We start from the raw sequence: 55,739 nt of genomic DNA, 5'->3' as shown, positions 1-55,739 counted from the left end.
CGCCGATGGCGTGGAAAGCATTCAAGCCGTCGTCTGTGACCTGAACGGCATTCTGCGCGGCAAACGCGTGCCCGTCGGACAGGCGGAGAAGGTGCTGAAGGGCGGCATCCGCATGCCGCTGTCCATCGTCGGCGTCGACGTCTGGGGCGAGGATATCGTCGGCTCCAGCCACGTCTTCGCCTCGGGCGACATGGACGGCATCTGTGCGGCGACCGGCCGCGGGGCGCTCCCCGTCAGCTGGACGCTGAAGCCGTCCGCCGTCGTACCGCTCTGGCTGTTCAAGGAGAGCGGCGAGCCGTTCCTGGCCGATCCGCGCCAGGCGCTGGCCAATATCGTGCGCCAGTATCATGAACTCGGCCTTCGCCCCGTCGTCGCATCGGAGATGGAATTCTACCTGATCGACGCCGAGCCCGACCACGCCCAGCCGCCGATCTCGCCCTATACCGGCAAGCGCCTCGATTCCGACGCCATCCTGTCGATCGATGAGCTGGACGATTTCGGCCAGTTCTTCTCCGACGTCTATGCGGAATGCGAGCGGCAGAACGTGCCGGCGGATTCGGCCGTCGCCGAAAACGGCATCGGCCAGTTCGAAATCAACCTCATGCACTCAGACGATCCGTTGAAGGCCGCCGACGACGCGCTGTTCTTCAAGCGCATCGTCAAGGGCATCGCGCGCAAACATGGCTTTGCCGCCACCTTCATGGCAAAGCCCTACGGCATGCGCTCGGGCAGCGGCATGCACATGCATTTCAGCCTGATCGACCAGGACGGCAACAACGTCTTCGACGACGGCACGGCCGAAGGCTCCGACATCATGAAACACGCCGTCGCCGGCCTGACGCGCGGCATGGCGGAATCGACGCTGCTCTTTGCGCCGCATTTCAACTCCTACCGCCGCCTGCGGCCCGATACGCATGCGCCGACCTCCGTCTCCTGGGGTTACGAGAACCGCACCGCGGCCATCCGCATTCCCGGCGGCAGCAACAAGGCGCGGCGCATCGAGCATCGCGTCGCCGGTGCGGATGCCAATCCCTACCTCGTCATGGCCGCCATCCTGGGTGCGGCGCTGGTCGGCATCCGCAACAAGTGGGAGCCGCCGGCACCCGTCTCGGGCCGCGCCTATCTCTCGCAGCTGCCGCGCATCCCCTCAGAATGGGGTTCTGCCGTCACCGCCTTCGAGAACGGCCCGATCATCTCGGAAATCTTCGACGCGGATCTCCGCTCCATGCTGATCGCCTGCAAGCGGCAGGAACTCGCCGGTTTCGCCGAACAGGTGACCGACTTCGAATTCAGCGCCTACCTGGAAATCGTCTGATGGCCAACACCCAGTCCTATGCCGGCAACGGCGCCTATCCCGACAGCTACTACGCTGCCTCCAGAAACATCATCCGCACGCCGAAAGTGCTGGAGGGCGCAGTAACGGCCGACGTCGCCGTGCTCGGCGCCGGCTATTCCGGCCTGTCGACCGCCATCCACCTCGCCGAAAAGGGCTACAAGGTCGTGATGGTCGAGGGTGCGGGTATCGGCTGGGGCGCGTCCGGCCGCAATGGCGGCCAGATCGTCAATGGCCTGAACGCCAGCCTCGACACGATCAAGCGCCGCTACGGCGACCAGGCCGGCGCCTTCGTCGGCGGTCTGGTGCAGGAAGGCGGCAAGATCATCCGCCGCATCGTCTCGCAGTACAATATCGACTGCGACATGAAGACCGGCAACATCTACGCCGCCTATACGCCCGCCCACATGAAGGACCTCGAGCACAAGAAGGCCCTTTGGAAGAGCTACGGCATGGACGACCACCAGATGCTGGACAAGGCGGCGATCCAGAAGCTGGTGAAGACCGACGCCTATATCGGCGGCATGCTGGACACGACCGGCGGTCACATGCACCCGCTCAACCTGACGCTCGGCGAGGCGGCAGCGCTCGAATCACTCGGCGGCGTGATCTATGAGCAGTCACCCGTCATCCGCGTCGAGCATGACGCCGAAAAGCCGGTCATCCACACGGCCAAGGGCCGCGTCACGGCCAACACCGCCGTCATCTGCGGCAATGCCTATCTCGGCCATGTCGTGCCGAAGCTCGTCTCGCGCGTCATGCCGGTCTCGACCCAGATGGTCGCCACCGAACCGCTCGGCGACCGCGCCGATGCGCTGATCCCGAGCGACATGTGTGTCGAGGACGTTCGCTACATCCTCGATTATTTCCGCCTGTCGGCCGACAAGCGCATGATCTTCGGCGGCGGCACCGTCTATGGCGGCACCGACCCGGCCGACGTGCGGGCAAAGATCCGCCCCAACCTCGAAAAGGTCTTCCCGTCGCTGAAGGGCGTGAAGATCGACTATGCCTGGAGCGGCAACTTCGCACTGTCCTTCTCGCGCGTGCCGCAGATGGGCAAGATCGGCAAGAACACCTATTTCGCCCATGGCTATAGCGGCCACGGCGTCACCGGCTCGCATCTCTTCGGCCGTATTCTCAGCGAAGCGATCCACGGCGACCTCTCGCGCTTCAGCCAGTTCGAGAAACTGCCCTGGATCCCCTTCCCCGGTGGCCGCATGTTCCGCGCGCAATATTCCACCATCGGCTCCTGGTGGTACCAATTCAAGGACGCCTTCGGCCTCTGAGACCAACAAAAAGCCGGCGGAAACGCCGGCTTTTTCATTTCATGCAGTGTCCTATCAGCCCATGCGCTCGGAGGCGTAGGAGCCCGGGCTCGGCGGGAAGACGATGGTCTTGTTGCCGTTCATGAAGACCCGGTGGTGGATATGGGCGTGCACGGCGCGGGCCAGAACCTGGCTCTCCACGTCGCGGCCGATCGAGACATAATCGTCCGGCGACTGCGCATGGGTAATGCGCGCCACGTCCTGCTCGATGATCGGACCTTCGTCGAGATCCTCGGTGACGTAGTGCGCCGTCGCACCGATCAGCTTCACGCCGCGCTCGAAGGCCTGCTTGTAGGGGTTCGCCCCCTTGAACGACGGCAGGAACGAGTGGTGGATGTTGATGATGCGGCCCGACATCTTCTTGCACACCGCATCCGACAGCACCTGCATGTAGCGGGCGAGAACGATGAGTTCGGCACCGGACTGCTCGACCACTTCCATCAGCCGGGCCTCGGCCTGCGGCTTGTTCTCCTTCGTCACCTTGATGTGGTGGAAGGGGATGTCGTGATTGACGATGACCTTCTGGTAATCGAAATGGTTGGAGACGACGCCGACGATTTCGATCGGCAGCGCGCCGATCTTCCAGCGATAGAGCAGGTCGTTGAGGCAATGGCCGAAGCGCGACACCATGAGCAGCACCTTCATGCGCTCGTCGCTGTCGTTGAAGCGCCAGGTCATCGCATATTTCTTGGCGACGGGGGCGAAGCCGGCCTTGATGTCGTCTTCCGACACGCCTTCCTGGCTGAGGAAGGTCAGGCGCATGAAGAACAGGCCCGTCTCGAGATCGTCGAACTGCGACGAATCCGAGATGTAGCACCCCTTTTCGGCGAGGTAGCCGGTGATCGCGGCGACGATGCCGCGGGTCGATTGGCAGGATACGGTCAGGACGTGGCTTTTCATCGGTTCGTTTCTCGCGTTCGGCCGATGCGGGGGCAAGCACCGGCGATCCCCTTGTCTGCCGCCGAATTTACGGCTCGGCGCATATTTCAGGCCGCTTGCGCCAGCGCAAGCCCCTGCAATGACGAGAAGCTACGCCGCCTCTTGCAAGGAATCCCTCCGGTTCGCGACATCCAATGCGTCGAAAATGCCACCGGGGCGCTTCGGAAGGCCCGCGCGGCGCCAAAGACCGCCCCCGCTTGACCTGATGTGACGGAGCGCGGCGCGCGATTCTTGCAGCAATGCAAGCCGGCCTGCCGAAACGGAAAAATCCCGCTGGACACTATTATGGACACATGTTCTATACACCGGACATATTTGACGGGAGCCGATCATGCATCTTTCCATGTGGACCTACCCCTGGGACGTTCAGGACCAGGGGCTTAAGGCGCTTGCCGCCGACCTGAAGGGCCGCGCCGGCCTCAACACGGTAAGCCTTGCCACATCCTATCATGCCGGCCGCTTCCTCCAGCCACGCAGCCCGCAGCAGAAAGCCTATTTTCCCGAGGACGGCACGGTCTATTTCCGCCCGGACGACACGCTCTGGCAGGGCAAGACGATCCAGCCGCTGATGGCGCAGAACACGATCGAGCGCGGCGATATGCTGGAGGCGCTCACCAAGGCCCGCGCGGAAACCGGCCTCGCCGTCTCGTGCTGGACGGTCTGCCTGCACAACAGCCGTCTCGGCCTGCTGCATCCCGATCACGTGACGCGCAACGCTTTCGGCAATGCCAACACCTACAATCTCTGCCCGTCGAGCCCGGCGGCGCGCGACTATGTCGTGACGCTGGTGCGCGATATCACCACCAACTACAAGCCCGACATGCTGGAGCTGGAAAGCCCGAATTTCATGGGCTTCGCGCATGAACACCACCATGAGAAGGACGGCGTCGGCCTGAACGCCGAGGACGATTTCCTGCTCTCCCTCTGCTTCTGCGACCATTGCACCACACGGGCGAAAAAGGCCGGCGTACCGATCGAAGGCGCGCAAAAAATCGTCTCGCGCTTCATCGCCGAGCTTTGCGAGCGCGCCGTACCGGAAAAGCAGTTCCCCGATTTCCCGGAAGCCGGCATCGACGCCTTCCGCGCCCATCCGGACCTGCATGCCTTCCTGACCTGGCGCTTCGAGCCGGTGACGAGCCTGATCGAGGAGATCAAGGCCGCCGCCGATCCGGCGACCCGCATCGTGCTGATCGACCTGAAGGACGCCTGGCTCGGCAGCGTCGATCTCGTCGAGGTCGGCAAGCGCTGCGACGGCGCGATCCTCTGCTGCTACGACATGACGCCGGAAGCGATCGGCGACGTCATCCGCGCCGGCCGGGCGATGCTCGGCAAGGACAAGTTCGTCGGGCTTGGCCTACGCGTCTTCTACCCGGAAGTCGATGGTCCCGAAATCCTCACCGCACGCGCGAAAGCCGCCGTCGACGCAGGCGCCGACGGTGTCAATTTCTACAATTACGGGCTCATTCCGGCAAAGCGCCTCGACTGGGTGGGCGAGGCCGTCGGCGCGATCGGCTGATCGCGCCAGCGCCTTATCTGTCGATCGGCTCGGCGACCTGGATCAGGCAGTCACCGGCCTGGCTGTCCGTGTGCAGGCGGTGGGAAATGACGATGCCGCTCTCGGCAAAGTGCAACTCCTCCTCCGGCAGCTCCAGCCGTTCGAGATCGTGATACCAGCCGGCACGGTCGCCGGCCGTGACCCGCGCGCCGAGCGGCACCGCCGGCTCGAACCAGCCGCGCCGGTTCGCATAGATGCCCTGGCTGTGCCGCGCGAGCGACAGAAGCTGCAGGGCAGGCGGCGGGGAGAGCGGCGCCCGCGACAACTGCGGCGCATCGACAATGCCGAGCGCCATCAACAGCCGGTCGATCGCCGCCGCCGTGAAGGCCATGCTTTCGGGCGTCACCGTGCCGCCGCCGCCGAATTCGCCGGAAAGACCGATCGTGCCGGCACGGCCGGCCGCGCCCATCGAGGTCGGCGCTGCCGGGCCATTGTCGGCGATGAAGGCATGGGCCGCACCCATTGCCCGCATCAGCGCCACGGAGCGCTCGAAGCGGGCGGCATCCGCCTGCCGCTCGATCAGCGTGCAGGCGAGATGCGCCATGGACGTGCCGCCCGAATGCAGATCGAGCACCGCGTCATGCCGCGGGAAGAGATCGTGTTCGAGGAAATGCGCCATGCGCGCCGTCGGCGTGCCCGTGGGGTCGCCCGGAAAGGCGCGGTTGAGATTGCCGCCGTCGAAGGGCGAGCAGCGCTTTGCCGCCATCACGGCCGGCAGGTTGGCCATCGGCAGGATGGTGACGGCCCCGCGCATCGTCGTCCCATCGAGCCGGCGCATCAGCCGGCCGAGCTGAAGCTCGCCCTCATATTCGTCGCCATGGTTGCCCGCCATCAGCAGCAGGCTCGGCCCCGCGCCGTTTTTCAGGCGCAGGATCGGGACGCGGATCTGGTAATAGGGCGAGCGATCGACCGAATAGGGGATGGCGAGATGCCCGGCCTGCCGGCCGTCTTTTTCAAAATCGATCGGATTGACGAGGCCGCTGTGCATCTCAGCCCCTCAGAGTGCCGCGACGGCGGTCATCTCGACACGCAGGTCCGGATCGGCAAGGCGGGCCTCGACGCAGGCACGGGCCGGCGGGTTTGTCGGATCGATCCAGGCATCATAGACGCCGTTCATCGCATCGAAATCGACGATGGCGGGCAGGAAGACATTGACGGCCAACAGTTTAGAGCGGTCCGTGCCGGCTTCCTTCAGGAGAGCGTCGATCTTGCCGAGCACATCGCCCGTCTGTCCCTCGATGCCGGCCTTGCGATCTTCCGCAACCTGGCCGGCGATGTAGACGAGCCCGCCATAGCTGACGGCCTGGCTCATGCGGGACCCCTTCTGGTAACGCTGGATCATGTCGTGTTTTCCTTTTCTTGCCTTGGGAGGAGTAATCAGCCGAAGCTGGTGAGATAGGCCGTCGTGACCGTATGGTCGGGCGCGAGGCCGTAAAGGATGGCGTGCCGGTCGAGGCAGGTGCAGGGATGCGAGATGCCGAATTCGACAACATCGCCGATGGCGACATCGGTGCCGGCAGGGAGTGTCACGAAAGCATGCTGGTCATTGAGACGCAGCACGACGGCCTCGGTGAAACCGGCAAGCGGCGCCCCGTTCCGATAGAGCGCAAGCGGGCGCGGCAGGCCCTGGTCGATCGCTACGTCGCGCAGACCCATGCCGCAGATGGCAAGGCCCGGTTCGGGCAGGGACAGCACTTCCGCCCAGACCCGGAGCGCCGGCTTGAAATCTTGCGCGGCAGACCGGACATCCGCCCCCACGCGAAAGCCTTCGCGCGCATCGAGGCCGGCAAGGCCGCGCTCGTAGATGCCGTGATCGTGGAAGAAGATCGCGCCGCTGCGCAGGACAAGCCGGCAATCGGGATCGGCCGCTACCGCCGCGGACAGGCCGGCAACGACCCGGTCGAAGAAAACGGAGCCGCCGGCGGTGAGAAGGAGCGGCCGATCCTTACCGACCCGCGCCCGAACCTGCGGCAGGAATTTTGCCGTAAGCTCCATCAGCCCATCGATGCGGACAAGCGTCTCCTCTGCATCCGCCGTCGCGGCAGCACCTTCATAGGCCGCCACACCGGTGAGGCGAAAGGAGGGGCTTTCCGCGGCAAGGATGACGTCCAGGATTTCCGTCGCCGCTTCGACGCTGCGAGCACCGGCGCGGCCGACGCCGAGCTCGACCATCAGGCCCAGCGGCGGCAGGTCATTGCGGGATTGCCAGGCATCGCGCAGCGCCACGGCAAGCGGTGCGGAATCGACGAAGATGTGCAGTTCAGCGTCGGGATAATTGGCAAGCAAGGCGGTCAGCCGGCGGGCGGCAGCGGGGCCACCGATCTCGTTCGCCAGGATCAGCCGACGCTGGCCGGCCTTCAGTAGCACGGCGGCCTGGCGGATATCGGCCACCGTCGTGCCCCAGGCACCGGCGGCGAGCAGCGCGGCGGACAAGGCGGTGGACATCGGCGTCTTGGCATGGGGGGCAATCTCGACGCCGTGGCTTTTCACATAGGCCATCATCGCCGAGACATTGCCGGCAAAGGCCGACTGATCGAGCGAGATCAGCGGCAGCGCCATCGTGCCATCAAACGGTTTCCAGCCTTGCCGGCCAATCCCTTGGAGCGGCAGGGCGGCGTGACCCGGCGGAAAGCCACGGATACGGTCGTCGATCAGGATATCGGCGGCGTGAAGGTCAGACATGGGTTGCTCCCTTGGCCGGGGCGGGCTCGGCCAGTTCGAGACGGTAGGTTTCATTGGCGGTGGTGAAGAACAGGGCCTGCTGCTCATCGAGCGAAAGCGGTGCAGCCAGCGTTCGGAAGACGTCGTAGATCTGGTCAAAGGACGCATGCAGGCCGGCAACCGGGAAATCGCTGGCGAACATCGCACGCGATGGACCGAAGCAGTCGAGGCAATGCTCGATGACCGGCGACAGGCTTTCCGGCGTCCAGTCATTGTCATAGGCGACGAGGTCGGAAATCTTCAGACGCACATTCGGCTCCCGGCCCAGTGCCCGCAGGCCGCTGCGCCAGATCACCATGCCGGTCTCATCGCGATCAGCCGGGCTGCCGCCGTGGTTGAGCACGAAGAGCGTTTCGGGAAAGGCCCGCACGAGATCGAGCGCCTCGCCCATCTGCGCGGGGTAGAGCATCAGGTCGAAGACGAGGCCATGGCGGGAGAGTTCGGCAAGGCCGGCGCGCCAGACCGGATCGGCCATGCGATGTGCGCGCGGGGCAAAGCTCTTCGACGGTTCCGCATGCCAGCTGACGATATCGCGGATGCCGGTGATATGAGGATTGGCCGCCTCCGCTGCGATCAGCCCGATGGCATCGGGACTGTCGAGCGGCACACGGGCGATAGAACGCCTCGCCACGCCGGTGCTGCGGTCGAGACCGCCGAGCCAGCGGCTTTCCTCTAGTGGATGCGCATCGGACCAGCCGGCCTCGACATGCACCGTGGCGACGATGTTCTGGTTTGCCGCATCCCGGCGATAGTCTTCGACGCCGTAGTCCCGCAGGATTGGCGCGAGGCTGCCATAGACCATCTCGCCGCCCGTCGCCCGCGCCCTTTCCAGCCAGGGATGGCGGCCGAGCGACAGGTCCCAGAGATGGTGGTGCGGATCGATGACCGGCCCGCTATAACGCCCCGTCATCGCCGCGCCTCACGGCCGGAAACGAGCAGCAGTGCCAGGATCAGCGTGCCGAACATGATGGAACGCCAGCCGGGCGAGGCGTTGACGACGGTGATGAGCGCAGTCGTCGTGACCAGAAGGATCGCGCCCGGAATGGTGCCGGCATAGGTGCCGCGCCCGCCTAGGATGGAGGTGCCGCCGAGCACCACGGCGGCGATCGACGTCAGGAGATAGGGATCGCCAATGCCGACATAACCCTGCCGGTTCATGCCGAGCACCAGGATGCCGGCAAGGCCCGCGAAGAAGCCGGAGAGCGCGTAGAGGATCAGCGTGTTGCGCGTCAGGCTGACACCGGAAAGGCGGGCGGCCAGCGGATTGGCGCCGATGGCGAGGAAACGCGCGCCAATGGGCATACGGTGGATGAGGGCCAACACGACGGCCGAGACGACGAGCCAGAGCAGAACGCCGGAGGGAACACCGAGCGGCCGGGCCTGGCCGAGCAGGATGACGGCGGGATTGCTGACCGTGACGGCGCTGCCGCCGGCAACGACGACGAGCAGACCTTGCAGGAAGGTCGCCATGGCGAGCGTCATGATGATCGGCGGCACGCGCAGATAGGCGGCTCCCGCACCATTGAGGAAGCCGATGCCGGTGGCGATGGTGAGTGCCAGCGCAATGCCGACGAGGCCGGTCGGATCCCAGGCGGGCGAGATCAGCGGCAGCAGGATCGCCGTCACCGTGATGATAGCGCCGACCGAGAGATCGATACCGCCCATCAGGATGACCAGCGTCTGGCCCGCAGCGGCAATGCCGATGACGGCGGCAAGCTCCAGCAGATAGCGCAGGTGCCCATAGGCGCCGAAGCCGCGCAGGGTGAGGCCGGCGACGAGCCAGACGAGCGCCACCAGCACGAAGGTGAGCAGCGGCGGATTGCGGAAGATGGATTTCACGGCATTCATCGTTTCGCCCTCCACGACTTCAGAAGCTCCGGCACCGCGACGGCGCCGACGATGATCAGGCCCTGCGCGATGTATTGCGCGACCGGCGGGAAACCGAGGAAGAACATCACGTTGATCATGACCGAGAGCAGCAGGCTGCCGCAGATCGCCCCACGCATCGTGCCCTTGCCACCGAGGAAGCCGACGCCGCCGAGCACGGCCGCGGCGATGGAATTCAGCGTGAAGGGCGTGCCGATGACCGGATCGCCGGAGCCCGTCTGGGCTGCGACGAACAGGCCGGCAAGCGCCGCCAGCAGGCCTGACAGCGCGAAGGCCACAACCTTCGCCCGCTCGACCGGCACGCCGGAGCGGAAGGCGCCGACGGGATTGTCACCGGCCGCATAAATGCCGAGGCCGAGCGGGGTGGCGAGGAACGCCTTCCACGCAACCAGCACGACGACGAGCAGCAGGAAGGCGACGGGTGTGTGGCCCGCCAGCATGTTCGACAGCCAGCTGGGAATGAAGCCGCCGGGACGCGGCAGCAGGATCAGCGCGACGCCGGTGATGATGAACGAGCCGGCCAGCGTGACGATGATCGCTGGCAGTCTGAGATGCGCGACGATCGCACCGATGACGGCACCGATCGCAAGGCCGGTTAACGCGACGGCGACGATGCCGCCGGGCACGCCAAACACACCGTCCATGGTCGTGGCGGCGATGACGGCGCCGAGGCTGACGAGCGGGCCGATGGCGAGCGTGATGCCGCCGTTCAGCATCAGCAGCGCCTGCGCCATCGTCACCAGCGCGAGCGGGAACCAGTTCTGCGTGAATTTCGAGAAGCCGCCGACCGAGAGGATGCCCGGAAACAGCACGGCATAGAGGATGAGAAAGGCGGCGACGACGAGATAGAGCCCGCCGAGACCGCGATTGCGGCGGCGCTGGATGGCGCCATAAAGCCATGAGGAGGACGAAACAGCGCTCATGCGGCCGCTCCCTTTCTGTCGACGCCCATGGCCGCGCCGACGATGGCCTCTTCGCTGATCGTTTCACCGGAGAGTTCCGCCGCAACCCGGCCCTCGCGCAGCACCACGACACGGTCGCAGAGATGAACGAGTTCCGGCGTGTCGGAGCTGGCGATGATGACGAGCCGCCCTTCGGCCGCGAAGCCGCGCAGCATCAGGTAGATTTCCCGCTTGGTTTCGATATCGACGCCGCGCGTCGGATCGTTGAGCAGCAGCACCGAGGGATCGAGCGGCAGCCACTTGGCAAGCGCCACCTTCTGCTGGTTGCCGCCGGAAAGCGCCTGCACCGGCCGGGCGACATCACCCTTGATGGTGAGCCGTTTGGCGAGCTCGGCAATCAGCCCGGTTTCGCCCACGCGATCGCGAAAACCGTTGCGGGCAAGGCGTCCAAGCGAGGGGAGGATCAGGTTGGACGCGATGGAATGGGGCAGAATCAGCCCCTCATGCTTGCGGTCGGCCGGCACGTAGACGAGGCCGGCGGCATTTGCCGCGCCGACATGGGCCGGCAGGCCCGGTTTGCCGGAGACCTCCGCCTTCGTGGCCTTGGCCGGGATGGCACCATATAGGCCGAGCAGCAGATCTTCCTGCCCCTGCCCCACCAGGCCGCCGATGCCGACGATCTCGCCGGCCCGGCCGGAAAAGCCGATATCGCGCACGAGACCGGCGGAAAAGCCTTCGACATGGATGCGCAACGCGCCGGGATTGGCGGCGGCACGCGGCGGGAAGAGATCACCTGTCTCGCGGCCGACCATCAGGCGCACCAGCCCCTCGCCGTCGATGCCCGACAGCGACTGGTCCGCCGTGACGCCGCCGTCCTTGAGCACCGTGACGTGGGAGCAGAGCGCCTGCACCTCGTTGAGGCGATGGGAAATATAGAGAAGCGCCGTGCCGCGATCACGCAAGGTCTCGATAAGACCGGCGAGAATGCCCGCCTCATGCGCCGAGAGCGAGGAGGTCGGCTCGTCGAGAATCAGCACGCGCGGCTTGCGGTAGAGCGCCTTGGCGATCTCCACCATCTGCCGCCGGCCGAGCGCGAGATCCGCCACGGGCATATCGAGCGGTTCGGTGAGGCCGACCATGGCACAGACGTCGCGCACGCCACGATGCAGCTCGGCATAGTCGATCAGGCCGAAACGGCGCGGGAAGGCGCCAAGGCCGATATTTTCCGCAATCGACAGGTCCGCCGTGAGGCTCAGCTCCTGCTGCACCACGGCGATACCGGCCGCGCGGGCTGCGGCCGGGCTGAAACGCCCGACCGGCTTGCCGTCGACGGCAATCGTACCGCTATCCGGCTGGAGAGCGCCGGAGAGAAGGTTGATCAGTGTGGATTTTCCAGCGCCGTTCTCCCCGAGCAGGGCGTGAACCCTGCCCGGATGAAGGGCGATATCGACGCCCTTCAGAACGGGATTGCCGAAAAATCCCTTGAACACCTGCCGGGCTTCCAGCAGGGGTTTTTGATCCGTCATGACGGCATCCTTTGAGCGGGATTACTTCTGGGCGAGCAGCTTGTCGAACAGCGCCTGGTCGTAGTCCGAGTAGATGTAGCCATCGGCCGGGAACTTGTCGGCGCGGGCGAGATAGCCGTCGATCGTGCTGTCGTCGATGACCGGCAGCGGCACCTTGACGAAGGCCGGCACGTCCTTGCCTTCCAGCGCCTGAACAGCCGTATAGACCGAGAGCGCGCCCAGCCAGTTCGGCTGCATGGTGGCCCAGCCCTTCAGGCCCTTTTCCTTCCACAGTTCCAGGAACTGGCGGGCGTTTTCACCGGTGATCGGAACCTGCTCGCGGCCCTGGCGGTCGAAGGCCATGACGGAGCCGGCCGAGAGCGCGCCGCCGAGCGACAGCACGCCGTCGATTTCCGGATTGGCGAAGAGCAGGCTGGTCATCGCTTCCTGCGCGGGGGCCGCGTTGTATTCCGTATTGGTCTCGGTGATGATTTCGAGGCCCGGATTGGCGTCGAGCACCGGCTGGGCACCCTTGCGGCGGTCATCGCTGACGGAGATGCCGGCCGGGCCGTTCATGACGATGATCTTGCCCTTGCCGCCGAGCTGGTCTGACAGCCACTTGGCCGCACCGGCACCCCATTCGCTGGAATCGGTGTTGATCTTCGCCGTCACCTTGTCGGTGTTGACGAGGCTGTCGAAGTTGACGACGGCGATGCCCTTGTCGCAGGCGTCAGAAATCACGCGGTCGAGCGCGTTGGACGAGCCGGCGATGACGACGATGGCGTCGACATTGGCATCGATCATCGACTGGATGTGCTGGATCTGCGTCTGGGCATTGCCCTGCGCGTCCGTGATCATCAGGTCCTTCACGAGGCCGGCCTTTTTCAGCTCCTCGACCTCGGCGGCAATCGTGCCTTCCGTCTGCTTCATCCAGGTCGGCACCGAATAGATGTTCGCCCAGCCGACCGTATAGGGCGCCTTGCGATCCCCCTTGATGCAATTGGCGGCAGCGGACGCCGTGCCGGCCGAAAACGCAAGCAGGCCCACGGCGACGGCGGCGCCCGCGAAGAGGCGGCTGCGCAGCGAAGCGGACGGGCTGTTTTCAAAAGTCTTCATTGTCGATCCCCTTTTGTGTGCGGCAGCAGAAACGGGCTTGCCATCCGTCAATGTCCAATATAATGTACATATGATCTAAATACCGGACGTCGCGATCTTATGCCGAATTTTGCGCTCCGCAAGAGGGGTGCCGAAATTTCCTGCACGGGAGGCAAGGCGCACGCATTGACAGCGGCAGCGCCCGGCATGAGAAGCTTGGCGGCAACGAGAGGCAGGAAGGAACGACGATGGATGCAGTTCTGGACGAAGCGGCGGGAAAGCGCGCACGCGGGCTCGACCGGGCCTTCGAGATCCTCGACTTCCTGCGCGAGAAGCGCCAGGCGCTGAAGCCGAACGAGATCGCCGCGCAGATCGGCGCGCCACGCTCATCGGTCTACGAGCTGGTGAACCTGCTCCTGCGCAACGGCATCCTGGAATTCACCGGCGGCGAGGGCCGGGTCTATCTCGGCCGAAAGCTCTATTTCCTCGGCGCGGCCTATGAGAACCATTTCGATTTCACGCGCGAATGCGAGGCGGCGCTGGAACGGCTGGCCGATGAGACGCGCGAAACCGCGCAGTTCTGCATGCTGGACGGCAACAAATACACCGTCGTGCGCATGCGCGAAGGGGCGCGGCCCTTCCGCATCTCCACCGATGTCGGCCAGTCCGTGCCGATCCCGTGGACGGCATCGGGCCGCGTGCTCGTCGCACATATGACCGATGCCGAAATCCTCGCCTTCATTCCAGCGCAGGATTTCCAGCTGCCGAGCGGCGAATGGCTCGATCCGGCGACCTTCCTCGCTGAGGTGCGCGCCGCCGAAGGCGACGGCCATTTCACCTTCAACAGCATCGTCGACAGTTTTACCCACTGCTTTGCCGTGCCGGTCATGGGTGATGCCGGCCACGCCGTCGCAACGCTCTGCCTCGTTGCGCCGCGCGCGGACGGGCTTGCCAATCGCGAACAGTATCTCGCCTGCCTGAAGGATGCCGCCCGGCGCCTTGGCGGCCATGCCCCGGCGCAGGCGCAACGCGCTTGAACGTGTCAGGCTCGGGTGGATAGCCAGCGATCGATCCCATCGGCCGCCGCGCGGCCGGTCGCAAAGCAGGCCGTCAGCAGATAGCCGCCGGTCGGTGCTTCCCAGTCGATCATCTCGCCGGCCACGAAGACGCCCGGCAGTGCGGTCAGCCCATAATCGTCACCAAGCGCATCGAAACGGATGCCGCCGGCCGAAGAGATCGCCTCGGCGATCGGCCGTGGCCGGACGAGACGGATGGGCAGCGCTTTGACCGCCGCCGCCAGCGCCTGAGGCGAGAGACGCGCGACATCTGCTACGCATTCCCGCAGAAGCGCCGCCTTGACGCCATTCAGCCCCGCGCCCTTGCGCAGCCGGGTCGAAAAGCTCGCCTTGCCGCCCTGCCGGGCAAAATCCGCAGCCAGCCGCTCGGCGCTTCGCCCCGGCGCAAGATCCACCACCAGCGCCGCCGACCCCGCCACCTCCAGCGCATCGCGCAGCACCGCCGCATGGGCATAGACCAGGCTGCCCTCGATTCCGGTTTTCGAGATGACGAACTCGCCGGGAACCGTGCCGGCGGCCGATTGCGCGGTCACGCCCTTCACCGCCGCACCCGCAAATTTCTCGATGAGGACAGGCGACCAGTCCACGTCGAACCCGCAATTGGCCGGGCGCAACGGCGCGATGTCGACACCCTTTTCCTCCAACCATTTCACCCAGGCGCCATCCGATCCAAGCCGCGGCCAGCTTGCCCCGCCCAGCGCCAGAAGCACTGCATCGAACCCCATCCCCGTCTCGCCCTCGGGTGTCTCGACCCGCAATCCGCCCGCGGCAAACCCCGTCCAGCGATGCCGCACGCGGATATCGACCCCCTGCCCTTCCAGCCGCGCCCGCCAGGCGCGCAACAACGGCGACGCCTTCATGACTTCGGGAAAGACCCGGCCGGATGTGCCGACGAAGGTTTTCGTGCCAAGGCCCTCCGCCCAGGCCCGGAGATCGTCAGGCGTAAATGCTTCGAGTGCTGCGCGTAGCCGCGCATTGGCAGAGCCGAAACGGGTCACGAACCGCACAAAAGGCTCGGAATGGGTGATGTTCAGGCCGGATTTTCCCGCAAGCAGAAACTTGCGCCCGATCGTCGGCATCGCCTCAAGCACGGTCACGGCATGGCCGCGGGCCGACAGCACCTCTGCCGCCATCAACCCCGCCGGCCCGCCGCCGACGATCCCGATCCGTCTTCCACTCATCCGCTTCGCCTCAAAACCCATTGCGCCGTCATAGAGCGTCTGCCGCCACTTCGCCAGCAATCGCCTTATCGCGTGAACGCACAGCGTGGCCGGTATAGGATCGCACGACGAATCGGGAGACATCCATGGATATCAAGCGCAACGGCACCAGCCCCTCGGCATCGGGCCCGGCCGACTATTTCACCGGCACCGTACGTCTCGACACGCCCTTCAAGGCGGAAGCGCCCGGACGCACCGGTGGCGCTATCGTCACCTTCGAACCCGGCGCCCGCACCGCCTGGCACACCCATCCGCTCGGCCAGACCGTCATCGTGACATCCGGCCTCGGCTGGGCACAGCGCGAAGGTGGGCCGATCGAGGAAATCCGCCCCGGCGACGTCGTCTGGTTCCCTCCGGGCGAAAAACACTGGCACGGCGCCACCGACAAGACCGCCATGACCCACATCGCCATCGCCGAATTGGAACACGGCTCGCCCGTGACCTGGCTGGAGAAAGTGACGGAGGAGCAATATCTCGGCCGGTCCTAATCCGCCGGCGGCCGGTATTTTCGCGTGAAAGGCACGCCGTTGAACGTATGCGTGCAGCAAGCGCAGTTGGGCTCCATCTGCTCGACGCTCAGAGCCGGATCGACCCGCTGCAGCCGATTGGCGTCATCCACGAAGAGGCCGCTGTAATAGGCGCTCTCGCCCATGCGCACGAACGGCTTCCTCTCCGCCTGCGACCGCGCCACCATCCAGAAGATCGGTTCTGCCCTGTCCAGCCGGGCGATCGCCTCGGCATGCACGGCGTCCCAATCATCTCCCACGCGCGACAGCAGAAACTTGAAGAGCGGTGTATAATCGAGTCCATGCCGCTGCCGACCGCCCATCGCGCCGGCATGTACGCGATCCTCGCGCCGCCGGGAGGATTTGTAGTCCTCACCCCCACCATGGCGCACGCCGTGGGTGCGCGTGTTGACGCTGCGATAAAGCGGCTTCTTTCGGTCCATGCGCCCCTCCGGTCTCGTCCGTCTTAACGCATGGCGCGCCTCGGCGACAGCCGATCAGACGTGGAGACCGGGCGCCTCATGGCCGGACTGGGCGACATATTCGGTATAGCCGCCCGGATATTGATGCACGTCGTCGCCGTTGAGCTCCAGCACGCGGTTCGACAGCGCGCCGAGGAAACGCCGGTCGTGCGACACGAACAGCATCGTGCCCTCGTAATCGGCGAGCGCCTTGATCAGCATCTCCTTGGTGTCGAGATCGAGATGGTTCGTCGGCTCGTCGAGGATCAGGAAATTCGGCGGATCGAACAGCATGGCCGCCATGACCAGCCGCGCCTTTTCACCACCCGAAAGCACCCGGCACTTCTTCTCCACGTCATCACCGGAAAACCCGAAGCAGCCGGCCAGCGTGCGCAGCGGCCCCTGCCCGGCACGCGGAAACTCCGTCTCCAGCCATTCGAAGACCGTCAGGTCGCCATCGAGCAGATCCATCGCATGCTGTGCAAAATAGCCGACCTTGACGCTCGCACCGATCGTCACGCTGCCCTGGTCCGGGGTGGCCGCCCCCGCGACGAGCTTCAGCAGCGTCGACTTGCCCGCGCCATTGACGCCCATCACGCACCAGCGCTCGCGGCGGCGGATGAGAAAGCTGAAATCGCTGTAGATCGACCTGTTGCCATAGGCCTTGTCGACATTCTTCAGATTGACGACGTCTTCGCCGGAGCGCGGCGCCGGCTGGAATTCGAACATGACAGTCTGGCGGCGGCGCGGCGGCTCGACGCGCTCGATCTTGTCGAGCTTCTTTACCCGGCTCTGCACCTGCGCGGCATGGGAGGCACGCGCCTTGAAGCGCTCGATGAACTTGATCTCCTTGGCGAGCATCGCCTGCTGGCGCTCGAACTGCGCCTGCTGCTGTTTCTCGTTCTGCGCGCGCTGCTGCTCGTAGAAGCCGTAATCGCCGGAATAGGTGGTGAGCGACCCGGCATCGATCTCGATGATTTTCGTCACGATGCGGTTCATGAATTCGCGGTCGTGCGAGGTCATCAAAAGCGCCCCGTCATAGGTCTTCAGGAACTGCTCCAGCCAGATCAGGCTTTCGAGATCGAGATGGTTGCTCGGTTCGTCGAGCAACATGACATCCGGCCGCATGAGCAGGATGCGGGCCAGCGCCACGCGCATCTTCCACCCGCCCGAAAGCTTGCCGACGTCACCGTCCATCATCTCCTGGCTGAAGCTCAGGCCGGCCAGAACCTCGCGCGCCCGGCTTTCCAGCCCGTAACCGTCGAGCTCTTCATAACGCGCCTGCACTTCGCCATAACGCTCGATGATCGCATCCATCTCGTCGAGCCTGTCGGGATCGACCATCGCCGCCTCAAGTTCGCGCAGCTCCGCCGCGACCGAACTCACCGGGCCCGCGCCGTCCATCACCTCGGTGACGGCGCTGCGCCCCTCCATCTCGCCGACATCCTGGCTGAAATAACCGATCGAGACATTCTTTTCCGTGGAGACCTGTCCCTCGTCCGGCTGCTCCTGCCCCGTGATCATCCGGAACAGCGTCGTCTTGCCCGCCCCGTTCGGCCCCACAAGCCCGATCTTCTCACCCTTGTTCAAGGCGGCTGCAGCCTCAATGAAGAGAATGCGGTGGCTGTTGGACTTGCTGATATTCTCGATACGGATCATGGAAAAACGGGCCTCGTCGTGTTCCGCGCCCTATGCCACGGCGGGACACACAAAGTCCATGCGCTCCCTTCGGGAACGCCGGTCATTTCACGCCCTGGGAAAGAAAACAATGGCGGAGAGGGTGGGATTCGAACCCACGATACGGTTGCCCGTATGCCGCATTTCGAGTGCGGTGCTTTCGACCACTCAGCCACCTCTCCGGGTTATCCTTGGTCGACGCTTTGGAAGCGCGAGGCGGTTCATAGCGGCAGACGGTCGGGATGGCAGCTCCGTCTCATGGGAGACCAAAACTCAGCGCCGCATGTGCCGGTAGTGTGGCTAATCGCGGACGATCTGCAGGAGCGGCTCGAAGCTGTATAGCGCCGGACGTCTACCCGCAGCTGGTTCTACCGTTCGAATGAGGCCACGCTCGGCTAGGATACGTGTGAACCGATGTGCTGAAGTTTCCGGAATGCCAGATTTCTTGGTGAAAACGTTGTTCCTGAACACCGGACGGGAGAAAAGGAAGTCCAATGCAGCCGTGCTCCACTGCGAAGTTAGAATCTGAGGAAACTCTCTTTTCAGCTCCTCATATAGGTCCCGGATTCGTTCAGCAGTCGCAAGGTTCTTTTGTGCCTGCGCCTCCAGCGCCTCGAGGAAGAAGATAATCCAGTCGGTCCAGGCTCCCGATTTGGAAACTTCCCGCATCCGATCGATATATTCGTCGCGGCGGTCTTCAAAATAGCTACTGATATAGAAATGTGGGGCAGAGATCGCTCCGGATTTCCACAGCATGAGGGTGATCAGCATTCTGCCGATTCGACCATTGCCATCCTTGAATGGATGCAGTGCTTCAAATTCAAGATGAGCGATCGCCGTCTTGATCAGGATCTGCCAGTCTTCCGACTCAATAAATGCAAATAGGCGGTCCATCCCATCCTGGAGTTGCTCCGGCCTCATGGGAACGAAGTGAACTTTGCGGCGCGTCCGGTCTGCTAGATAATTCTGTTCTGTCTTGAACTCGCCTGGAGAGAGGTGTGCGCCTCGGCCGAAACCGAGTAGAACGCGATGCGCGCTTTTAATGAGGAAGCTCGACAAAGGAGCGCCTTGTTCGATACTGCGCTGCGCGGCCGTCAATGCGCGGCTATATAAGAAGACCTCGATTGCTTCGTTGCGATAGTGGCCGCCGGCATCGTCACCGCTCTCTTCCTGGTCTGCTTCATATCTTAGGACTTCGTCCAGTGTGCTTACCGTGCCTTCCATACGGGATGACACGACGGCTTCCTGGTTTCTGAGCGGTGCGAGAAGAATTTCGCTGTTGTGCATCCCCTTTAACATCTGGTCATAGCGAGCCAGAGCTGCGGATGCTGATGCTATCGGCATAATCAGGCGGCCAGCATCGATCCGCTGAGGCGGAAACTGATCGTAGTGATATTCAACTGCTTCGGATACGTCCAAACCGGGGCGCAAAGCCATGTTGATTTCCAATTATCGCTATTTTTGACGCACAACGCAGGTTGTCTTTGTCATGCAGGAGACAAGTCGGCTTGTCTACCCAAAAACGTCATTTCTGGGACTCAAAGCCGCTTGGTTTTCACCGACGGGACTCAAAAACCTTTGCCTTCCAAAAATGAACATTATTGAAAGTCAATCGATCTTGCCTCCCGTGTGCGCAATACAAACAGTTTTCCCTTCCAATTTGATGGCGATCTGGAGCTCAAACAACAAATTGCAACGGTGAGAGAGGCTAAGCAGGTTCCAATCGAAGGCGTGCAGCCATTAAGGTGCCAGCTGATTCGGATGATGGCAGGGACCAAGCATGCTCACAGGTGAAATTCGCTCGAAGGTCGATCAGGTCTGGAATGCCTTTTGGGCTGGCGGTATCGCCAATCCGCTGGAGGTGATCGAGCAGATCACCTACCTCTTGTTCATGCGCGGCCTGGACGAAATCCAAACCCGCGAGGAGAGCAAGGCCAACATGCTCGGCCGGAAGATCGAGCGGGTGATATTTCCGGATGGTGTCTATCGGCAGGATCGCGACGGAAAAGATGTGAGTTATCAGGAGCTGCGCTGGTCGCGGCTGAAGAATGAAGACCCGGCCCGGATGTATCTGCTGGTCTCGGATTTCGTCTTTCCCTTCCTGCGCGAAATGGCCGAGGACGGCACCGCCCATTCGGAACACATGAAGGGCGCGCGCTTCACCATCCCGACGCCCGGCCTGCTGGCCAAAGTGGTCGACATGTTGGCGGACATCCCGCTGGAGGGTCGCGACACCAAGGGCGATCTCTACGAATACATGCTCGGCAAGATCGCGTCCGCCGGCCAGAACGGCCAGTTCCGCACGCCGCGCCACATCATCAAGCTGATGGTCGAACTAACCAAGCCCACGCCGCAGGATGTGATCTGCGATCCGGCCAGCGGCACCTGCGGTTTCCTGGTCGCGGCCGGCGAACATCTGCGCGAGCACCATGCGAAGCTTTTCATGGACAAGTCGCTCAACCGGCATTTCCACGATACGATGTTCCACGGCTATGATTTCGACCAGACCATGCTGCGCATCGGGTCGATGAACATGCAGTTGCACGGGGTCGAGGGCGCCGATATCCGCTACCGGGATTCGCTTGCTTCCAGTCATGGCGATGATGCCGGCAAATATTCGCTTGTTCTCGCCAACCCGCCCTTCGCCGGCTCTCTGGATTACGAGACTACCGCCAGCGACCTGCTGTCCATCGTCAAGACGAAGAAAACCGAGCTTCTGTTCATGGCGCTGTTTTTGAAGCTCCTGAAGCCCGGCGGGCGCGCGGCGGTGATCGTGCCGGATGGCGTGCTGTTCGGCTCGTCCACGGCACACAAGGCGATCCGCAAGATGCTGGTGGACGACCACAAGCTCGACGCGATCGTGAAGCTGCCGTCCGGCGTGTTCAAGCCCTATGCCGGCGTCTCCACGGCGATCGTGTTCTTCACCAAGACCAATTCCGGCGGCACGGATCACGTCTGGTTCTACGATCTGCAGGCCGACGGTATGAGCCTGGATGACAAGCGCCAGATGTTGCTGCCGGAGGAAAAATTCGGTCCCGTGCCGAAGGAGAAGCTCAGCGAGGAAGAGCACGCGAAGAACAACCTGCCGGATGTGCTGACCCGCTGGGCTGAGCGGACCGGCACCGAGCGCGAAAACCTGCGCACGGGGCAGAGTTTTACAGTAACGCGCGGGGAAATCGCCGGTGCCGACTACGACCTCTCGCTCAACCGCTACAAGGAAGTTGTGCACGAGGCGGCCAAGCATCGGCCGCCGAAGGAGATCATTGCGGAACTGCTCAAGCTGGAGGACGAGATTGCGATGGGGCTGCGGGAGTTGGAGGGGATGCTGTGAGCTACGCCTGGCAGACGGTTCGTCTCGATTCAATTTTTGAGATCGCGCGCGGCGGCTCACCAAGGCCTATCGAGAATTTCATTACTGATGATGCAAACGGCTTGAAGTGGGTGAAGATCGGCGACGCAACTGCTAGCGGAAAATATATCGAGCGCACGAAGGAAAAAATTAGGCCGGCAGGGCTCAATAAAACGAGGCAGGTTTTCCCGGGCGACTTCTTATTAACGAACTCCATGAGTTTCGGTCGTCCATATATTATGGCGACAGACGGGTGCATACATGACGGCTGGTTGCTTTTAAGACCGCGTGATGAGCGCATTGTTTGGCGAGAGTTCTTCTATCATCTGCTTGGTTCTCAAGCCGTTTATGGCAAGCTTGCAAGCCGCGCCGCTGGATCCACAGTCAAGAATCTTAACACTGAAATTGTCTCCAGCGTTGAAATCCCCCTTCCGCCCCTCGAAGAGCAGAAGCGGATCGCGGCGATCCTGGATAAGGCCGATCAACTGCGCCAGAAGCGCCGCCAGGCCATCGCGCTGCTCGACAGCCTCACCCAGTCGATCTTTCTGGAGATGTTCGGGGATCCGGTGAGTAATCCTAAGGGATGGAAATGGGCTAAGCTCGGAGCGATCGGAGATCTAGATCGTGGTGTGTCAAAGCATCGGCCCAGAAACGATCCTCGGCTATTAAGCGGGAGCCATCCTCTGATACAAACGGGAGACGTTTCGAACAGCGGTGGCTACATCCGAGCGTATAAGTCTACCTACTCCGACCTCGGACTTGCACAGAGCAAAATGTGGCCGGCAGGAACCCTATGCATCACGATCGCCGCAAACATCGCTAGCACTGGCATCCTGACGTTTCCAGCTTGCTTCCCCGACAGTGTGGTGGGCTTCAGCAGCTCCACGCCGGGAATGAGCCAATACGTTCGCGTGTGGATGAGCTTCCTAAAAGACACATTGGAGAGAATTGCTCCAGCCGTCGCGCAAAAGAACATTAACCTGGCGATTCTCCGCGACCTTGACATTCCTCTACCGTCGGCAGAAACCTTGCGGAAGTTCAACTTGGCGATGGATCAACTAGTGATAGAGCAGGAGAGATCGATGTTGCATGCGCAGAACTCGGACGTTCTCTTCTCCTCCCTCCAGCACCGCGCCTTCTCCGGCCAGCTCTGAAGCTCCATGTCCAACTTCGCCTTTCTCGCCGCCGAATTTCCCGAGATCTTCGACAGCGCGAAGCGGGCGGAAGCTTTGGCGGAAGGCGATCCGCGGGCGTCGGCCTTCTATGCACGGCGCACGGTGGAACTATCAGTGCAATGGGCCTACACCCATGATCCCGGCCTCAAATTTCCCTATCGAAGCAATATCTCGGCGCTGATCCACGAGCCGAGTTTTCAGAAGAACGCCGGCCAGGCGGTGTTTTCCAAGGCCCGCGTGATCATCAAGATCGGCAACCAGGCCGTTCATGAAAGCCGCGAGACGAAACCCGCCGAAGCGGCCAATGCCGTGCGCGAGCTGTTCCATCTCTGTTTCTGGCTGGCCCGCACCTATGCGCGCAAGGGCCGCCCCGCCGACACCCTCGCCTTCGACCCTGCCCATCTGAGCCGCAAGAACGATGTGGTTAAGCGCGCCTTCACCGAGCTCACCCGCATGAAGGGCGAGATGGAGGCGAAGGACGCGGCTTTCGAGGGCATGCTGCGCGACAAGGCCGATCTCGACGCGGAACTCGCGCGCCTGCGCGCCGAGGTCGCCACCGCCCGCCGCGAGAACGAGGCACGTCCCGATCATCACGACTATTCTGAAGCCGAGACCCGCGACCTTTATATTGATCTTCTGCTAAAGGAGGCGGGCTGGAAGCTGGACAGCCCACGCGACCGCGAATTTCCGGTCGAGGGCATGCCGAATGCCGAAGGCAAGGGGTTCGTCGATTATGTTCTATGGGGCGATGACGGCAAGCCCCTGGCGCTGATCGAGGCCAAACGCACCAAGCGCGATCCCCGCGCCGGCCAGCAGCAGGCCAAGCTCTATGCCGACTGCCTAGAGAAACAGTTCGGCCAACGGCCGGTGATCTTCACCTCCAACGGCTACGAGCACTGGATCTGGGACGATAGCGCCTATCCACAGCGCGCCGTTTCCGGTTTCTACAAGAAGGCCGAGCTGGCGCTGATGATCCAGCGGCGCACGAGCCGCAAGCCGATCACGGGACTGACCGTCAACAGAGAAATCGCCGGCCGCTATTACCAGACCCGCGCCATTTCCCGCGTCGCCGAGACGTTCGAGGCCCACAAGCAGCGCAAGAGCCTACTGGTCATGGCGACCGGCTCCGGCAAGACGCGCACGGTGATCGCGCTCGTCGATCTTTTGATGCGCGCCGGCTGGGTGAAGCGCGTGCTCTTCCTCGCCGACCGTGTGGCGCTGGTGAACCAGGCCGTGCGCGAGTTCAAGCGGCAGCTGCCGGAGACGTCGCCGGTCAATCTGGTGACGGAGAAGAACGGCGAGGGCCGCGTCTTCCTCTCGACCTATCCGACGATGATGAACCTGATCGACGAGCGCAAGGCAGGCGAGGCGCGTTTCGGCCCCGGACACTTCGATCTCGTTATCATCGACGAAGCGCATCGCTCGGTCTATCAGCGCTACGGCGCGATCTTCGACTATTTCGACAGCCTGCTCGTCGGCCTGACCGCGACGCCGAAGGACGAGATCGACCGCAACACCTACGGCCTGTTCGACCTCGAAGATGGGGTGCCGACCGACGCCTATTCGCTCGACAAGGCGGTGGAGGACGAATATCTCGTGCCGCCGCATTCCGTCTCCGTGCCGCTCAAATTCCAGCGCGAGGGCATCCGCTACGACGATCTTTCCGACGACGAGAAAGAGCAGTGGGACATGTTGGAATGGGACGAGGAGGATGGCGACCCGCCCGACAGCGTCAACGCCGAAGCCGTCAACAAGTGGCTGTTCAACGCCGACACCGTCGACAAGGTCTTGGCGCATGTGATGACCGAGGGGCTGAAGGTTGCGGGCGGCGACCGGCTCGGCAAGACGATCATCTTCGCCAAGAACCAGAGCCACGCCGAGTTCATCGAGGAGCGCTTCAACCGCGCCTATCCGCATCTTGCCGGCCATTTCGCCCGCGTCATCACCTTCAAGACCGAATATGCGCAGAGCCTGATCGACGATTTTTCGAAGAAGGAAAGCAATCCGCACATCGCCATCTCCGTCGACATGCTCGACACCGGTATCGACGTGCCGGAAGTCGTCAATCTCGTGCTGTTCAAGCTGATCCGCTCGAAAACGAAATTCTGGCAGATCATCGGCCGCGGCACGCGCCTCTGCCCCGATCTCTTCGGCCCCGGCGAGGACAAGGAATTCTTCCGCGTCTTCGACTATTGCCAGAACCTGGAGTTCTTCCGCCAGAACCCGCAGCCGGACGACGGTCGCAATGCCAGGAGCCTGAACGAACGGCTGTTTGCCGCCCGCTTTGACCTTGTCCGCGCTCTGGATGAGAAGCGGAGGCTGGGTGTGGTGGGTGTGGCGGAGCCGGATCAGGATGCCTATGACGCCGGCGTCGAAAAGCGGGAAGACGAAAAGCCGCTTGACGAGCGAACGATCCGCGATGAGGCACTCGATGCGCTGCGCACCTATGTCGCCGGCATGAACCTCGATAACTTCATCGTGCGGGGCAAGCGTCGCGCCGTCGAGAAATACAAAGCTGCTGAGGCCTGGAGCGATCTGACGGACGCCATGCGCGACGAACTGCTCGACGAGGTCGCACCCCTGCCAAGCGAGGTTAAGGGCGAGGCGGAAGAGGCGAAACGCTTCGATCTCCTGATCTTCGGCCTGGAGCTCGCGCTGCTCAAGGGTTCGAAGAGCTTCGATAGGCTGAAGAAGCAGCTGATCGAAATAGCTTCAGCACTTGACGAACAGACTGCAATCCCGGTCATCGCCGCACAGCATCCGCTGATCCTCGACATCCTCTCCAATATTTGGTGGGAGGGCATCACCGTGCCGATGCTCGAACTGGTGCGGCTCAGGCTTCGCGGCCTCGTGCAGCATATCGAGAGGGGCAAGCGCAAGATCGTCTACACCGATTTCGAGGATGAGCTCGGCCAGGGCGCCGAGATCGACCTGCCGGAGGTCGGCGAGGTCGATTTCGCCCGCTTTAAGCGCAAGGCACGGCATTTCCTGCGCGAGCATGAGGACCACATCGCCATCGCCAAGCTGCGCCACGGCAAACCGCTGACGCCGACCGACATCGAGGAACTGCAGGGGATGCTGCTTTCCGCCGGCATCGGCGACGCCAAGCACCTGGAGAAGGCGACCGAAGTAGCCCACGGCTTCGGGACCTTCGTCCGCTCCCTGATCGGGCTCGACCGCGCAGCGGTAGCCGAGGCGTTTTCCGGTTTTATTTCCGAGAGCGGCGCCACGGCCGACCAGATCGAGTTCATCGACATGGTGATCGAGCACCTCACGGAAAAAGGCGTGATGGACCCCGGCCTTCTCTACGAAAGCCCCTTCATTGACGTCGCGCCGGAGGGACCGGAACAGGTCTTCGATTTCGAGAGAACCAAACGATTGATAGAAGTGATCAAGGGGCTGAACGAGAGTGCAGTGGGGTAAGGCCTATGATCGACCTGGACAGTATCGCACTTCTTGGTATCGACGTCGGCTTCTCCAAATCCCGACCGACGACGGGCATCGCCTGGAGCAAGGGCAGAGCATTCAAGGCCGCAAGAACTCACACCGACTGGCAGCGCCGCAGCCAACACATTCCGGCGACGACGACCTTCTCCGTCATCGCTATCGATGGTCCGCTCGTCCCTCTCGGTTCTGATGACAGTCTCGATCGCTTTTGTGAGCGATTATTCATTCGCGGCGCGTTTCAGACTCGGTGCAAACCCGGCCTGAGCCATATTGGATATGGACGCGATTTGAGGCGGGCTGCTGCGGAGACGGCGGAGCAGGTCGTTCATCTCGCCGACCGGAATGTTGTGGTCGAAAGGGCCATTCGAAATGGCGCCTCGATCGTTGAAGCATTTCCCAATGCATTCTTGGGTGTTCTCTTGCCCGAGGCGCGCTTTGCCATGCCGGCAGCCGGCAAGCGCAAGAAATTTGATTGGCTCTATGATCATGCCGTTGAAAGCGGCGTTCTCGAAGACCTGTTTCACACGATCGGCTGGCTGAACCTCGAACTGATAGACGCCGTATTGGCCGAGACGGATCACGAGAAGCGAGCCGCCTGGATCTGCCTCCTTACCGCGGCCTGTGCGGCAACTGGAAAGTCTGAGGTCGTCGGCGACGAGGTTGGTGGGTGGTTTTGGCTGCCGCCCACGAACCTCTGGGCTCAATGGGCTCGCGACGCATTGGCCCACAGTGAGATAGAGCTGCGGAGACAGAAACATGCCGGCTGAACCTCGTTCGCCGCGCCTGGCGGTCCTCATCGACGCCGACAACGCCTCGGCAAAAATCGTCGACGGTCTGTTCGAGGAGATTGCCAAGATCGGCGAGGCAAGCGTCCGGCGCATCTATGGCGACTTCGCAAATGCTCGCTCGAAGGCCTGGATCGACGCGCTCGCAAAGCACGCGATCATCCCGCAGCAGCAGTTCGCCTACACCACCGGCAAGAACGCATCCGACATCACCCTGGTCATCGACGCTATGGATCTGCTGCACAGCGGACGCTTCGACGGCTTCTGTCTCGTATCATCCGACAGCGATTTTACTCGCCTGGCCGCTCGAATACGCGAACAGGGCGTTGATGTCTTCGGCTTTGGCGAGCAGAAGACGCCGGAGAGTTTCCGGCAGGCGTGTCGTAGATTCATCTACACCGAAAACCTGCTTCCTACCGCCACGTCCAACGACAGCGACGCGAGCAGCACGTCGAAGTCGCTCCAGCCACCGAGCGCCGCCACACCGATCATCAAAAAGGTCATCGGGCAGATGGAAACCGAGGATGGCTGGGTGCCGCTCGGTGCTGTCGGCGCACAGCTAGCCAACCTGGCGTCGGACTTCGATCCGCGAACATATGGGTTCCGAAAGCTCAGCGATCTTGTGCGAAAGACCAATGCGTTCGACCTCGATCAGCTAGAGGGTAAGCCGCTGCGGATACGGGTCAAACAGACAGGGCCGAAGAAGAGCTCATAAACGGTGAGCGGTATGCTGTTGGTTGACTCACAGCCGCTCGCTGGTGAGCACCGAGAGTTCTGACGTTGCTTCGCAGCTCTCGACGTGCCAAACGCGCCAGCGAGTCTCCTGAGCGGATCGGGCGACCGTGACCGGATATTGATATGACGAAGAAGCAGGCGCGCGACCGAGCGTATTATGAGGAACGGCTAAAAAGGGATCACCCGTCGGTCTACGCCGATCTTAAAGCCGGAAAGCATCGCACTGTCACGGATGCCGCAATTGCTGCCGGTTTGAGGAAAGTAAGAACGCGCTTACTTGAGTTGAGGAACGCGTGGACGAAGTCTGATCCTCTTGAACAAGATGCGTTCTTAAGGTGGTTGAGGGCGTCAGGAGCGTTGCCACCGAGCGTTCCCGCCGCGGCGACTGTGACTGGCCCCGCTCGTATCGCTATCGATCGCCAGCTGACGCCACGGGCATGCCGGCGGATCGAGGAGATAATGTCAAAGCGCCACCTCACGATCGGCCAGCTGATGGTCGAGCTCGGGTATCCAGCGCTTAACGCCTCCGTTGGAATGGCCCTCGCACGGGGGACGCGCCTTAAGCCCGACGTGATCGCTGCCCTTGAGAAATGGCTTGCCGCAAACGCGTCCGTTTAACCGCAATGACAGCTGGTCAACCATCTCGTCGATCGGAGACCAGATCCTTCAGATCCTTGATGCTGATCTTGTAGATGGAGTTGAGTGTGTTGACATAATCCACATCCTCGTCGGCCCGGCACGCTCCCCCATGCAAGCGCTGCTCGATACCGCGACTGCGCGCCAGCTGAGTAATAAGATCGCTGATTGAGATTCCCCCTAGCGGAGCAAGTGCTTCAGCAATGCGTCCTTCGAGCATCGGATCAACGGGGATACGACATTTTTCCGAGATCACACGTATCCGACTTGCGATCGACGTTAACACGGACACCGCTGTCTCGAGCTCGTCGTCAGCCCTTGCCAGAGTCGGACCGGATAAGGCTATACCGACTAGAACACCGCACACCGTTGTAGCTTTTCCCCATTTGCGGCCTGGGGCAGATTGTGAAGAGCGAAACATCGTAAATTCGAACCTTCCTTGATCGAGCGACCCGGCGAAAGGCCGGGTCTCAAGAGGTTCATTGGGCGGGTCGAGTTTCTGCACAATGGCGGGGAAGCCACAGGTGCTTGGGATCATTCTGCTGAATTCGCTTTCAGAACGGCATGCACCCACCGGCCTCCTACCACCGGCACTCGTCCCTCCTCGCCGGCGAGCTTCCTGCTCAACAGGCGTGCGACATCGCCATAGCTGCGCTCTTCGCGGAACCAGGTGAGGTGTTCATGGCCGCAGAGCTTCCGCAAAAGCGGATCGTAATGCCGGGGGAAGGTTCGGCATCGTGTTCAAGCATTCCGCACACCTCCAGAAGAGACAGCTCATATTCAAACGTTCAAAACATCCCGAACGTCGGATCACTCATCATCTGGCTCGCTTCTTCTGATTTCGCCTGGCGCAGGCGGTTCCGCTGCTGCTGGCGAACGATGAGTTCCGCCTGTATGTCCGAAGCTGAGGCTCCGCTCGCTTCACGGCGCTTGACGAAATTGCGATCTGCGCGCTGGCCACGCTTGCGCTCTTCCTTCTCGTCGGCCGTTAAATGCGATAGATCTTCGTTCGGCGTAGCGCGGACCTTACGGCGGCTTGCGTTGCGTGACTCCCGTCCTTCACCTGCGCGCCAGCGATCCACATCGCGACGCCGGCGCCAACCTTCATCACTGTCACGCCTCTTTTCTTCCTCAAACCGCTTCTTTGCCTCGCGGATTTGATATTCCAATTCCGCCAGCCGGCGCTCTTTATTCGGCTGCGTGGAAAGCTCTTCATACTTTTCCTGCAGTTCCCGAAGTTCCCTCAGCCGACGGTCAAAGGGCGTCAGCCTGATCTCCGCCGGAATGAAGGTGAAAGTGTCGTCATCGCTAACGTCCGCCATTGGTTGTCCCCGTCTGTTGTTCACGCGGGGACTTATAACGGAGAGGCAACGGAACCGCCGCGGGTCGTGAGCGAAGGCGATATGACGAGATACAAAACCGGATCCGAGACCTTTTCGGACCATTCCATAGCTGGGAAGCGTCTCTACAAACTACGTGAACTTTTGGCCGTTATTATTAAACACTAATACATAATAACTTATATTATTTAGTAAATACTAATAGACCGGACAAAAGTTCACGCTTGTTCCAGTATAGACACTCGGTCGCCTGCGGCTCCCTCCCTGCGCGGCCTCCGGCCTTGCCCGCGCCGCTGGCGCGGACGAATGAACGAACGCCCGGTAGTTCAACGTCACTTCGAGAAAGAGAAGCGAATGGAATGGAAGACATGGACCAGGGGAAACACTCCGGCTGGTCGCCTACGGCTCCCAGCAACGGCAATCCGGCGGTCGGTTCGGTTTCCCTCCCTAACACGTCCGGGTGGCGAAAAAGCATCAGACGCGCGGTCAACACCCTCGACCTTAGGTCTGGCATCTCTTCATTGACTCGAGGATTCGCTGTGGCGAGCTCCGTCGGTTAAGATGATGATTTGCACTATTGCTCTTCGGCGCGTGCCAGTGAGCTCCTATGTCGATTTTGGCAGAGGAGGTTTGAACGACCAGTCTGTCGCCGGCACGGAAAGCATCCCAATCAAGCAGCTTGCTTATTTCTAGGACTTCGATGCGCGGTGGGCGAGTTGGAGGAGCGGACGCCGTAATCCTGTCCGGTCAGACTCAGGAGGCTATACGGCACCAGGTCGATGCGGACAGAAAGAAGGCGCGCTTTCTTTTGACGTCCAGCACTATGAGACACGACGCAAATAGGGATGTCGCCGGCGTGATATGAGGTCCAATTCCCACGTGGTTGCGAACTAGGATCCTGAATCGTAGATCAAGCTACTGTAGCATTTGCGGAACTGTGCGGATATGTTTTCAGTGCTTGGAACCAAGGCGGACCGAGCAAGAAAGACTTAGGCTCAAGCAGGTCGTCGCTTCTTTATCACAAGATGTCCGCATAGACACTGCGTGGTCAAAAGGCGAAAGGGTCAATCACAACCAGAGCGGGCTGGCGCACCTTTACGCGGAAGAGGAAATCATCGAATTCGGCTCGATCTGTCAAGATCATGTAAACATAGCGTCAAGGTCAGGGCCATTTTTCGAGCGATTTCGGCGTTTATGACAACATCGATTGCAACTTTAAATATGTATTTGTCAAGCTTTCGGCGCCATTACCTTTACCTAGCGGATGTTTCAGGGCGATCTAGGTAAAGGTATGTCAAGGTCGTAACGGCGTCAGGCAAGGCGAGCGACGAGGTCGTCGGCAGACAAATGCGTATAGCGTTTAAGCATCCGCAGCTCCTTATGTCCCGAGATGCTGCTGACCTCGATGACGTTGAGACCCCGCTCGAACAAGCGGCTGACGCCCTCGTGTCGCAGATCATGGAAACGGAGCCCGTTGATGTCGACACGTATCAGCAGACGACGCCACGCCTGCTCAAGCGCACCCGCCGTCATCGGGAAGACGATAGATTGATCTACCGCCGCGCGCTCCTTCCAGTGCATCAGCGCGTCGAAAGCGCGCTGAGACAAAGGCACCTGGCGTCCAGACCCATTCTTGGTCATCGTCAGCGTGATGACCCGACGATTGTGTGAGATGTCGCTCCAACGCAGACCGAGGATCTCGCCACGGCGCATCCCGGTCTCGATCGCCAGGATTATCAGTGTTTTGAAGAAGGGGATCTTGCCACCGTCACAGCCGTCGAGCAGGCGCTGTTCTTCGTCGCCGGTCAGTCTTCGACTGCGCTCATTGCGGATCACCGGACGACGAACCAGCTTCACCACGTTCTTTGCAAGAGGCAGGCCCCAATCACGGATCGCAACCTCGATCACGTGACTGAGGATCGCGAGCTCGCGCACTGTCGTAGATGGAGCTACGGTGCGGAGCCGCTCGTCGCGGAATGACGAGATGTCCTGAGGTGATAGACCGACCATCGTCCGGTAGGCGATGTCATGGCGCTTTAGCACGTCGATGCGCTGGATCTCCTGGACCGAGCCACGTTTGGTCGGCGATACCTCGATCTTGTAACGCTCCAGGAGCTCACTCAGCGTCGTGCTCTCGAGGATGCGGGTATCCGGCGCGGCACCGAACCGATCGACCTGGGCCTCCAGGTCACGCGCCCACTTCTCGGCGTCCAGCTTGCTGTCGAATGACTTGCAACGAGGCTTCATACCGCGCCGACGCACCTGTGCTTGCCAGCGTCCTCTGAGTTTTCGGATCGTTGCCATGTGATCTCCAATCAAGTTGAAGATCACGCGTAGGACGCCCCTGGTGTGGAGCCAAGGACAATTCCGGCACGCCAGTGTTGGCTCCGGCTGGCCCCTGTATTAGTCATACTGCAACAGAGACAGTTGACGGCCTATGGCAACCAAAACCACCCTCAATGCGAAGAACCTCGAGGCACTCGGTGCGCAACGGCTCGCCGAACTTCTGATCGAAATCAGCACAGGCAGTGCCGCGCATAAGCGGCGTCTCCGCATGGAGCTTGCCGGCAACCACAGTGGTGCCGAGGTCGCTCGAGAAGTCCGCAAGCGACTTTCCAGCATCGCACGCGCCAAGACCTTTATCGACTGGCGGAAGATCAAGGCCACGAAGGCGGATCTCGAGACGCAACGAAAGACGATCGTCGAAACCATCGCTCCTCACGATCCGGCGGAAGCTTTCGAGCTGATCTGGCAGTTCCTGGCGATCGCTGATCCTCTCTTTGACCGCTCAGACGATGGCAGCGGCTCGTTGATCCAGAGTTTCCATCAGGCCGGCACCGACGCCGGGAGTATCGCCAAAGCCGCGAAGATCGACGTTGATGTTCTGGCTGAGAGGGTGTTCAAGGCGTTTCAAGACAACGGCTACGGACAATTTGACCGGTTGATCACGGCGTTGGCACCGGCGCTCGGCAACAAAGGCCTGGAGCATCTCAAGGCACGCTTCGTCGCTTGGGCGAAAGAAGCCAAGGAGAAGCCGGCTAAGAATGATCGGCGGGTCATCGGCTGGAATAGCGCGGGTGCGATCTACGAGGACGAAGTCTATGGAAATCGCAAGGATCTCACCGTGCGCATCGCGCTGCAGGAGATTGCTGACGCCCAGGGTGACGTGGATGCCTATATCGCTCAGCAGTCGGAGAAGACGCGTGGCGCTCCCATGGTCGCAGCGGATATTGCCAATCGTCTTGTCTCAGCGGGACGAGCCGAAGAAGCACTCGCGGTGCTCGACAAGTTAGAGACCAACGGACGGGAGGATGTTCCATTCGAATGGCAGCTGGCACGCACGGAGGCACTGGAAGCGCTGGAGCGCAACGATGAAGCCCAGGCATTCCGGTGGGCGTGCTTTGAACAGTCATTGAATGATGAGCATCTGCGAGCCTACGTCCGTCGCTTACCCGACTTCGACGACCTCGAGGCCGAGGAGAGAGGTTTCGCATTCGCCCAAGCATTTCCGGATGCCAATCGCGCCCTCTACTTTTTCCTGCGATGGCCGTCACCGGCAGAGGGAGCGAAGCTTGTGACGAACCGGGCGTCCGAACTGGACGGCGATCTCTACGAGCTGATGACCCCGGCTGCAGAGGTGCTGTCGACCAAGCATCCACTGGCCGCCACGATCGTGTTGCGCTCGATGATCGACTTCACCCTGGAGAGTGGCCGGGCGAGTAGATACAAGCATGCGGCACGTCATCTGGCTAAATGCCGATCTTTGGCGACCCAGATCGAGGACTTTGGCAGCATCCGACCGCACGATGATTATGTCGCGGACTTGAAGCGAGAGCATGGTCGGAAATCGGGGTTTTGGAGCCTGGTGTCGCGATGATGTCGCCTTCACCCGCGAGCGTCCTCTAAGTTTCCGGATCGTCGCCATGTAATCTCCAATGATGTTGAAGATCTTGCGTAGGATGCCCCTAAAGGGGAGCCAATGGACATTTCGTCACCTCATGTATGACTGGTCTGAGATCGAGCTCACGCCCGTTCTACCTCATCAACAGACTATGGGCGGGCGGTAGGCCACTTTTCCTCGCGTATAACTCAAGTTGAGGCAACCATCTCTGAACAAAAACGTCGCGTCGTATCACGTTATTATGGTCGAATATTTGGCACTCGCTTTGAATCAACTTCGGGGAAGCTGTTACGAATCCGGTGGTCCCTGAGCAACCGATCAGGGGGTCAACAAATCTTGCGCTTGCTCCAGCCAGTTTCACGACCTTATCGCGTGGTGAAATCTCATTTATCACTCCAAGTGAATTTTTACCTAATACTTCAAAGCTATCTGGATTAACAATTGATCCGGTTAATACTATAAGTTTGAATTTTACCGGAGATACGTTCCATCCAGAGAGGTATTTCGCAACTACGAAATTTCCGAACGAGTGACATATCAGAGATATGTTATCTCCGTGTTCACGTTTAACGTCAAAAATAAAATCCCTAAAGCTATTTAATACTCTGTCTCGGCCGGATCCTCGAAAATAATCAAATACACTTGTATAACCATACACGAATAGACATACGATCCAACCAGCTGCGCTTGATAGTCTCGTCACCTCTGCATTCCAAGCGGCGCGTGACTTAATCCCATGGATTGTGACTAAGACTTTGGATCGAGCCTTTGGAACACTGATGTGGCGATTCATATATGCCCAGCGCGTGGCATCTAGGGTAGCCTCATCTGTGTATTGGACAATCTCTGCCAAAGCGAGATTATTCACCAGGCTAACTTCGACGACTCCAACCTGCTGGCCTGACCGGGCGGTGCTAAACAAGGCAACATAGCTGGAGAGAATCTGCGTCTGACTTTCCGCGCAAAACACAATATCTACTGCCACAGCGTCGATAGCGATGTTTTTAGAACCCTGGGATAGCTGCTCAAGAGTGGAATATACGATCAGAACATCCAGATCTGAGGGGTCAGGGCGCGACGTGATAAACGAACCGCCGAAAACAATTCTCGAAGCCCCCGTTTTATAAGCGTAAGCAGCAATATTCTCCACTGCCTGGGCGAACTGCGAGCGGTCATCGGTAGAGCAAAATCGTGCAACGACCTCCTCGAGTGAGGCCGACCAAATGCCTGGCGGCAAAAGCCCCTGTGGCGTGAGTTCAGGTAGTGCCAAGCTTCTCCCTCCCCATAAAGATGCAATGAGCTATCCTAGACTCAAAGGGTTTGGCAAGCAGGTCGTGCCGAGAGTGTGCCCCCCGTCATTTCAGCAAGCGCATTGAAGATTTTAGGGAACGTAAATGGAGCTTGCGGAGCCCTGCGGCTCAAGGTTCAAACTGGCGGAGAGGGTGGGATTCGAACCCACGATACGGTTGCCCGTATGCCGCATTTCGAGTGCGGTGCTTTCGACCACTCAGCCACCTCTCCGCTTCGCTGGTCGGCGCCTTGCGACGCGGGGCGGTACATAGCGGGTGTCGGGCGGGGGCGCAAGGGGGCGGGGCCTGAGAAAATTCATCTCTTTGTCATGGTGACGGGAAATCCCTTGACAGTTTCCGGCGGCTCACCTATTGCGCAAGGTGCAGTGGCATAGGTCTGACTTGTGCCGCTACGAGGGTTCTTTGCGCTTTCGGCCTTGGATTTCAAGGGCCGCCTGCCTGAACCCTCCCCGAGCCGGCGATGCGCTAATGCATCGTCATTCCCGCGACTGATAAAAAGACGGCCTTGCCCTTTGGGACAAAGAGCCGGCACGAACATGAAAGGATATAAAATGTTCGCAGTCATCAAGACCGGCGGTAAGCAGTACCGCGTGGCCGCCAACGACGTTCTGACGATTGAAAAGCTGTCGGGCGACGCTGGTGCGAAGATCGAATTCACCGAAGTGTTGATGGTCGGCGTTGGCGCCGATGCAACGATCGGCGCGCCCTTCGTCGAAGGCGCCGTCGTCACCGCAGAAGTCGTCGAGCATGGCCGCGCCAAGAAGGTTATCGCCTTCAAGAAGCGCCGTCGCCAGAACTCGAAGCGTTCGCGCGGTCATCGTCAGCACAACACGACTGTCCGCATCATCGACATCGCCGGCGCCGGCAAGGCCAAGAAGGCTTCCAAGAAGTCTGACGCCGCCGAAGCCGCAGCCGAATAATCCGGACAGGTAAAGGAGAACTCCCATGGCACACAAAAAAGCTGGCGGCTCCTCGCGCAACGGTCGCGATTCCCAGTCCAAGCGCCTCGGCGTGAAGAAGTTCGGCGGCGAAGCCGTCCTCGCAGGCAACATTATCGTCCGCCAGCGCGGCACGCAGTGGCATCCCGGTGCCAATGTCGGCCTCGGCAAGGATCACACGATCTTCGCTCTGACAGCTGGCAATGTGAATTTCCGTACGAAGGCCAACGGTCGCGTTTACGTGTCTGTCGCCCCGAAAGCGGAAGCAGCGGAATAAGCCGGTAGCGCTCTAAAACAGCCGGCGTCTCATCGACCCGGCTGGCGCTACAGGTTTCAGGCCTGAAGAAGAAAAAGGGAGATGAGGCAAGACCTTATCTCCCTTTTTCGTTCTGGAGGACTGAACATGCAAACCGAGTTGTTGCGGGAAGACCAATCACGGTCTCCCCAGGAAAGGCTGAGGCCTGACCGGTCGAGGACCGATTGCCCGATCTTACTGTCGCCGCGGCTCGTCATGAGAGCCCCGCACGAAGACGACATCGACGCCCTTGCCCATCTCGCCAACAACGCCAATATCGCCAATATGGTCGCCCGCATGCCGCACCCCTATACGGTTGCGGATGCCGCTGATTTCGTGCGACGCACACGCGCCGGCGCGATTGGCAAGTGCGTCTATGCCATCACGAAAGCCGACAACGGCGCCTTCCTCGGTTGCTGCGGCATCGAACCGCACGAGGACGGACGCACCGTCGAGCTCGGCTACTGGCTGGGCGAACCCTACTGGAACCAGGGCTATGTCACGGAAGCGGCCCATGCGCTGATCGACATGGTGTTCCGCACCCGTGACATCGACCAGATCGATGCGCGCTGCCGGGTCATGAACATCCCATCGCGGCGCGTCATTCAGAAGTGCGGCTTCCAGTTCCAGGCGACAGGCATGGTGCAGAGCCTCGCCGTCGGTGGCATGGTGCCCGTGGAATGGTACAGGCTCGATCGCAAGACCTGGGTCTCGCTGAAGAGCTGGGGAGGCATGCGATGAACGCCATGCAGACCCCGATGGACCGGAGCCGCATTGCCGGCCCCGGTCCCTGCCCGACCATCACGACGGCCCGCCTGACGCTGCGTCCGCACCGCATGTCGGATGCGGACGCCATCGCCCAGTCGCTGGCCGACTTCCAGGTATCGCGCATGCTGGCGCGGGTCCCCGCCCCCTATGACCGGCAGGAAGCGACCGAATGGCTTTCGGTCATGACCACCGATCTCAACGAGGGCTGGGCCTTCGCCATCACCGCCGGTGACGACGTGCATATCGGCTGCCTGTCCTTCGAAAAGCGGGAAATCGGCTGGGAAATCGGCTACTGGCTGAACCGCTTCTACTGGCGGCGCGGCTATATGAGCGAGGCGGTGCATGCGGCCATCGCGCGGTTCCTGATGCGCATGCCGGGCACGGAAATCCATTCCGGCGTCTTCGCCGACAACCTCGCCTCGCTCAAGGTGCAGGAAAAGGCGGGCTTCCGCGTCACGGGCTGCAGCGACGTGTTCAGCGTCGCCCGCGGCGCGATGGTGCCGCATATCGAAACGCTGTTGGCGCCGGGTGATTTTCGCCCGGCCTCCCCGCGGCGATAAAACAGGATCGGGGCGGAGAGATCCGCCCCGGTTTACGACAGCTCGAACCAGACGGGCATGTGGTCGGAGCCAAAGGCGGTCTCGTCCACCCAGGCATCCGTCAGGCGCTCCACGAGGCCGTGGCTGAGAAAACAATAGTCGAGGAACATGCGGTCGGCATGATCCTTCGGGTTGATCCAGCTGAAGCTTGCCGCATGGCGCTTGCCAAGGCCGGCCAGCGCATCGACGGGATTGGTGGCGCGGATCTGGCGGCCGTAGAGCGCGTCGACATCGCCGACCATTTCGCAATATTCCGGCGATTCCGGCACCATGTTGAAGTCGCCCATCAGGACATAGTCTTCCGGCACCGGCGGTTCGGGCAGGCCGAATTCATGAGCGCCGGAAATCGCGCCGCCCTCGAAACCGTAGAGTTGCGCGCGATCCTTGAGATACCGGATCTGCGCGATGCGCTCGTCGCGGTGGACATGGTCGAGATGCACGGAATAGACGCGCAGCGGGCCGCCGGGCGTGGCGATCACCACTTCGGTGGCGCCGCGCTGGAGGTTCAGCTTGTCGAGCGTGCGGGTACGGGGAAGTGAAATGAGGCGGGTCGAGAGGATCGGCCAGCGGGAAAAGATCATGTTGCCGAACTGGAAGCGGCGGTTGACCACACGGCCCTTCTCGATCGCCGAGCCGGCATCGAGATCGCAGGCCGGCCAGAAGGCGGAATAATGGTTGGCAAGCAGCGTCTGCAATTCGGCGACCATGTCGATGCCGCCGTTGAGGTGGAAGTTGCGGGTCACCTCCTGCAAGGCGATGATATCGGCACCGTGGATCGAGGAGACGATGCGCGGCAGGTCGAGGCGATCGTCGAGACCGATGCCGTACTGGATGTTATAGCTGACGAATTTCACGATAGTCTTTGACCTCTGCGGGAAGCGGCTATATCGAAGACGGCAAAATGAGCATGTTGAACAGAATAAAGCGAACGGCGAGCCGATGAAGTTCCTGGACGAAGCAAAAGTCTATATCCGGTCCGGCGACGGCGGGGCAGGGGCTGTCTCGTTCCGCCGTGAAAAATTCGTCGAATTCGGCGGACCCGACGGCGGCGACGGCGGACGCGGCGGCGATGTGTGGGTGGAGGCCGTCAACGGTCTCAACACGCTGATCGACTTCCGCTTCCAGCAGCATTTCAAAGCCTCGACCGGAACGCATGGCATGGGCCGCAACCGCACGGGCGCCAATGGCGCATCCGTGACGCTGAAGGTGCCCGTCGGCACGCAGATCTTCGAGGAAGACAACGAGACGCTGATCATCGACATGGTGGCCGAGGGACAGCGCTTCAAGCTGGCCGCCGGCGGCAATGGCGGCTTCGGCAACTCGCATTTCAAGTCCGCCACCAACCAGGCGCCGAACTGGGCCAATCCGGGCCTCGAAGGGGACGAGAAGACCATCTGGCTCCGGCTGAAGCTGATCGCCGATGCCGGTCTGGTCGGCCTGCCGAATGCCGGCAAATCGACCTTCCTCGCCACTTGCACCCGCGCCCGGCCGAAGATCGCCAACTATCCGTTCACGACGCTGCACCCGAACCTCGGCGTGGCGACGATCGACGGCAGCGAATTCATCTTCGCCGACATTCCCGGCCTCATCGAGGGCGCACATGACGGTGTGGGTCTCGGCGACCGCTTCCTCGGCCATGTCGAGCGCACGCGCGTGCTGCTGCATCTCGTCTCCGCGCAGGAAGAGGATGTGGGCAAGGCCTACAAGACGGTCAAACACGAACTGGAAGCCTATGGCGGCGGCATCACCGACAAGCCGGAGATCGTGGCGCTGTCGCAGATCGACCTTCTCGACGAGGACGAGCTGAAGAAGAAGACCAAGGCGCTGCAAAAGGCCTGCGGCCAGCCGGTGCTGCAGCTCTCCGCCGTCGCCAATGTCGGCATGATCGGTGCGCTGCGCGCCGTGCGCGACATCATTGTTCAATCGAAGAATGCCGGATCCGACGACTGAGATGACGAAGAACCGCAAACCGCTCGGAAAACACCGCCGGATTGTGATCAAGATCGGCTCGGCCCTGCTCGTGGACCGGGCCACGGGCCTGAAGAAGGCCTGGCTCGATGCGCTGTGCAAGGACATCGCGGCGCTGAAGGCTGGCGGCACGGATGTGCTCGTCGTCTCCTCCGGCGCCATAGCACTCGGCCGCTCCGTGCTGAAGGTGCCCTCGGGCGCCCTGAAGCTGGAGGAAAGCCAGGCAGCGGCCGCCGTCGGCCAGATCGCGCTGGCACGCGCCTGGTCGGAGAGCCTGTCATCCGACGGTATCGTCGCGGGCCAGATTCTGCTGACGCTTGGCGATACGGAAGAGCGCCGCCGCTATCTCAATGCGCGTGCGACGATCAACCAGCTTCTGAAGCTCGGCTCCGTGCCGATCATCAACGAGAACGACACCGTCGCCACGACGGAAATCCGCTATGGCGACAACGATCGCCTCGCTGCCCGCGTCGCGACGATGACCGGTGCCGATCTGCTCGTTTTGCTGTCGGATATCGACGGCCTCTATACGGCGCCGCCACATCTAGACCCGGACGCGCGTTTCCTCGACACCATCGACGCCATCACGCCGGAGATCGAGGCGATGGCGGGCGGTGCTGCCTCCGAACTGTCGCGCGGCGGCATGCGCACCAAGATCGATGCCGGCAAGATCGCGACGGGCGCGGGCTGCGCCATGATCATCGCGTCGGGCAAGGTCGATCATCCCCTGCGGTCCATCGAAAATGGCGCGCGTTCCTCGTGGTTTGCGCCTTCGGGCTCGCCCGTCACCGCGCGAAAAACCTGGATTGCCGGGCAATTGCAGCCGGCCGGCCGGCTGGAGATCGATGCCGGCGCTGAAACCGCACTGAGCGCCGGCAAAAGCCTGCTGCCCGCCGGTGTGCGCGGCGTCTGGGGCGCGTTTTCGCGTGGCGATACCGTGTCGATCTACGGCACGAACGGCCGCGAGATTGCCCGTGGCCTTGCCGGCTACGATGCGGACGAAGCGCGGCTGATCGTCGGCAAGAAATCCGCTGATATCGCCGAAATCCTCGGCTATGCCGGCCGCGCCGCGATGGTGCACCGGGACGACCTCGTGGTGACCGGCCTTGCCGCGTCCACCACGGAGGCGGGAAAGGACGTGAGCCATGCTTGATCAGGTCAAGACCGACATCGACGCCCTGATGGCCGAGATCGGCCGCAATGCCCGCGCCGCCGCCCGCCCATTGGCCATCGCAACGGCCGCGCAGAAGAACCGCGCGCTCGAAGCCATGGCGGCCGAAATCTTCGCCAATCGCGAGGCCATCCTCGCCGCCAATGCGATCGATCTCGCCAACGCCCGCGAAAGCGGTGTCGCTGCCTCTTTCATCGACCGGCTGACTCTGACAGCGGAGCGCATCGACGGCATCGCCGCCGCGATCCGCGATATCGCGGACCTGAAGGACCCGGTCGGCGACATCATCGCCGAATGGGATCGTCCGAACGGCCTGCATATCGAGCGCGTACGCACGCCGCTCGGCGTCATCGGCGTGATCTATGAAAGCCGTCCCAATGTGACCGCGGATGCAGGCGCGCTGTGCCTGAAGGCCGGCAATGCCGTGATCCTGCGCGGCGGCTCCGACAGCGTGAATTCATCGCAGGCGATCCATTCCTGCCTCGCCGCCGGCCTCAAGACCGCGGGCCTGCCGGAACACGCCATCCAGTATGTGCCGGTCACCGACCGCGCCGCCGTCGGCGCCATGCTGTCGGGCCTCAACGGATCGATCGACGTCATCGTGCCGCGCGGCGGCAAGAGCCTCGTCGCACGTGTGCAGAGCGAGGCGCGCGTGCCGGTCTTCGCCCATCTCGAAGGCCTCTGCCATATCTATGTCGATAAGTCGGCCGACCTCGACATGGCCAAGAGAATCGTCGTGAACGCCAAGATGCGGCGCACCGGCGTCTGCGGCGCGGCTGAGACGTTGCTGATCGATCGCGCCGTTGCCGACACGCATCTTACCCCGCTCGTCGAAGGTCTCGTCGCCGCCGGCTGCGAGGTGCGCGCCACGGACGAGATTCGCGCCCGCATCCCCGGCCTTGTCGCCGCAAGCGAACAGGACTGGTCAACGGAATATCTCGACGCGATCATCTCCGTCTCTCTGGTCGACGGCATTTCGGGCGCCGTGGAACACATCAATCGCTGGTCCTCCGCCCATACGGAAGCGGTGATCGCCGAAGACCCCGATGTGGTCGAGCGCTTCTTCAGCGAGATCGATTCGGCCATCCTCGTGCACAATGCCTCCACCCAGTTCGCCGATGGCGGCGAGTTCGGCATGGGCGGCGAGATCGGCATTGCGACCGGCAAGATGCATGCGCGCGGCCCCGTCGGCGTCGAGCAGCTCACCTCGTTCAAATACCGGGTGCGCGGCACCGGACAGGTGCGGCCCTGAGGTGACGGCGGACGCGGTTGCAGAGCGTTATCTGAGGATGCCGCATGTCGAAAAGGGCATGTCGGTCGGCCTGTTCGGCGGCTCGTTCAACCCGCCGCACCAAGGCCATGCGCTGGTTGCCGAAACCGCCCTGCGCCGGCTCGGCCTCGACCAGCTCTGGTGGATGGTGACGCCGGGCAACCCGCTGAAAGACCACAAGGAATTGGCGCCGCTTGCCGAGCGCATCCGTCTCAGCGAAGAGATCGCTCCCAGTCCCCGCGTAAAAGTGACGGCCTTCGAAAAGCGGCTTGGCCAGAGCTATACGGCCAAGACCTTGGAACGCGTGCAGGCCCTGAACCGCGGCGTGAATTTCGTCTGGATCATGGGCGCCGACAATCTGAAAACCTTCCATAAGTGGCAGAACTGGCAGAAGATCGCCTGCACCTTCCCCATCGCCGTTATCGATCGGCCGGGGTCGACGCTCGCCTATCTTTCCTCGCGCATGGCCAAGACCTTCGACTATGCCCGCGTCGACGAGGAGGATGCGATGAGCCTGCCGGGCCGGCGCGCACCCGCCTGGACCTTCATCCACGGGCCACGCTCGCCTCTCAGCTCCACGGCGCTGCGGACACGCACAACGCTAGAGAAAACCATCCATCAGAAGTGACGTCTTGAAAGTGGTAACCTTTGGTGCCTACATTTAGTGGGTGCCGGGGCCGACATATACCGGCACGAGACGTGCTTGACCTGTTTTACGGAAAGGAACGAACCTGACAACAGCGCACGCAAAGGGAAACGTCATCGGCGTTTTCTCCAGGAGCGCGGGCCGCAGCGACGATGCCGCCGACCGTGCCCTTCACCTGGTCCTCGCTAGCCTCGAGGACTCGAAGGCAGAAGATATCGTCACGATCAACATTGCCGGTAAATCGGCGCTGGGCGACTACATGGTGGTCGTGTCCGGACGCTCGAACCGTCACGTCATGGCGATTGCCGACCACCTCATCTCCGACATGAAGGACGAAGGCCTGGGCAATGCCCGCGTCGAGGGCCTTGAAGCCGGCGACTGGGTGCTCATCGACACGGGCGATATCATCGTCCATGTGTTCCGGCCTGAGATCCGGGAGTTCTACAACATCGAAAGGATGTGGGCGGCTCCTGAGATGGAAGACGGTACGGTTCACTAAACAACACGCCGGGCTCCTGTCCGGCGGGGAAACACGGTGGCGCCGCTGAAGCGCCACCCGAACGGACAGGGCTTCGGGCGATGCGGGTTGGACTTTTTGCGGTTGGACGGCTGAAGGCCGGCCCTGAGAAGGATCTTGCGGCCCGCTATATCGACCGTTTTGTGAAGGCCGGTCCCGCTATCGGCCTCGAACTCGGCAAGATGGCCGAAGTCGGCGAAAGCCGCGCCGGCAATGCCGAGACGCGCAAGCGCGAGGAAGCGGCGATGCTGGAGAAGGCACTGCCCGACGGCGCCGTGCTGATCCTGCTCGACGAGCGTGGCAAGTCGCTCGATTCACCCGGTTTCGCCAATCTTCTCGGCGGTTTCCGCGATGCGGGAAAACGCGAATTGATGATCGCCATCGGCGGCGCCGACGGGCTGGACCCCGCCCTTTACGACCGAGCAGATGCGACGCTCTGCCTTGGTAAAATGACCTGGCCGCACCAGCTCGTGCGCATCCTGCTCGCCGAGCAGCTTTATCGCGCCGTCACCATCCTCTCCGGCCATCCCTATCACCGCAGCTGACACCATGGCCGCGCAAGCCCCCAGGTTCAGAATAGCGGGGGTCCAGGATGGCAGAGGCCGTATTTTTGGCACTCTTCTGTCCAAGGGATCTTCAGGCTGCGGGATTTCTTGGCGAAAGCGCCAAATCAGCTTAGAGCGGTCAGAACAGATTTTGGGAAACGATGAGGAAAACCGGCAAAGCCTTTCCCGGTGGAGACGTCAGCCGCCTGCTGCGGCCGGCGCTGCTTTCGGCTGTGCTATCGCTTGCCCTCCTGCCCCATCCCATCGCCGCCGAGCCGAACGAGGCCGCCGTTACGACCGGTTCCCTGCCGAAGGCCGAGGTCGATCCCGCCGCCGCTCTGTCGCTGCGCCGCGACAGCACGCGCCGCGAACTGGAAACGCTGTCCCAGTCGATCACCGTCTCCGACGAGAAGACCAAGGCGCTGGAAGCCGAAATCGCCAAACTCGACAAATCACGCCAGACGCTGCGCGGCGAGATCGTGAAATCCGCGGCCATGCGCAAGGACATGGAAGAGAAGATCCTCGCCGGCGAAAAGCGGCTGGAAGGCATGCGCGAGCGGGAAGCGGGCGTGCGCGCCTCGCTGCATGATCGCCGCGGCCTGCTCGCCGAAGTGCTCGCCGCCCTCCAGCGCATGGGCCGTAACCCGCCGCCGGCGCTGCTCGTGACGCCGGACGATGCCCTGTCGTCGGTGCGCAGCGCCATCCTGCTCGGCGCCGTGGTGCCAGGCATCCGCAAGGAGACCGATGGGCTCATCGACGATCTCTCCGCGCTGATGGACATCAAGAGCGACATCGACCGAGAGCACACCGAACTGACCGACGCCATGCAGCTCAGGCTCGAGGAGGAGAAGCGCTCCGAGCTGCTGATCGCCGAGAACGAGACGCTTGCCACGACCAACAACCGCACGCTCGCCGCCGAGCGCCGCCGCGCCGAAGAGCTCGCGGCGCGTGCCTCGAGCCTCGAGGGCCTGATCGGCAGCCTCGAGCAGGAGATCGGCTCGGTGCGCGATGCCGCAGCGCTTGCCAAGTCCCAGGAGGAGGCGCGGCGCAACCAGTCGGACGCCGAGCGCGAGAAGGCGCGGGCGCTCGCCCGCGATAGCGTGCCCGACAAAAACCGCATTGCTCCCGCATACGAATTTCAGGAATTGCAGGCAAAACTCGACTATCCCGTGGCCGGCGACGTGCTGCGCCGGTTCGGTGACGCTGACGGTACCGGCCATGATTCGCAGGGCATGACGCTGGCGACCAATGCGGGCGCCCTCGTCACGGCACCGTCTGATGGATGGATCGTCTTTGCCGGAACGTTTCGCAGTTATGGACGCATGATCATCCTGAATGCCGGCGAGGGCTACCATCTGGTGCTTTCGGGCATGGACAAGGTGAATGTGCGTGAGGGTCAGTTCGTCGTGGCGGGTGAACCGCTCGCCGTGATGGGTGAAAAAAGGGTTGCGAGTGTCAATGCTTTGACGCTGGAAACAGACAAGCCGACACTTTACATTGAATTCCGAAAGAACGGAAAACCGGTTGATTCCCAGCCGTGGTGGTCCGCCAAATATTCTGGAAAGGCACGCAATGATTCGTAGGGCTTCACTCGTTCTCGTCGGTGCACTCATGGGTGCGACGGCCATGAGCGTCATCAACACGGCAACGTTGCCCGCCGAAGCCGCCGGCTCGTCGACCTATCGCGAGCTGTCCATCTTCGGCGACGTGTTCGAGCGTGTGCGCGCGCAGTACGTGACGCCGCCGAAGGAAGACCAGCTGATCGAGAACGCCATCAACGGCATGCTCTCCTCGCTCGACCCGCATTCCTCATATATGAATGCCAAGGACGCCGAGGACATGCGCACCCAGACGCGCGGCGAATTCGGCGGCCTCGGCATCGAAGTCACGATGGAAGACGAACTCGTCAAGGTCATCACCCCGATCGACGACACGCCGGCTGCCCGTGCCGGCGTGCTGGCCGGCGACTTCATCGCGAAGATCGACGGTACCGACGTGCGCGGCCTGAAGCTGGAAGAAGCCGTCGAGAAGATGCGCGGCGCCGTCAACACGCCGATCAAGCTGACGCTGATCCGCAAGGGCGCCGACAAGCCGATCGAACTCACCATCATGCGCGACATCATCGCCGTCCGGGCCGTGAAGTCCCGCGTGGAAGGCGATGTCGGTTATCTGCGCGTCATCTCCTTCACGGAGAAGACCTATGACGACCTGGAAGCCGCGATTACCAAGATCAAGAAGGAAGTTCCGGAAGACAAGCTGAAGGGCTACGTGCTCGACCTGCGCCTCAATCCGGGCGGTCTGCTCGACCAGGCGATCAACGTGTCCGACGCCTTCCTGGAGCGTGGCGAGGTCGTTTCGACCCGTGGCCGCAACGAGGACGAAACCCGCCGCTTCAACGCGACGCCAGGCGACGATGCCGACGGCAAGCCCGTCATCGTGCTGGTCAACGGCGGCTCGGCTTCGGCCTCGGAGATCGTCGCAGGCGCGCTGCAGGATCTGCGCCGCGCCACCGTGCTCGGCACGCGCTCCTTCGGCAAGGGTTCGGTCCAGACCATTATTCCGATGGGCGACGCCGGTGCGCTTCGCCTGACGACCGCGCTCTACTACACGCCGTCGGGCAAATCGATCCAGGGCACGGGTATTACGCCCGACATCACGGTCGAACAGCCGCTGCCGGCCGATCTGCAGGGCAAGCTGGAAACCGCGGGTGAATCCAGCCTGCGCGGCCATATCCAGGGCCAGAGCGAGACGGATCAGGGCTCCGGTTCGGCCGCCTATGTGCCGCCGGAAGCCAAGGACGACGTGCAGCTTCAGTACGCGCTGGAACTGCTGCGCGGCCAGAAGACCGACAAGGCGTTTCCGGCCAATCCGGAAAAGGCCGAGCTGAAGAACTAATCCCCCTCATCCGGGCCCGTCACCGCACGGGCCCGGATGTCCTTATGCAGCTTCGGCCAGCGCGGACTGACCTTGGGCACAGACATTCACGCACCGCTCGGCCAGGACCGCAAGGCAAGGCCGCAACCGGCGGGACCGTCACGGTTCTCCGTCGGCAATGTCGTGTTTGCCCTCGCCGTCACCGCCCTTCTCGGCTTTTCCGGCTGGACGGCCTTGGCGCCGAGCGGCCTCATCACAACGCCGCTGCCCTTACCCGCAGAAGAAACTGCCAATAACAACCAGACCGCTGACACCAAGGCCGACCAGAAGGTCGCCATAGCCAAGGAACGTGTACCCCGCACATCAGGGCTATCAGGCGCACGCGTCGAGGAAACGCTGACCGATGACGGCAATGTCGTGCGCACCTACAAGCCCGGCGGGCGCACAGGGTCCGGCCCGCTCATCATCGAAGCCAGCGGCGTCGGCCAGGATTCGCGCACGGCCGCCTTCCCGAACGAGGACTTGCTGGAGGATACGTCGGACGGCAAGATCCCCGTGATCGGCCTCGACGGCACACGGCCGATGGATCAATACGCCCGGCCCTGGTCGGGTGCGCGCGGCACGCGCATCGCCATCGTCGTCGGCGGCCTCGGCCTCAGCCAGACGGGCACGCAGCGCGCCATCAAGGAATTGCCGGGTGAAGTGACGCTCGCCTTCGCGGCCAGCGGAAACAGCCTGCCGCGCTGGATGCAGGAAGCCCGCCGCGACGGCCACGAAATCCTGTTGCAGGTGCCCTTCGAGCCCTTCGATTACCCGGAGAACGATCCCGGCCCGCACACGCTGCGCACCGATCTCAGCGAAGCCAAGAACCTCGCCGAGCTGCACCGCGCCATGGCGAAGACCACCAACTATACCGGCATCGTGAACTTCATGGGCGGGCGCTTCCTGTCGGATGCGGACGCCCTGGAGCCCGTCATGCGCGATGTCGCCAGCCGCGGCCTGCTCTTCCTCGACGACGGCAGTTCGGCGCAGTCGCTCTCCGGCACGATTGCCGGCGCCGTCGAGGCATCGCATGCTTTCGCCGATCTCCAGCTCGATGCCGACCTGTCGCGCGAATCGGTGCTGAAGAAGCTCGATGAGCTGGAACGCATCGCGCGGCGCAACGGCACGGCCATCGGCATCGCCTCGGCCTTCGACGAGAGTGTGGACGCCATTCGCGAATGGTGCGAGGAAGCAGGCGGCCGCGGCATCGAGATCGTCGGCGTCGCATCGCTCGCGGATATCCCCGCCAAACAATAGGACCTTTCGATGGGCAAGGACAAAGACAGGGTGATCAGGGCCGAGGATCTGCCCTACCGCCCCTGCGTCGGCATCATGGTGCTGAATGCGGACAACAAGGTCTGGGCCGGCCGGCGCATCGCCATCGGCAATTCCGAATATGACGGCTCGCCGCAGCTGTGGCAGATGCCGCAGGGCGGCATCGACAAGGGCGAAGATCCGCTGGAAGCCGCCTATCGCGAACTCTACGAGGAAACCGGCATGAAGAGCGTCTCGCTGCTGGCGGACGCGGGGCGCTGGATCAATTACGACCTCCCGGAGCACCTGATCGGCATCGGCCTCAAGGGCAAGTTCCGCGGCCAGACGCAGCGCTGGTACGCCTTCCGCTTCGAAGGGGCCGAAAGCGAGATCGCCATCAACCCGCCACCGGGCGGCCACGAGCCGGAATTCGACGAATGGGGCTGGAAGCCGATGCGGGAGCTGCCCGAGCTCATCGTGCCCTTCAAGCGCAAGGTCTATGAAGAGGTCGTCGCCGCCTTCGCGCATCTCGCGCCCTGAATGCAAAAACCCTCCCCAGGGCGAGCCGGGGAGGGTTCTCTTCGGTCTGACGTGATCAGAGGAAGCCGAAGTCGCTCGTCGAGAGCGTCTTGATGCCCTGCAGCGTGGCAACCAGTTCGAGATCCGCGTCCGAACCCTTGCCGTCAGCGTCGAACCACAGGCGACCGTTGTCGCTCTCGAACAGGAACGTGCCCTTGCTCGATGTCGCCACCGGATCGGCACCGACGACCAGCGTGACGGTCGCATCACCGGATGCGATGCCATAGTCGCTGCGATCGATCATCAGCTTGTCCTGGCCGCGGGTGAAGTCAGTGATGACGTCACCCTCGCCGTCCCGGCCTTCGAGGTTGAAGATGAACAGATCCTTGCCGGAACCGCCGGTGAGCCAGTCGTCGCCCGCGCCACCGGAGAGCATGTCGTCGCCGCCACGGCCTTGCAGCACGTCGTCGGCGCCGCCGCCATAGAGCGTGTTGGCGCCGGCATCGCCCCGGATATCGTCGTCGGCGCTGCTGCCGTGGATAATCTCGACATTCTTGACGGTGAGACCAAGGGCAAGGCCCTTATTCTTCGCCTGGTTTTCCAGATCGAGGACCACGGAGGTCGGACCGTCCTTGAACATCAGCGTGTCCTGGCCGGAACCGCCGTCGAAGACGTCCTTGCCGGTGAAGGCGGTGCGAACGAGCGTGTCATGGCCGGCATCGCCGAACAGCAGGTCGTCGCCGGCACCGTCTTCCAGCCAGTCATGACCATCGGCACCATGCAGCACGTCGTTGCCGGCATTGCCGAACAGCTTGTCGTTGAGGCTGCCGCCGGTGACCGTGTCCTTGCCCTTTGAGCCGTCATAGACGAGTGTTTCGAAGGCGTTGAAGCTGGTCGTGGCATCGACAGTCACCTTGCCGGTGGTGAACTTGAAGCTGATATCCTTCGTCTGCTCGGCAACATCGAGATCAAGGGTGTCGGTACCGATGCCGCCGTCGGCGGTATCACCGATGCCGGCATAGACGGTGTCGTTGCCAGCCTCCGCATAGAGCTTGTCGCGGCCGCCGGTCTTGTTGAGACCGTCGCCATAGAGCGTGTCGTTGCCGTCGCCACCACGCAGCGTGTCATTGCCGGCATCGCCCGAGAGGATGTCGTTGCCGGCACCGCCCGTCAGCGTGTCGGTGCCGGCACCGCCGCGCAGCTCGTCATTCAGCGAACCGCCGGTAAAGACATCATTGCCCGTCCCGCCGTAAAGCGCGACGCGCTCGATATTGTTCACCGTAACCGGCGTGCCGGCGACGACGACGCTCGGCGCCACCTTGAAGGTGATGCCCGAGGAATATTTGCTGAAATCGATGGAGGCGAAGTCCGTACCTGCGCCGCCGTTGAGCGTCAGCTTGCCGGTGGAGGCCGTGCGGTAGAAGCTGTCATTGCCCGCGCCGAGATCGACCGTGTTGTGGCCGATCGACGAGCCCAGGTCGCCGACGCGCACCACGTCGTTGCCGTCGCCGGCATTGATCGTGTTGGTGCCGCCGTTATCGTAGAGAGTATCGTTGCCCGCACCCGATGTCAGCTTGTCATTGCCCTTGCCGCCATCGAGCACGTCCGCACCGGCCGTGCCGATCAGCGTATCGTTGCCGGCAAAGCCGTAGAAGCGCACGCTGCTGGCTGAGCCGACCGATTTGACGACGTCATTGCCCGAACCGAAGGCAACCTCGATCGTCTCAAAGTTCTTCAGCACCGTGCCGTCGCTGATCTTGGCGGAGGCACTCGTCGCCTCGAAGGTCAGGGCCGCTGTCGCGGTCTTGCGATCGACAGAGACCGTGTCGATGCCCTTGCCGCCATCGGCCGTATCGGCACCGCCGTCACCGAGGAGCACATAGTCGGCACCCGCGCCGGTCGTGACCTTGTCCTTGCCCAGGCCGGCATCGACACGGTTGCTGCCGTCACCGGCATTTACGACATCGTTGCCGGCCCCGGAATTGATGACATCGTTGCCGGCAAGCGTCGTGATCGTGTTGGCGCCGCTACCGGTCGCGTTGACCGTATAGTGCTCGAAGCCCGAAATGGTCGTGCCGCCGCCGATCGTGTTGACGACGGTCGCCGCCTTGGCCGTGAAGTTGCCGGTAAAGGCATCGAGCACCAGGCGGTCGCTGCCGCTCGTATCGGTGATGGTGTCTTTACCCTCACCATATTTATAGGTCACGGTGTCGTTACCGGAACCGCCGTTGATCGTATCGTTACCGGCCCCACCATCGATAAGATCGTCACCGGCATCGCCATAGAGCTTGTCGTTGCCGGCATCGCCATTGATGAAATCCATGCCGGTGCCGCCATAAACGGTATCGTTGCCGGCGCCACCTTGGAGAATATCCTCGCCCTGGTCGCCGTAGATGAGATCGTCATCGGCACCACCGTCGATGAGATCCAGGCCGTAGCCGCCCCGTAGCGTATCCTGGCCCTCGTCGCCGCTCAGTATGTCCATGCCGCGGCCACCGGAAAGGATGTCATTGCCGAGACCACCCGTCAGAATGTCGGTGTAGTTGCCGCCGGTGATCTTGTCGGCAAAATCCGTGCCGGTGATCTGGAAGCTCTCGACCTGCACCGCGGTGACATTGCCTGTCAGCACCTGCGGCGAAATCCAGTCCTTGATCGTTATGTTGAGGCCGGTTGCCTGATCGGAATAGTCGAGGCTCAGAATGTCGGTGCCTGAACCGCCGTTGACGACGTCGCCTGACGCGGTCTGCAGCCGGTTGAGCATGAACATGTCACGGCCTGAACCGCCATAGAGCGTGTCGGCACCCGCACCGCCATCGAACATGTCGTTGCCGCTGTCGCCGTAAAGCGTGTCCTTGCCCTCGTCTCCCATGAGGAAGTCGTCCTGGAAGGAACCATTGGCCGTGTCGTCGCCGGCACCGCCCATGATCTGGTCTTTACCCATGCCGCCGTTGATCTTGTCGGCGCCGCCGAGCGCCATGATGAAATCGTCTTCGAGATCGCTGCCGAGCAGATTGTCGACGCCATCCGTACCTATTACCGTACCCATTCAGGTCTCCTGATCTAGCCTTCTGGACATGCGCCGGCGTCCACGATCTCATCCAAGCCGTCTCGGAAGGCATCGCGGTCCGAGAAGAGATGCCTGACCAGGCGCCCAGATGGACAATGCCTAAGCAGGGCCAAGAGCAACGTCAAGTTGCGATTTTTTGCATCTTTTCGGGCGGGGACCGGCGTCGTCTGTTCAGTCGAACGCTGCGGGCTGCATGCGTTCTTGCCGGCTATATTGTGCAAAAAAAGTCACGCCCCTGTTCCCGCGGGAACTGACAGGGGGGCGCGCGGCACCGGCGCGAGCCCCCCTGTTACCGGGGGAACAGGCTGAAAAGCCGACGGCCGGAAACGAAAAAACCCCGGACAAGCCGGGGTTTTCATCGATCGGGGTGGCTGGCCGCGAAGGGCCGGGCCCTTATTCGGCTTCGTTGGCCGGGGCCGCGTTGAGCTGGCCGTACTTTTCCTCTCCGAGCTTGCCGAGCAGCTCCAGCTGGGTTTCGAGGAAGTCGATATGGCCTTCTTCGTCGATCAGCAGTTCTTCGAACAGCTTCATGGTGACGTAGTCGCCGGCCTCGTGACAGATGTCGCGCGACTTCTTGTAGGCCGCGCGGGCGTCGTATTCGCCGGCGAGATCGGCTTCCAGGACTTCCTTGACGTTCTGGCCGATGCGCAGCGGTGCGACCGTCTGCAGGTTCGGGTGGCCTTCGAGGAAGATGATGCGTGCGACGAGCTTGTCGGCGTGCTGCATCTCTTCGATGGACTCGGCACGCTCCTTCTTGGCGAGAAGCGTGTAACCCCAGTCCTCGAGAAGGCGGTAATGGAGCCAGTACTGGTTGACAGCACCCAGCTCGAGATAGAGCGCTTCGTTAAGCTGCTCGATGACCCTTTTGTCGCCTTTCAAGATCCGCTCTCCTGTTTTCTTCATGGAATTGTTTGAGGCGGGTCATGAAATCAAATATCTCGTCGCCCGTCGAGTCACGGCGAGCGTGATACTGCTCCGTGGTGCGGATGATGATATCGACGACATTCGGGAAACAGCCGCAGCAACGACCGCGCTTCTGCATCGCGTGATAGACCTTTGCAGGCACGATCAGCTGCCAACAGTCCTCGTCGAGGAGGCTGTTGACCACGTCGGCAATGTCCGTGTCGGTGATGAAATTGCAGCTGCAAACGAGCATTTCGTCTTGCCTGTCTTACGCTAAGCACTGGATTTCCGGCATTAAGCAAAAGAGGACATTGGGTGTCAAGAATGAACAGGTCAGGCTTGCTGACTCAATAATTTAGAGTCGTTCTAATCTTGATTAGAATCATCGTCTTTTCAGCACCTTACAGTTCGACGACAGTGGACAGCGCGGCCTCCGTCTGCGTCAAACTGACCGATCACGAATTGTTGCAAAACCCCGTTTTCACTGAGCGCATTTCTGAATCCGGCGAAACATCCAGAACGGCCCTGCGGCCGAATCGAGTACAAGCCGCCCGGTTTCAGCGACCGAAGCCGCGCGCTTTGCAATTGTACCCTCGAAAAACCCTGGAAATCGTCTATATGACGGGCAAAGGAGAGCCCATGGCCCGCATTGACCAGACCGAGGATTGGCGCAACCGCCATGCCCCGACCATCAGCACGTTCGAATCGCTGGCGCTGGAGTCCTATGGTCACCTGCCGGAAGAGTTCCGCGCGCTGACGGGCAACCTCATCATCGAGATCGCCGAATTCCCGAGCGACGACGTCTTCGAGGACATGGCGCTCGAAACGCCCTTCGACCTGCTCGGCCTGTTCGAGGGCCGTGGCATCAGCGAGCGCTTCACCGTCGAGACCGGCGAGATGCCGAACCGCATTACCCTCTACCGCCGCCCGATCCTCGATTACTGGGCGGAGAACGAGGAAACGCTCGGCGACATCATCACCCACGTGCTCATCCACGAGATCGGCCACCATTTCGGCCTGTCGGACGACGACATGGAGCGCATCGAGGCGAGCGCGGAAATCGCGGCGGGCTGACACGCCGCGACCGATGTTTCTGCCTATTGCTCGGAAAGCTTGATATCCGGCGTATATTCCTTGCCCGGCACGTCCTTCACGACCGCCTGGCCGCACTGCATGACCTTGGCATCGGCATTGTAGGCATAGGTCGGCGAGCCGTGCAGCTCCCAGCCCTTGTTCAGCGCCAGCGTCACCTTGTGGCAGAAGGAGGCGTCGTCGACGGCGGTGAGGAAACGGTAGACTTTCATGCGGTTCTCTTTCTCTCGTTGATCAGGTCGACCTTGGCGAGCAGACGGCCCGCCTGGTCGGCATGGAGCTTTTCGACCATGCGGCCGGCGATGGTGACAACCGCCTTGCCCGCATTGTCGGGTGCGGCGAAGGCCGCGACGATCGCCAGCGCTTCGGCAGCCTCGGCCTCCGTGACGCCATAGGCCGCATTGGCCGTGGCGATCTGCGCCGGATGTATCAGCATCTTGCCGTCGAAACCCATCTGCCGGCCCTGGCGGCATTCGGCCTCAAGACCGTCGGCATCCGCAAAATCGTTGAAGACGGCGTCGATGACATCGAGCCCGTAGGCGCGCGCAGCGACGACCACCTGAAGCAGCAGCGGCGTGAGATAGGGGCGGCCGGCAATATCGGCAATGCCGGTTTCCTTGCGCAGGTCGTTGAGACCGACGACGAGACAATCGAGCCTTCCGCCCTCCGTGCGGCCCGTCTCGGCGATGGCGGCGAGGTTGAGAAGGCCGGCGGCCGTCTCGATCATCGCCCAGAGCCGTGGCCCCCAGTCCCGGTCGTCATCGGCGCCGGCCTCGGAGAGCCAGTCGGCAACGGTCAGCACGTCCTGCGGCTCGGCGACCTTCGGCAGCACCACAGCATCGGGCATGCAGTCCAGCACCGCTTCGAGGTCGAGCACGCCATCCGGCCCGTCAAGCGGGTTGATGCGGATGACATGCTCATGGCCGGTGGACCGGTCGAGCGTGGCGAAATGCGCGATCAGCGCCGCGCGCGCCTCCGCCTTCTTCTCCGGCAGAACGGAATCTTCGAGATCGAAGAGAACGACATCGCAATCGAGCGTTACGGACTTGGCAAGCGCCCTGGCATTGATGGCGGGAACGCTCAGCACCGAGCGGCGCAGGCGAAGCGGATGGTGGTGCGGGGTCCTGTTCATGCGCTCTTTGTGCCGCGCTTTGCCGCAGGCGGCAAGCGCCCAAAGATTCGGCCTTGCAATGAACAAAATCGGTCCCCACATTGCTCTTTGCAGAAAGGGCAAATCAAAATGCAGCGTATCCGCTCCATCCTCTTCACCGTCTTCGCCATGCTGGTCGCCGGCGCAACCGTCGTGTTCGCCGCCTCGATCGGCCTTGCCATCGCCGGCATCTTCGCCGTGCTGATGCTCGGCTCCATGCTCGCAGGCAAGCTCCAGCCGGCACCCGTCCGCGCCACGGCGCGTGCGCGAAACGATCGCGCGGCCCCCGGCCAGCGCGAGCCGCGCATCTGGAACGACGGCCGCGGGACGATCATCGACCTCTAAGCGAGGTCTCCTCCGAATAAGGATATCCGGGCGCCTCTTTTGCGCCCGGCGACTGCGTTTGCGGCCCCTGATCAAGATTTCCCTTCAAATTCCGGGAAAACTGATCTAAACGCTTGGCAAAATCACACCACCGTATTTCGAGGGTTTCCGCATGGACAAGTTCGTCAAGCTGACCGGCGTCGCCGCGCCGCTCCCCGTCGTCAATATAGACACGGACATGATCATTCCCAAGGATTACCTGAAGACGATCAAGCGCACCGGCCTCGGCACCGGCCTCTTCGCCGAAGCGCGCTACCATGAAGACGGCAGCGTCAACGAAGATTTCGTGCTGAACAAGCCCGCCTACCAGAACGCCACGATCCTGGTCGCCGGCGACAATTTCGGCTGCGGCTCGTCGCGTGAGCACGCGCCGTGGGCGCTGCTCGACTTCGGTATCCGCTGCGTCATCTCCACCAGCTTTGCCGACATCTTCTACAACAACTGTTTCAAGAACGGCATCCTGCCGATCGTCGTCAGCCAGGACGACCTCGACAAGCTGATGGACGATGCCAGCCGCGGCTCCAACGCCATCCTGACCGTCGACCTCGAAGCCCAGGAAATCACCGGTCCCGACGGCGGCCGCATCGGCTTCGAAATCGACGCCTTCCGCCGCCACTGCCTGCTGAACGGCCTCGACGACATCGGCCTGACGCTGGAAAAGGCGACCGCGATCGACAGCTTCGAGAAGCAGAACGCGTCCTCGCGTCCCTGGGCATAAGGCAATGCGCCGGCTGATCTCGTCCGGCTCTCCTTTCGAAGCGACGGCGGGCTATTCGCGCGCCGTCGTTTCCGGCGACTGGTGCTTCGTCTCCGGCACGACCGGCTACGACTACGCCACAATGACCATGCCCGACAGC

The 55,739-nt window shown here is 62.1% G+C and carries 53 protein-coding genes and 2 tRNA genes (2 of these 55 cut by a window edge); 30 read left to right on the top strand and 25 right to left on the bottom strand.

Going from position 1 to position 55,739, the window contains the following annotated elements:
• On the top strand, window positions 1–1,315 hold the 3' portion of the coding sequence (locus AC27VQ_RS15750) for a glutamine synthetase family protein (RefSeq protein ID WP_488716991.1). 35 nt of this gene lie to the left of the window's left edge; 1,315 of the gene's 1,350 nt are visible here — the last part of the coding sequence; its start codon lies beyond the left edge, outside the window; its stop codon occupies window positions 1,313–1,315.
• Window positions 1,315–2,619 (top strand): NAD(P)/FAD-dependent oxidoreductase, encoded by a 1,305-nt coding sequence (locus AC27VQ_RS15745; protein ID WP_313527040.1) that lies wholly within the window; start codon window positions 1,315–1,317, stop codon window positions 2,617–2,619. The genes AC27VQ_RS15750 and AC27VQ_RS15745 overlap by 1 nt, the downstream gene beginning before the upstream one ends.
• Window positions 2,620–2,673: 54 nt before the next feature.
• Here AC27VQ_RS15745 and purU read toward each other — a convergent pair whose 3' ends face one another.
• Window positions 2,674–3,558: a formyltetrahydrofolate deformylase gene (gene purU, locus AC27VQ_RS15740; protein WP_313527043.1), complete on the bottom strand. Its 885-nt coding sequence runs from the start codon at window positions 3,556–3,558 to the stop codon at window positions 2,674–2,676.
• Window positions 3,559–3,928: 370 nt separating this feature from the next.
• Here purU and AC27VQ_RS15735 point away from each other — a divergent pair, with 370 nt between their 5' ends.
• A complete protein-coding gene (locus AC27VQ_RS15735; protein ID WP_488716990.1) occupies window positions 3,929–5,113 on the top strand; it encodes a hypothetical protein in 1,185 nt (394 codons plus the stop codon).
• Between the two features lie 13 nt (window positions 5,114–5,126).
• On the opposite strand, the gene AC27VQ_RS15730 is transcribed toward AC27VQ_RS15735, so the two are convergent.
• Genes AC27VQ_RS15730 through AC27VQ_RS15695 form a run of 8 tightly spaced genes read right to left on the bottom strand, consistent with a single transcriptional unit; the run spans window position 5,127 to window position 13,283 of the window.
• Window positions 5,127–6,140 (bottom strand): succinylglutamate desuccinylase/aspartoacylase family protein, encoded by a 1,014-nt coding sequence (locus AC27VQ_RS15730; protein WP_488716989.1) that lies wholly within the window; start codon window positions 6,138–6,140, stop codon window positions 5,127–5,129.
• A gap of 9 nt (window positions 6,141–6,149) precedes the next feature.
• Window positions 6,150–6,494, bottom strand: coding sequence for a RidA family protein (locus tag AC27VQ_RS15725; RefSeq protein ID WP_488716988.1), 345 nt, complete (start codon window positions 6,492–6,494; stop codon window positions 6,150–6,152).
• A 35-nt stretch (window positions 6,495–6,529) separates the two neighbouring features.
• Window positions 6,530–7,834: an alanine racemase gene (locus tag AC27VQ_RS15720; RefSeq protein ID WP_488716987.1), complete on the bottom strand. Its 1,305-nt coding sequence runs from the start codon at window positions 7,832–7,834 to the stop codon at window positions 6,530–6,532.
• The gene (locus AC27VQ_RS15715; protein WP_488716986.1) at window positions 7,827–8,783 is read right to left on the bottom strand and encodes an amidohydrolase family protein; all 957 of its coding nucleotides are present in this window, start codon (window positions 8,781–8,783) and stop codon (window positions 7,827–7,829) included. The genes AC27VQ_RS15720 and AC27VQ_RS15715 overlap by 8 nt, the downstream gene beginning before the upstream one ends.
• Entirely contained in the window at window positions 8,780–9,721 is a 942-nt protein-coding gene (locus AC27VQ_RS15710) for an ABC transporter permease (RefSeq protein WP_488716985.1), read from the bottom strand. Before AC27VQ_RS15710 ends, AC27VQ_RS15715 begins: the two co-directional genes overlap by 4 nt.
• A complete protein-coding gene (locus AC27VQ_RS15705; protein ID WP_488716984.1) occupies window positions 9,718–10,683 on the bottom strand; it encodes an ABC transporter permease in 966 nt (321 codons plus the stop codon). Before AC27VQ_RS15705 ends, AC27VQ_RS15710 begins: the two co-directional genes overlap by 4 nt.
• Window positions 10,680–12,188, bottom strand: coding sequence for a sugar ABC transporter ATP-binding protein (locus AC27VQ_RS15700; RefSeq protein ID WP_488716983.1), 1,509 nt, complete (start codon window positions 12,186–12,188; stop codon window positions 10,680–10,682). Before AC27VQ_RS15700 ends, AC27VQ_RS15705 begins: the two co-directional genes overlap by 4 nt.
• 21 nt (window positions 12,189–12,209) lie before the next feature.
• Window positions 12,210–13,283 carry an ABC transporter substrate-binding protein gene (locus AC27VQ_RS15695; RefSeq protein WP_488716982.1) on the bottom strand — a complete coding sequence of 358 codons (1,074 nt, stop codon included), beginning with the start codon at window positions 13,281–13,283 and terminating at the stop codon, window positions 12,210–12,212.
• 227 nt (window positions 13,284–13,510) lie between these two features.
• Here AC27VQ_RS15695 and AC27VQ_RS15690 point away from each other — a divergent pair, with 227 nt between their 5' ends.
• The gene (locus tag AC27VQ_RS15690; protein WP_488716981.1) at window positions 13,511–14,299 is read left to right on the top strand and encodes an IclR family transcriptional regulator; all 789 of its coding nucleotides are present in this window, start codon (window positions 13,511–13,513) and stop codon (window positions 14,297–14,299) included.
• A gap of 5 nt (window positions 14,300–14,304) precedes the next feature.
• Here AC27VQ_RS15690 and AC27VQ_RS15685 read toward each other — a convergent pair whose 3' ends face one another.
• Complete coding sequence (locus AC27VQ_RS15685) at window positions 14,305–15,519, bottom strand: TIGR03862 family flavoprotein (RefSeq protein WP_488716980.1); 1,215 nt, start codon at window positions 15,517–15,519, stop codon at window positions 14,305–14,307.
• A gap of 125 nt (window positions 15,520–15,644) precedes the next feature.
• Between AC27VQ_RS15685 and AC27VQ_RS15680 the strand changes: the two genes are divergently transcribed.
• Complete coding sequence (locus tag AC27VQ_RS15680) at window positions 15,645–16,046, top strand: (R)-mandelonitrile lyase (protein ID WP_488716979.1); 402 nt, start codon at window positions 15,645–15,647, stop codon at window positions 16,044–16,046.
• Here AC27VQ_RS15680 and AC27VQ_RS15675 read toward each other — a convergent pair.
• The 4 genes from AC27VQ_RS15675 to AC27VQ_RS15660 all read right to left on the bottom strand — a co-directional run bounded on the left by AC27VQ_RS15675 (window position 16,043) and on the right by AC27VQ_RS15660 (window position 19,639).
• Complete coding sequence (locus AC27VQ_RS15675) at window positions 16,043–16,507, bottom strand: hypothetical protein (protein ID WP_488716978.1); 465 nt, start codon at window positions 16,505–16,507, stop codon at window positions 16,043–16,045. The genes AC27VQ_RS15680 and AC27VQ_RS15675 overlap by 4 nt on opposite strands.
• 54 nt (window positions 16,508–16,561) lie before the next feature.
• Entirely contained in the window at window positions 16,562–18,184 is a 1,623-nt protein-coding gene (locus tag AC27VQ_RS15670) for an ABC-F family ATP-binding cassette domain-containing protein (protein WP_488716977.1), read from the bottom strand.
• Window positions 18,185–18,294: 110 nt separating this feature from the next.
• Window positions 18,295–18,384 (bottom strand) — tRNA-Ser (locus tag AC27VQ_RS15665).
• Window positions 18,385–18,502: 118 nt separating this feature from the next.
• Window positions 18,503–19,639, bottom strand: coding sequence for a Fic family protein (locus AC27VQ_RS15660; RefSeq protein ID WP_488716976.1), 1,137 nt, complete (start codon window positions 19,637–19,639; stop codon window positions 18,503–18,505).
• 343 nt (window positions 19,640–19,982) lie between these two features.
• Here AC27VQ_RS15660 and AC27VQ_RS15655 point away from each other — a divergent pair, with 343 nt between their 5' ends.
• From AC27VQ_RS15655 to AC27VQ_RS15630, 6 genes are all read left to right on the top strand, one after another.
• The gene (locus AC27VQ_RS15655; RefSeq protein WP_488716975.1) at window positions 19,983–21,533 is read left to right on the top strand and encodes a type I restriction-modification system subunit M; all 1,551 of its coding nucleotides are present in this window, start codon (window positions 19,983–19,985) and stop codon (window positions 21,531–21,533) included.
• On the top strand, window positions 21,530–22,705 hold the full coding sequence (locus AC27VQ_RS15650; RefSeq protein ID WP_488716974.1) for a restriction endonuclease subunit S: 1,176 nt from the start codon (window positions 21,530–21,532) through the stop codon (window positions 22,703–22,705). Before AC27VQ_RS15655 ends, AC27VQ_RS15650 begins: the two co-directional genes overlap by 4 nt.
• Window positions 22,706–22,711: 6 nt before the next feature.
• On the top strand, window positions 22,712–26,149 hold the full coding sequence (locus AC27VQ_RS15645; RefSeq protein WP_488716973.1) for a DEAD/DEAH box helicase family protein: 3,438 nt from the start codon (window positions 22,712–22,714) through the stop codon (window positions 26,147–26,149).
• A 5-nt stretch (window positions 26,150–26,154) separates the two neighbouring features.
• The gene (locus tag AC27VQ_RS15640) at window positions 26,155–26,940 is read left to right on the top strand and encodes a DUF429 domain-containing protein (RefSeq protein ID WP_488716972.1); all 786 of its coding nucleotides are present in this window, start codon (window positions 26,155–26,157) and stop codon (window positions 26,938–26,940) included.
• Entirely contained in the window at window positions 26,930–27,673 is a 744-nt protein-coding gene (locus AC27VQ_RS15635; protein ID WP_488716971.1) for an NYN domain-containing protein, read from the top strand. Before AC27VQ_RS15640 ends, AC27VQ_RS15635 begins: the two co-directional genes overlap by 11 nt.
• 143 nt (window positions 27,674–27,816) lie before the next feature.
• Window positions 27,817–28,311, top strand: a complete 495-nt coding sequence (locus tag AC27VQ_RS15630; protein ID WP_488716970.1) for a hypothetical protein — start codon at window positions 27,817–27,819, stop codon at window positions 28,309–28,311.
• Window positions 28,312–28,327: 16 nt separating this feature from the next.
• Here the strand turns inward: AC27VQ_RS15630 and AC27VQ_RS15625 are convergent, their stop codons facing one another.
• The 3 genes from AC27VQ_RS15625 to AC27VQ_RS15615 form a co-directional block, all read right to left on the bottom strand.
• A complete protein-coding gene (locus tag AC27VQ_RS15625) occupies window positions 28,328–28,867 on the bottom strand; it encodes a hypothetical protein (protein WP_488716969.1) in 540 nt (179 codons plus the stop codon).
• Window positions 28,868–29,117: 250 nt separating this feature from the next.
• Entirely contained in the window at window positions 29,118–29,651 is a 534-nt protein-coding gene (locus AC27VQ_RS15620; protein WP_488716968.1) for a hypothetical protein, read from the bottom strand.
• 1,329 nt (window positions 29,652–30,980) lie between these two features.
• Window positions 30,981–31,973, bottom strand: coding sequence for a site-specific integrase (locus AC27VQ_RS15615; protein WP_488716967.1), 993 nt, complete (start codon window positions 31,971–31,973; stop codon window positions 30,981–30,983).
• A gap of 133 nt (window positions 31,974–32,106) precedes the next feature.
• Between AC27VQ_RS15615 and AC27VQ_RS15610 the strand changes: the two genes are divergently transcribed.
• A complete protein-coding gene (locus AC27VQ_RS15610) occupies window positions 32,107–33,546 on the top strand; it encodes a DUF6880 family protein (RefSeq protein WP_488716966.1) in 1,440 nt (479 codons plus the stop codon).
• 157 nt (window positions 33,547–33,703) lie between these two features.
• Here the strand turns inward: AC27VQ_RS15610 and AC27VQ_RS15605 are convergent, their stop codons facing one another.
• Window positions 33,704–34,840, bottom strand: a complete 1,137-nt coding sequence (locus tag AC27VQ_RS15605) for a DUF6932 family protein (protein WP_488716965.1) — start codon at window positions 34,838–34,840, stop codon at window positions 33,704–33,706.
• A 161-nt stretch (window positions 34,841–35,001) separates the two neighbouring features.
• Window positions 35,002–35,091 (bottom strand) — tRNA-Ser (locus AC27VQ_RS15600).
• Window positions 35,092–35,431: 340 nt separating this feature from the next.
• On the opposite strand from AC27VQ_RS15600, the gene rplU reads away from it, so the two are divergent.
• The 4 genes from rplU to AC27VQ_RS15580 all read left to right on the top strand — a co-directional run bounded on the left by rplU (window position 35,432) and on the right by AC27VQ_RS15580 (window position 37,441).
• Complete coding sequence (gene rplU / locus AC27VQ_RS15595) at window positions 35,432–35,800, top strand: 50S ribosomal protein L21 (RefSeq protein ID WP_050745338.1); 369 nt, start codon at window positions 35,432–35,434, stop codon at window positions 35,798–35,800.
• Window positions 35,801–35,825: 25 nt separating this feature from the next.
• Window positions 35,826–36,095 carry a 50S ribosomal protein L27 gene (rpmA, locus tag AC27VQ_RS15590; protein ID WP_023515222.1) on the top strand — a complete coding sequence of 90 codons (270 nt, stop codon included), beginning with the start codon at window positions 35,826–35,828 and terminating at the stop codon, window positions 36,093–36,095.
• Window positions 36,096–36,221: 126 nt separating this feature from the next.
• Window positions 36,222–36,854, top strand: a complete 633-nt coding sequence (locus AC27VQ_RS15585; RefSeq protein WP_488716964.1) for a GNAT family N-acetyltransferase — start codon at window positions 36,222–36,224, stop codon at window positions 36,852–36,854.
• Window positions 36,851–37,441 carry a GNAT family N-acetyltransferase gene (locus AC27VQ_RS15580; protein ID WP_488716963.1) on the top strand — a complete coding sequence of 197 codons (591 nt, stop codon included), beginning with the start codon at window positions 36,851–36,853 and terminating at the stop codon, window positions 37,439–37,441. Before AC27VQ_RS15585 ends, AC27VQ_RS15580 begins: the two co-directional genes overlap by 4 nt.
• A 32-nt stretch (window positions 37,442–37,473) precedes the next feature.
• Here the strand turns inward: AC27VQ_RS15580 and AC27VQ_RS15575 are convergent, their stop codons facing one another.
• Window positions 37,474–38,334: an endonuclease/exonuclease/phosphatase family protein gene (locus tag AC27VQ_RS15575; protein WP_488716962.1), complete on the bottom strand. Its 861-nt coding sequence runs from the start codon at window positions 38,332–38,334 to the stop codon at window positions 37,474–37,476.
• 85 nt (window positions 38,335–38,419) lie between these two features.
• Between AC27VQ_RS15575 and obgE the strand changes: the two genes are divergently transcribed.
• The 10 genes from obgE (at window position 38,420) to AC27VQ_RS15525 (ending at window position 48,307) form a co-directional block, all read left to right on the top strand.
• Entirely contained in the window at window positions 38,420–39,430 is a 1,011-nt protein-coding gene (gene obgE / locus AC27VQ_RS15570) for a GTPase ObgE (protein WP_421590042.1), read from the top strand.
• Between the two features lies 1 nt (window position 39,431).
• Complete coding sequence (proB, locus tag AC27VQ_RS15565; RefSeq protein ID WP_488716961.1) at window positions 39,432–40,601, top strand: glutamate 5-kinase; 1,170 nt, start codon at window positions 39,432–39,434, stop codon at window positions 40,599–40,601.
• A complete protein-coding gene (locus tag AC27VQ_RS15560; protein ID WP_488716960.1) occupies window positions 40,594–41,871 on the top strand; it encodes a glutamate-5-semialdehyde dehydrogenase in 1,278 nt (425 codons plus the stop codon). Before proB ends, AC27VQ_RS15560 begins: the two co-directional genes overlap by 8 nt.
• Before the next feature lie 37 nt (window positions 41,872–41,908).
• Window positions 41,909–42,517 carry a nicotinate-nucleotide adenylyltransferase gene (locus AC27VQ_RS15555; RefSeq protein ID WP_421590171.1) on the top strand — a complete coding sequence of 203 codons (609 nt, stop codon included), beginning with the start codon at window positions 41,909–41,911 and terminating at the stop codon, window positions 42,515–42,517.
• A 103-nt stretch (window positions 42,518–42,620) separates the two neighbouring features.
• The gene (gene rsfS / locus AC27VQ_RS15550) at window positions 42,621–43,034 is read left to right on the top strand and encodes a ribosome silencing factor (protein ID WP_117371367.1); all 414 of its coding nucleotides are present in this window, start codon (window positions 42,621–42,623) and stop codon (window positions 43,032–43,034) included.
• A gap of 80 nt (window positions 43,035–43,114) precedes the next feature.
• A complete protein-coding gene (gene rlmH, locus AC27VQ_RS15545; RefSeq protein ID WP_421590038.1) occupies window positions 43,115–43,597 on the top strand; it encodes a 23S rRNA (pseudouridine(1915)-N(3))-methyltransferase RlmH in 483 nt (160 codons plus the stop codon).
• Window positions 43,598–43,803: 206 nt separating this feature from the next.
• On the top strand, window positions 43,804–45,180 hold the full coding sequence (locus AC27VQ_RS15540) for a murein hydrolase activator EnvC family protein (protein WP_488717064.1): 1,377 nt from the start codon (window positions 43,804–43,806) through the stop codon (window positions 45,178–45,180).
• Window positions 45,170–46,492, top strand: coding sequence for a S41 family peptidase (locus AC27VQ_RS15535; protein ID WP_488716959.1), 1,323 nt, complete (start codon window positions 45,170–45,172; stop codon window positions 46,490–46,492). The genes AC27VQ_RS15540 and AC27VQ_RS15535 overlap by 11 nt, the downstream gene beginning before the upstream one ends.
• Window positions 46,493–46,564: 72 nt before the next feature.
• Window positions 46,565–47,770, top strand: a complete 1,206-nt coding sequence (locus tag AC27VQ_RS15530) for a divergent polysaccharide deacetylase family protein (protein WP_488716958.1) — start codon at window positions 46,565–46,567, stop codon at window positions 47,768–47,770.
• Window positions 47,771–47,779: 9 nt separating this feature from the next.
• Window positions 47,780–48,307, top strand: a complete 528-nt coding sequence (locus AC27VQ_RS15525) for an RNA pyrophosphohydrolase (RefSeq protein ID WP_421590035.1) — start codon at window positions 47,780–47,782, stop codon at window positions 48,305–48,307.
• Between the two features lie 55 nt (window positions 48,308–48,362).
• On the opposite strand, the gene AC27VQ_RS15520 is transcribed toward AC27VQ_RS15525, so the two are convergent.
• The 3 genes from AC27VQ_RS15520 to AC27VQ_RS15510 form a co-directional block, all read right to left on the bottom strand.
• On the bottom strand, window positions 48,363–51,332 hold the full coding sequence (locus AC27VQ_RS15520) for a calcium-binding protein (RefSeq protein ID WP_488716957.1): 2,970 nt from the start codon (window positions 51,330–51,332) through the stop codon (window positions 48,363–48,365).
• Window positions 51,333–51,746: 414 nt separating this feature from the next.
• A complete protein-coding gene (gene bfr / locus AC27VQ_RS15515) occupies window positions 51,747–52,232 on the bottom strand; it encodes a bacterioferritin (RefSeq protein WP_421590032.1) in 486 nt (161 codons plus the stop codon).
• The gene (locus AC27VQ_RS15510; RefSeq protein WP_313524097.1) at window positions 52,198–52,509 is read right to left on the bottom strand and encodes a (2Fe-2S)-binding protein; all 312 of its coding nucleotides are present in this window, start codon (window positions 52,507–52,509) and stop codon (window positions 52,198–52,200) included. The genes bfr and AC27VQ_RS15510 overlap by 35 nt, the downstream gene beginning before the upstream one ends.
• Before the next feature lie 386 nt (window positions 52,510–52,895).
• Here AC27VQ_RS15510 and AC27VQ_RS15505 point away from each other — a divergent pair, with 386 nt between their 5' ends.
• Window positions 52,896–53,330: a metallopeptidase family protein gene (locus tag AC27VQ_RS15505; protein ID WP_313524094.1), complete on the top strand. Its 435-nt coding sequence runs from the start codon at window positions 52,896–52,898 to the stop codon at window positions 53,328–53,330.
• Between the two features lie 23 nt (window positions 53,331–53,353).
• On the opposite strand, the gene AC27VQ_RS15500 is transcribed toward AC27VQ_RS15505, so the two are convergent.
• Entirely contained in the window at window positions 53,354–53,560 is a 207-nt protein-coding gene (locus tag AC27VQ_RS15500) for a DUF1737 domain-containing protein (RefSeq protein ID WP_313524092.1), read from the bottom strand.
• The gene (locus AC27VQ_RS15495) at window positions 53,557–54,480 is read right to left on the bottom strand and encodes an HpcH/HpaI aldolase/citrate lyase family protein (RefSeq protein WP_488716956.1); all 924 of its coding nucleotides are present in this window, start codon (window positions 54,478–54,480) and stop codon (window positions 53,557–53,559) included. Before AC27VQ_RS15495 ends, AC27VQ_RS15500 begins: the two co-directional genes overlap by 4 nt.
• 108 nt (window positions 54,481–54,588) lie before the next feature.
• On the opposite strand from AC27VQ_RS15495, the gene AC27VQ_RS15490 reads away from it, so the two are divergent.
• The 3 genes from AC27VQ_RS15490 to AC27VQ_RS15480 form a co-directional block, all read left to right on the top strand.
• Window positions 54,589–54,843, top strand: a complete 255-nt coding sequence (locus AC27VQ_RS15490) for a hypothetical protein (RefSeq protein WP_488716955.1) — start codon at window positions 54,589–54,591, stop codon at window positions 54,841–54,843.
• 151 nt (window positions 54,844–54,994) lie between these two features.
• Window positions 54,995–55,600 (top strand): 3-isopropylmalate dehydratase small subunit, encoded by a 606-nt coding sequence (gene leuD, locus AC27VQ_RS15485; protein ID WP_421590028.1) that lies wholly within the window; start codon window positions 54,995–54,997, stop codon window positions 55,598–55,600.
• A gap of 4 nt (window positions 55,601–55,604) precedes the next feature.
• Window positions 55,605–55,739 carry the beginning of a RidA family protein gene (locus AC27VQ_RS15480; RefSeq protein ID WP_488716954.1) on the top strand. 246 nt of this gene lie beyond the right edge of the window, so 135 of the gene's 381 nt are visible here — the first part of the coding sequence; the start codon lies at window positions 55,605–55,607; its stop codon lies off the right edge, out of view.

Source organism: Shinella sp. 20P9.1.1 (assembly GCF_057798995.1).
This window is presented reverse-complemented; position numbering and strand designations above follow the sequence as displayed.

Excerpts from the sequence above, each read along its gene's own strand:
- AC27VQ_RS15500 (WP_313524092.1), bottom strand. The coding sequence starts at position 53,560 with ATGAAAGTCTACCGTTTCCTCACCGCCGTCGACGACGCCTCCTTCTGC.
- proB (WP_488716961.1), top strand. The coding sequence starts at position 39,432 with ATGACGAAGAACCGCAAACCGCTCGGAAAACACCGCCGGATTGTGATC.
- AC27VQ_RS15705 (WP_488716984.1), bottom strand. The coding sequence starts at position 10,683 with ATGAGCGCTGTTTCGTCCTCCTCATGGCTTTATGGCGCCATCCAGCGC.
- rlmH (WP_421590038.1), top strand. The coding sequence starts at position 43,115 with ATGCGGGTTGGACTTTTTGCGGTTGGACGGCTGAAGGCCGGCCCTGAG.
- AC27VQ_RS15685 (WP_488716980.1), bottom strand. The coding sequence starts at position 15,519 with ATGAGTGGAAGACGGATCGGGATCGTCGGCGGCGGGCCGGCGGGGTTG.
- AC27VQ_RS15640 (WP_488716972.1), top strand. The coding sequence starts at position 26,155 with ATGATCGACCTGGACAGTATCGCACTTCTTGGTATCGACGTCGGCTTC.
- AC27VQ_RS15535 (WP_488716959.1), top strand. The coding sequence starts at position 45,170 with ATGATTCGTAGGGCTTCACTCGTTCTCGTCGGTGCACTCATGGGTGCG.
- AC27VQ_RS15585 (WP_488716964.1), top strand. The coding sequence starts at position 36,222 with ATGCAAACCGAGTTGTTGCGGGAAGACCAATCACGGTCTCCCCAGGAA.
- AC27VQ_RS15635 (WP_488716971.1), top strand. The coding sequence starts at position 26,930 with ATGCCGGCTGAACCTCGTTCGCCGCGCCTGGCGGTCCTCATCGACGCC.
- AC27VQ_RS15715 (WP_488716986.1), bottom strand. The coding sequence starts at position 8,783 with ATGACGGGGCGTTATAGCGGGCCGGTCATCGATCCGCACCACCATCTC.
- AC27VQ_RS15720 (WP_488716987.1), bottom strand. The coding sequence starts at position 7,834 with ATGTCTGACCTTCACGCCGCCGATATCCTGATCGACGACCGTATCCGT.
- leuD (WP_421590028.1), top strand. The coding sequence starts at position 54,995 with ATGGACAAGTTCGTCAAGCTGACCGGCGTCGCCGCGCCGCTCCCCGTC.
- AC27VQ_RS15525 (WP_421590035.1), top strand. The coding sequence starts at position 47,780 with ATGGGCAAGGACAAAGACAGGGTGATCAGGGCCGAGGATCTGCCCTAC.
- AC27VQ_RS15505 (WP_313524094.1), top strand. The coding sequence starts at position 52,896 with ATGGCCCGCATTGACCAGACCGAGGATTGGCGCAACCGCCATGCCCCG.
- AC27VQ_RS15610 (WP_488716966.1), top strand. The coding sequence starts at position 32,107 with ATGGCAACCAAAACCACCCTCAATGCGAAGAACCTCGAGGCACTCGGT.
- AC27VQ_RS15520 (WP_488716957.1), bottom strand. The coding sequence starts at position 51,332 with ATGGGTACGGTAATAGGTACGGATGGCGTCGACAATCTGCTCGGCAGC.
- AC27VQ_RS15710 (WP_488716985.1), bottom strand. The coding sequence starts at position 9,721 with ATGAATGCCGTGAAATCCATCTTCCGCAATCCGCCGCTGCTCACCTTC.
- AC27VQ_RS15675 (WP_488716978.1), bottom strand. The coding sequence starts at position 16,507 with ATGGACCGAAAGAAGCCGCTTTATCGCAGCGTCAACACGCGCACCCAC.
- obgE (WP_421590042.1), top strand. The coding sequence starts at position 38,420 with ATGAAGTTCCTGGACGAAGCAAAAGTCTATATCCGGTCCGGCGACGGC.
- AC27VQ_RS15690 (WP_488716981.1), top strand. The coding sequence starts at position 13,511 with ATGGATGCAGTTCTGGACGAAGCGGCGGGAAAGCGCGCACGCGGGCTC.
- AC27VQ_RS15645 (WP_488716973.1), top strand. The coding sequence starts at position 22,712 with ATGTCCAACTTCGCCTTTCTCGCCGCCGAATTTCCCGAGATCTTCGAC.
- AC27VQ_RS15700 (WP_488716983.1), bottom strand. The coding sequence starts at position 12,188 with ATGACGGATCAAAAACCCCTGCTGGAAGCCCGGCAGGTGTTCAAGGGA.
- rplU (WP_050745338.1), top strand. The coding sequence starts at position 35,432 with ATGTTCGCAGTCATCAAGACCGGCGGTAAGCAGTACCGCGTGGCCGCC.
- AC27VQ_RS15615 (WP_488716967.1), bottom strand. The coding sequence starts at position 31,973 with ATGGCAACGATCCGAAAACTCAGAGGACGCTGGCAAGCACAGGTGCGT.
- AC27VQ_RS15555 (WP_421590171.1), top strand. The coding sequence starts at position 41,909 with ATGCCGCATGTCGAAAAGGGCATGTCGGTCGGCCTGTTCGGCGGCTCG.
- AC27VQ_RS15510 (WP_313524097.1), bottom strand. The coding sequence starts at position 52,509 with ATGCTCGTTTGCAGCTGCAATTTCATCACCGACACGGACATTGCCGAC.
- AC27VQ_RS15735 (WP_488716990.1), top strand. The coding sequence starts at position 3,929 with ATGCATCTTTCCATGTGGACCTACCCCTGGGACGTTCAGGACCAGGGG.
- AC27VQ_RS15670 (WP_488716977.1), bottom strand. The coding sequence starts at position 18,184 with ATGATCCGTATCGAGAATATCAGCAAGTCCAACAGCCACCGCATTCTC.
- AC27VQ_RS15725 (WP_488716988.1), bottom strand. The coding sequence starts at position 6,494 with ATGATCCAGCGTTACCAGAAGGGGTCCCGCATGAGCCAGGCCGTCAGC.
- AC27VQ_RS15490 (WP_488716955.1), top strand. The coding sequence starts at position 54,589 with ATGCAGCGTATCCGCTCCATCCTCTTCACCGTCTTCGCCATGCTGGTC.
- AC27VQ_RS15745 (WP_313527040.1), top strand. The coding sequence starts at position 1,315 with ATGGCCAACACCCAGTCCTATGCCGGCAACGGCGCCTATCCCGACAGC.
- AC27VQ_RS15730 (WP_488716989.1), bottom strand. The coding sequence starts at position 6,140 with ATGCACAGCGGCCTCGTCAATCCGATCGATTTTGAAAAAGACGGCCGG.
- rpmA (WP_023515222.1), top strand. The coding sequence starts at position 35,826 with ATGGCACACAAAAAAGCTGGCGGCTCCTCGCGCAACGGTCGCGATTCC.
- AC27VQ_RS15495 (WP_488716956.1), bottom strand. The coding sequence starts at position 54,480 with ATGAACAGGACCCCGCACCACCATCCGCTTCGCCTGCGCCGCTCGGTG.
- AC27VQ_RS15560 (WP_488716960.1), top strand. The coding sequence starts at position 40,594 with ATGCTTGATCAGGTCAAGACCGACATCGACGCCCTGATGGCCGAGATC.
- AC27VQ_RS15625 (WP_488716969.1), bottom strand. The coding sequence starts at position 28,867 with ATGATCCCAAGCACCTGTGGCTTCCCCGCCATTGTGCAGAAACTCGAC.
- AC27VQ_RS15680 (WP_488716979.1), top strand. The coding sequence starts at position 15,645 with ATGGATATCAAGCGCAACGGCACCAGCCCCTCGGCATCGGGCCCGGCC.
- AC27VQ_RS15630 (WP_488716970.1), top strand. The coding sequence starts at position 27,817 with ATGACGAAGAAGCAGGCGCGCGACCGAGCGTATTATGAGGAACGGCTA.
- purU (WP_313527043.1), bottom strand. The coding sequence starts at position 3,558 with ATGAAAAGCCACGTCCTGACCGTATCCTGCCAATCGACCCGCGGCATC.
- AC27VQ_RS15580 (WP_488716963.1), top strand. The coding sequence starts at position 36,851 with ATGAACGCCATGCAGACCCCGATGGACCGGAGCCGCATTGCCGGCCCC.
- AC27VQ_RS15660 (WP_488716976.1), bottom strand. The coding sequence starts at position 19,639 with ATGGCTTTGCGCCCCGGTTTGGACGTATCCGAAGCAGTTGAATATCAC.
- AC27VQ_RS15695 (WP_488716982.1), bottom strand. The coding sequence starts at position 13,283 with ATGAAGACTTTTGAAAACAGCCCGTCCGCTTCGCTGCGCAGCCGCCTC.
- AC27VQ_RS15620 (WP_488716968.1), bottom strand. The coding sequence starts at position 29,651 with ATGGCGGACGTTAGCGATGACGACACTTTCACCTTCATTCCGGCGGAG.
- AC27VQ_RS15655 (WP_488716975.1), top strand. The coding sequence starts at position 19,983 with ATGCTCACAGGTGAAATTCGCTCGAAGGTCGATCAGGTCTGGAATGCC.